The organism is Streptomyces sp. NPDC048337 (genome assembly GCF_043201175.1).
Taxonomy (GTDB): Bacteria; Actinomycetota; Actinomycetes; order Streptomycetales; family Streptomycetaceae; genus Streptomyces.
Genome location: NZ_JBICYR010000003.1, coordinates 1 through 57,671, shown reverse-complemented (window position 1 = coordinate 57,671; position 57,671 = coordinate 1). Strand labels below are relative to the sequence as shown.

Here is a 57,671-nt window from a genome sequence, read left to right as displayed (position 1 = left end):
GATCCTCAGCGATCTGCGCGCCTTCTTCCCTCCCGAAGACGGCACCTTCCTCGTCGGACCCATGGCGAAGATCGGCTGGGGCACCCCCGCGCTGCTGCGGATCTCGCTCGGCATCGTCGTCGAGATCCCGCCCGGCAACATCGCCGTCCTCGGAGTGCTCAGCTGTGTCCTGCCCAGCGAGCAGCTGCCCCTGGTGGTCATCCAGGTCCAGTTCGTCGGCGCCCTGGAGGTCGACAAGTCCCGGCTGTGGTTCTACGCCCACCTCTTCGACTCCCGCATCCTCAGCATCACCATCACCGGCGGGATGGGGCTGCTCGTCTCCTGGGGCGACGACCCCCAACTCGTGCTCAGCGTCGGCGGCTTCCACCCCTCCTTCCGTGCGCCGGAGCTGCCCTTCCCGGTCCCCGAGCGGATCTCGGTGGACATCCTCAACCGGCCGGGCCAGCTGATCCGGATCTCGGGTTACTTCGCCGTCACCAGCAACACCGTCCAGTTCGGTGCCCGGGCCGAACTCCGCCTCGGCTTCGACGACTTCGGCATCGAGGGCGGACTCTCCTTCGACGCGCTGTTCCGGTTCTCGCCGTTCGCCTTCGTCATCTCCATCTCCGCCCACGTCTCCCTCAAGGCTTTCGGCGTCGGCCTGTTCGGCATCTCGCTCGACTTCATCCTGGAAGGCCCCTCGCCCTTCCGCGCCCGCGGCCGCGGCTCCATCTCCCTGCTGTTCTTCGAGATCTCCGCCGACTTCGACATCGAGTGGGGCGAGGCCCACCACACCACCCTGCCGCCCGTCGAGGTCCTCGCCCTGCTGGAGAACGAGGTCCGTCGCACCGAGGGCTGGACCACCCGGCTCCCGGACGGAGGCATCCGTACCCTGGTCACCCTGCGGGACCTGACCTCCGCCGACGGCCTCGTCCTGCACCCGCGTGGCACCCTGTTCGTGGCCCAGCGGGTGGTACCGCTCGACGTACGCGTGGACAAGGTCGGAGCCCAGCAGGCGAGCGACGGACAGCGGTTCCTCATCGAACCGGACCCGAACAGCAAACTCGTCAAGCTCTCCGACACCGGCGAGAAGTTCCCCATGGCCCAGTTCCAGGACATGGACGACGCCGCGAAACTCTCCCGGCCCGCCTACGAGGAGCAGGACGCCGGAGTCGAACTCGCCGCGGTCGAAGGGGTGCTGGACGCGCCCCGGGTCGTGCGGCGCAGCGCCCGCTACGAGGCGATCGTCGTCGACCGGAAGGCGCGGGAGGTCAACCAGACCGTGCCCGCGGCCGGATCCGCGCGGGCGGTGGCCGACGAGCCCGCGCCGCCGCCCGGGCGCAGGCTCGTCAGTGTCAGCCCCGCCGTCTTCGGGCGGCTGCTCGAGGGCAGCAGTACGAGCCGCTCGCCGCTCTCCCGTACCGACGCGAGCCGCCGCCGGCCGTTGCCGCAGGAGCAGACCGTCCGGGCGGCGGGACAGCGGTACGTGGTGGCGCACACCCGCAACAACGCCCAGGCCTTCCCGCCCCAGCTCCCGGACGCCCCGCTGCCCCCCGCCGCCGACTTCCGCAGCCCCGCCGCCGCGGCCGACGCGCTCGCCCGGTGGACCGACTCCGACCCCCGCCTCGCCGGGAGGCTGCACGTCATCCCGGTCTCGGACGCCCGGGAGCGGCCACGGACCCCGGGGACCTGGACGGCGGCGGCCACGCCCGCGCCCGCCGCGGTCTTCGGCGCGGAGCCGGTCCTGCTGGCCGGTGGGGCGGTACTGCTCGCCGGGGGCGCCGACGCCACCGGGGCTCCGGTGGCCACGGCCGGCCTGTTCGACCCGGTGACCACCGCCTGGACCGCGGCCCCGCCGCTGCTCACCGCCCGCCGCGGCCACTGCGCGACCCGGCTCGCCGACGGCCGGGTGCTGGTCGCGGGCGGCTCCGGACCCGCCGGTACCGAGCTGGCCTCCGCCGAGCTCTACGACCCGGTGGCCGGTGGCTGGCGGGCCACGAACGAAGCCCCGCTGGCGGGACGTACCGACCATGCGGCCCTCCCGCTGCCCAAGGGCGGGCTGCTGGTAGCCGGCGGTACCCGGGACGGCCGCACGCTGGCCTCGGCCGAGGTCTACGAGCCGGCCCGCGACCGGTGGCGGGCGGCCGCGCCGATGACCGACGCCCGGTCCGGCCACCGGATGGTGCCGCTGCCCGGGGGCCGGCTGCTGGTCGTCGGCGGCGCCCTGGCCACCGGGGGCGGCACCGTCCCGCTGGCCTACTGCGAGCGCTACGACCCCGACACGGACACCTGGACCCCGGCCGCGAGCCTGCACACCCCCCGGTCCGGACACCAGGCGACCGTCCTGGCGGACGGTCGGATCCTGGTCACCGGCGGCGACCCCGTCCTGCTCCCCGGCAACGGCCGCATCAGCGGGCGCAGCCAGGCCTCCGCGGAGATCTACGATCCGGTCGCCGACACCTGGACACCCGCGGCGGACATGCCGGCCGGACGCGGCCGACACCGGGCGGTGCGCCTGCCCACGGGTGAGGTCCTGGTCGTGGGCGGTACGAGCGGCCCCTCGGCCACCGCCGCCCACCGTAGCGTGCTCCGCTTTCACCCGGCCACCGGCCGGTGGACCGCCACCGGCTCCCTGGACCGGGGCCGTGCGGACTTCGCCGCCCTCGCCCTGGCCGACGGCCGGGTACTGGCGGCCGGTGGCCTGGTCGCCGCCGGCACCGCCGCCCCCGGCCCGGACGGCGCGGTGACCACCGCCGGCACCGAACTCTTCGTCCCGTGAGGGCGAACCATCCTGTGACCCGACCCGGGGCGACGACGGAGGAACCCACCCCATGACCATCACCACCCCCACGGCCGCCACCGGGCAGTGGACGGCCCAGGGCGACCTGCCCGAGGCGGCCTGCTGGTACGGGCAATACGACACCGCCGTGGCGCTGGGCAACGAGAAGAAGCAGGTCCTCGTCGTCGCAGGGGCCGACGGCCGGTCCACAGCCCTCGCCAAGGCCTGGCTCTTCACCCCGGGCGCCACCCCGTCGACCGCCGGGACCTGGGGTTCCGCCGGGCAGGTCCCCGGCGGCGCCCGCCGCCTGCACACCGCCACCCTGCTCGCCAACGGCGACGTGCTCGTCACCGGCGGCACCGCCGCGCCCGGTCTGTCCCCGGCCCTCAAGTCGACCGCCGTGTACCACCCCAAGACCAACACCTGGACTCCGGGCAAGGACCTGAACGAGGCCCGTTGGGGCCACGCCGCCGTCCGGACGGCCGACAACAAGGTGCTGGTCTGCGGCGGTTACACGGTCCGCTCCGGTGACTCGGCCAGGGCTCTGGCCTCGGCCGAGGTCTACACCCCGGACGACGGCGGCTGGGCCCCGCTCAAGCCGATGAGCGACGCCCGCGGCGGACACACCGCCCTGGCCTTCCCGGACGGCCGGGTCCTGGTCTGCGGCGGCACCGCACCCATCGCCCCCGGCCGGGAGGCCGCCCTCGCCTTCTGCGAGCTGTACAACCCCTCCAGCCCGGCCTGGACCCCGACCGGGAGCCTCACCCGGCCGCGCAGCCTCCACCAGGCGCTGCGCCTGTCCGCGACCACCGCCCTGGTGATCGGCGGCAGCCTGCCCGGGGTGCCCGGCGACGGCACCTATGACCCGTACGCCGTGATCGACGCCGAACTGTACGACCTGGGCACCCAGAAGTGGACCCCCGGCAAACCGGTGCGCGGTGGACGCGGCCGGCACCGTGCGGTGCCCCTGGGCCCGGACCGGGTCCTGGTGATCGGCGGCACCGGCGACGCCGAGGGCGCGGCCGGCTACCAGAGCGTGCTGATCTACAACACCGCCGACGACAGCTGGGCCCCCGCCGCCGGACCGGCCGCCGGCCGCTGGGCCTTCGCCGCCGCGGCGCTGTCCGGCACCGAGGTCCTGATCACGGGCGGAACCGTACGCTCAGGCCTGGCCGCCGCCGATCCGCGGGCCGACGACCTCACCCGCGGCACCGAACTCTTCCGCACCGGAGACGGCTCGTGACGCCCAACGCGTACTCCTTCCTGCCCTGGCTGCGCACCGGCCTGACCACCAGGATCGGGCAGGACGGCTTCACGGCGGACGGGCCCCGCCCGAGGATCCCGGTCACCTTGCGTCTGACCGGGCAGGGCCCCGACCGCCCGGTGTCGGCGCGCACGGTGACCCAGCAGGTGCAGCTCTACGGCCCCGGGGACGTGGTGGGCGTGGACCCGCGGGCGGTCTCCCGCACCGAACCGCAGCCCTCGGTCACCAACGCCGAGCCCAACTTCCTCGCCCACATCGAGTTCTACGAGGAGGACTTCCCCTGGGCCTACAGCCCCGCCGTGCCGGACGACACGGGCCGACTGCGCCCGTGGCTCGCCCTGATCGTGCTGGCCGCTGCCGCCGATCCGCAGAACGAGGCCGGCGGCGAGTTCCGCGAAGGGGGGCCTCCGGAGGGGCCGTTGCCGTACGTCGTGGTGACGGACGTGCGCGCGCTGCCGCCGGCCGATCAGCTCGGCGCCTGGGCACACGTCCACGTCAACGGAGACCTCGGGGGGAACGGGAGCGTGCTCACCGAGGTGATGGACGGTCCCCTGGACACCCTCGGGCACCTGCTGCGGACCAGCCCCGACGACGCCTGTTCGCGACTGATCTGCCCGCGCAGGCTCAAGCCCCTGACCACCTACCACGCCTTCCTGGTACCGGCCTTTGAATCCGGGCGGCGGGCCGGGCTCGGCCTCGGCCTCGGCCAGGACGGAGTCGGCGCCACCGATCCGAGCTGGGGGCCGGGCAGGGCGGACCCCCGGATGCCCTACTACCACCGCTGGTCCTTCCACACCGGTACGGCGGGCGACTTCGAGTACCTGGTGCGGCTCCTGGAGCCGGCCGAGGCCGACCCCGCAGTGGGCCGCCGTGACATCGACGTCCACGAGAGCTCCGGCCCTGCCCTGCCCGAGATCAATTTTCCGCCGTCGATCGGCGGGGTGCTCAAGCTCGGGGGAGCGCTGAAGGCCGTACGCCCGAACGACGACTGGGACAACTGGGACAGCCGGTTCACCGCGGACGAGGGGCACCGCCCGCCCGCCGGGCACTACCCGCACGAGTTCCAGGAGGCCTTGGCCGCCCTGGTCAACCTCGCCGACGACTACCCGACGCGCACGCCCGCCGAGGCGCACGCCCGACTGGCAGCCGCCGTCGGCCCGGCCGCGGTGGAGCTGGCCGACGGGGTGGACCCGGTGATCACGCCGCCGCTGTACGGGCGATGGCCGGCCCGTACCTCACGGCTGCTGAGGGCCGCGGACGGCAGCCGGCTCCCGAACGACAAGAACTGGGTGCACCGGCTCAACCTCGACCCGCGCTTCCGGATCGCCGCGAACTTCGGCACCCAGGTCGTACAGGCCCGGCAGGAGGAGTTCATGGCCGCCGCCTGGGCGCAGGTCGGCGACCTGGTGGACGTCAACCACCGTATTCGCGCGGCCCAGTTGGCCTGCGAGGTCGGGCTCCGGCTCCAGGATCGGCACCTGGGGCCGCCGCCCCCGCCACCCGGCGGCGGACCCGCGGGCCTGCGGGTGGTGCGGGCGACGGCCCGCCCAGTGGGCCGGGCGCTGGCCCTCACCGCACCCGCCCACCCCCGCGTCACCGTCCCGCTGGCCCGCCCGGCCGCCGCCGTCGCCGGGCCGGAGGGTGGGGCCGAGCAGGTCACGGCCGGTTTCAAGGTGGCCACCAGCCGGATCGCCGCCGCCCCGGTCTCGGCGGCCATGCGCCGGATCACCCGGCCCGGCTCCCGGCTGATGCGGACCCTGGACTTCCCCGAGAGCCACCCGCCCGAGGCGCTGCTGCCGCGGATGGACACCGAACCGCTGCTGGTCACCGCGGCCCCCGAGAAGACCGTCCCGGCCTCGGTGGTGACCCCGGTCCAGGTGGACCGCGTCATCCGGCCGCAGCCGCTGCCCGACCCGGTGAAGTCCCTGCCGGTGAGCCCCGGTTTCGTCCTGCGCCGCCCCGACGGCACCGTCCCCGTACCACCGGCCGCCTCCGCAACCGAAGAACCTGCCGATCCCGTCGACAGCGAACAGGCCCGGCGGTTCAAGCTGGGCCTGACCGACCTGTACGAGGGCTGGGGCACGGCCACCGCCTCCGCGCGCACCCCGGTGCCCGACCCGCTCGACGTGCCGGGCACCGCCGAACGGGTCCTCGGCGGACTCGACGCGGCCACCACCGTGCCGCACGCCCTCCTCAACACGGTACGGCTCGACGCTCCCCAACTCGCCCCGTTCGTCGAGCGGTTCCTGGAGGTCATGGCATACCCCGTGATCGACCTGCCGATGTACGAGGCACTGCTGGGCCTGTCGGTCGAATCCTTCGTGCCCCACCTCGACCGGATCCCGGTGAACACGGTCACCCTGCTCGACACGGACCAGGAGTTCATCGAGGCCTTCATGGTGGGCCTCAACCACGAGATGGCCCGGGAACTGCTGTGGCGGGAGCATCCGACCGACCAACGGGGCACGCCTTTCCGGCAGTTCTGGGACCCGCGGGCGGCGACCTCCGTTCCGGAGGAGAGCGCGGCCGCCCGCCGGGAGCGGCTGTACGACATCCCGCCGATCCACCGGTGGACGCCGCAGAGCGAGCTCGGCGCGCACGACCACCGGCAGCCGGACCCGGCCCGCAAACGGGACGAGCTGGTTCTGGTGATCCGAGGCGAACTGCTCAAGAAGTACCCGAACACCGCGGTCTACGCGCACCGGGCCCGCTGGAACCCCAGCAACGAGCATCCCGACCCGAAACGGGAGCGGACCCCGGTGACCCTGCGGGACCCGAACCGCCCCGGGCCCAACGAGATCCTGCTGCCGCTCTACGAGGCCCGGATCGAACCGGACATCACCCTGCTCGGCTTCAACCTCACGGCGGAGGAGGCGAAGGGCGACGCCAAGGACCCCGGCTGGTTCTTCGTACTCCAGGAACGCCCGGGTGAGCCCCGGTTCGGCGCCGACGACGGACGGCCCGTCCAGGTGGAGGTGTGGAACGACCTCACCTGGGAGGACCTGGACCCGGGCGGCCGGCGCGGGTTCATCGCCCTGGACGGCGCCACCCCCGTCGTCGAGCTCCAGGACCTCTCCGACATCAGGGCGGACGAGGAGAAGATCGACCAGCACGGCGAGGACACCGCGCTGCGGTCGTGGAACGCCCGGCTGGACTCCGCCGACGTCGCCTACATGCTGTTCCAGGCCCCGGTCCTGATGGCCGTCCACGCACAGGAGATGCTGCCCCGTGGCTGAGCTCGCCCGCACCCACCCGGTCCTGCTGGGCCCCGTCCGGCTGGAGACCCGGTTCACCAGCACCGAACTGCTGGTGCGGATCTTCCCCGACGAGTGGTCGGTGGACAGCCTCCAGCCGCTGCCGACCCGGGCCGAGCTCGGCGCCGTGACCGCCTACTGGACCGCCGTCTGGCGGGCGGCCGGCGACGCCGAGCGGGAGCGGGCCGCCTGGCAGGAGCTGACGGGGCGGGTGGCGCAGGGCCGGGCCGCCGATCTGATCCGTACCCATGCGCCCGCCAACCCCGCCGACCGGCCGTCGGGGCTCGCGGCGGGCACCACCGTCCTGGTGGTCACCAGCGACCGCGCCCTGCCCGCCGAGGACCGGCAGCCCACCGTGGCGTACTGGACCGCCGTCTGGCGGGCGCACGGCGACCGCGTGCTGCTCCGTGCCGCCGATGCCGCCCTGCTGGCCGCGGTCGGACCCGGTCGCGCGGCCGCCGTCCGGGCACGCCCGCCCGCCGGGCTGGAGGGCCCCCGGCTGACCGCGCAGGACGCGGTCGCGGTGGCCTTCCTGGTGGTGCCGCGGCCGCCCGACTCGGAGGTCGCCCCGCAGTCCTGGACCCGGCCGGCCGAGGCCGTCCTGCTGCCCGACCGGTTCGAGGTGTTCGGCTACCGCGACGGCCGGCTGGTCTGCCGGGCCACCGGCGCCCCGGTCACCGGCCCCCTCGCCCTCGGCCCGGACCCGGCGACCCGGCGCGATGAGCAGCTGAAAGTGGACGAGGAAACCGGCGCCCTCCGGGTACCGCCCGCCCTCGCCTGGCTGACCGACTTCGATGCGGCGGTCGCCGCCGGGATGGCCGTCCGCATCCCGCTGGACGCCACTCTCCGCCACGGGCTGCACCGGCTGGTGGTCCTCGGCCTGCGCACCGGGGCCACGGCCGAGAAGTCCGCCGAGCAGCTGGCCGAGCTGATCGGCCACCAGGTCCGCAGCCCCGCCGGGTTCGCGCTGCTTCCCCAGGGCACCCCCACCAACAACAGCGAACAGGCCCCGGCAGGGCCGGACCCCCGCCGGGAGGCGGAGGCCGTGCGCCGGACGGCCCACGGCTTCACCGCCGCCGCGGCGCCCGGCGACCGGACGGCGAAGACCGACGGCCAATGGCTCGCCGAACTCCTCGGCATCGAACCCGCCACCCTGGCCGGGGTCCCGCACGCCGACCACACCGACCTGCGCGAGGCCCGCGCCGCCAACACCGCTCTGTGGCCCACCACTTGGGGCAACCAGCTGCGCACCACCCTCCATCCGCTGCTGTCCGAGGAGGCGGTGGAGCGGACCCGCGACTTCTTCCTGCGCAACGTCTCCGGCCGCGGCCCGCTGCCCGTGGTACGGATCGGCCGACAGCCGTACGGCATCCTGGTCACCACCGCCTTCGGACAGCTGACCTGGCCCGCCGCGGACACCCACCGGGCCGGGCTGCACCAGGTGCTCACCGAGGCGGCCGTGGACTGGGAGAAGGCCACCGCGAAGGTGGCGCGGCTCGGCACCGCCGACCGCGACACCCACCGCCAGCTGCTGGACATCCTCGCCCTCCACCCCTCCTCGGCCGAGTTCCACCAGCGGTACGCCCAGTCCGTCGACGACCTGTTCAACCGGGAGAACCTCGGCGGCCAGGGCCACCTCGTCGTCTCCGCCCTGGAACGACTGCACATGGCCGAACCGGTCCGGGCCCTGCTCACCCGGCTCGGGGCCGCGGGCACCGACCCGGACCTGGTCGGCCGGCTCTTCGTGGACGGCCAGCAACCGCTGCTCGGCCCGCTGGTCGACGACCGGCCGCCGTCGGAGACGCGGCCGGTCCGCCCGTACACCACCGCCCCCGCGCGGAACTACCTCCAGTGGCTCGCCGAGCACGCCGGTGCCGACCTGGAAGCCGTCCGGCAGGAGACCGGTTTCGAGGACGACGCCCGCCCGGCCGCCCTGCTGTACCTGCTGCTGCGGCACGCCGTCCTGCTGGCCTGGGTGGAGACCGGCCGACGGCTCGCCCTCGCGAAGGGCCTGCCGACGCCCTCGCCCGCCGACCCGCCGTTCGTCCACATCGCCGACGACCCGGCCCACCCGCAGGTGCGGTTGCCCAGCGAGAGCCGGTACCGCCAGCTCTACGCCCCCGCACCGGACATCACGGGCAACGACGACCCCCTCCACCTCTTCATCCCCCGAGCCCTGGCCGCCGGGCACCCCGCCACAGCCGAACTGGGCGAGGTCATCGAGGCGTTGAAACTGCTCGCACCGCTGCCCACCGCCCGGCTGGAGCGCCTCCTCACTGAGCACCTGGACTGCGCCACCTACCGGTTGGACGCCTGGCGGCTCGGACTTGCCACCGAGAGGCTCATGGAGCTGAGGTACGGGCCGGACGGCACCGGCGCCCCGCGCCGCGGCCTGCACCTGGGGGCGTACGGCTGGCTGGAGGACGTCGCCCCGCGCACCGAACCCCTGGACGAGGTACAGGTGCCGGAGGAGCTCCGGCCGGTGTTCGGTGCCGCCCTGCCGCACGATCCGCGCAACGGAGGCTGGGTCCACGCCCCCTCCCCGGCGCAGGCCACGACCGCCGCAGTGCTGCGCGCCGGCTACCTCGCCAACGGCCACCGGGAAGGCACCGGCGCCTTCGCCATCGACCTCGGCTCCCGGCGGGTCCGCACGGCCCTTGCCCTGCTGGACGGGCTGCGCCAGGGCCAGTCGCCCGGCGCGATGCTCGGCCGGATCTTCGAACGCGGACTGCACGAAGGCCACCCCCGCGTGGAACTCGACCGGTTCATCCCCCTGCTGCGCGGCGCCTTCCCGCTGCGCGCCGGACGTCTCTCTCCCGGGTCCGCGTCCCCCGACGAGGTCCGGCTGGTGGAGGCCCGGACCGTGGTGGACGGTCTGGAACTGGTCCGCCGGGCCACGCGGGACGGCCAGGTCCACTACCCGTACGGCGCCGTAGGCCTGCCCCAGGACGTCACCGACCCCCAGAAGGCCGCCATGGACGCGGAGCTGCGGAACCTCCTCGACATCCACGACGCGCTGGCCGACCTGGCCGTGGCCGAAAGCACCCACCAGACGCTCCTCGGCAACCCCGAACGCGCCGCCGCCACCCTCGACGCGTACGCGAAGGAGGGTTTTCCGCCGGAGCCGGAGGTGGTCCGGACCCCGCGCAGCGGCACCACCCTCACCCACCGACTGGCCCTCCACCTCAGCCCCGGCCTCGGCCCGGACCACGGCGCCGGCGCGGCCGCCCGCAACAGCCCGCGGGCGCGCGCCGAACCCGCCGTCAACGACTGGCTCACCGGTCTGCTCCCGGACCCGCAGGAGGTGGCGGTCGTGGTCACCTGGACGGACCCGGTCTCCGGGGAGCCGCGCGAACGCGTGATCACCCAGGCTGACCTGGGCCTCCAGGCGATCGAACTCCTGTGGGCGGTCCGGCCGGCGGGCGAGGCCGCGATGACCGACCTCGACGACCGGATCGTCCGCGAGCTCGTCGGCTCGGTCACCCGGCCCCGCCCGGACGCCCTGCCGGTCATCCACTACACCCGCCGGGTCCCGGAGAAGATCAGCTTCTTCGAACTGTCCCCGCTGATCGGCGCGTTGCGTACCCTGCTGACCACCTCCCGTCCGCTGCGCGCCACCGACCTGGTGCCCGGCGCCGGCGTCACCCCCGTGGACTGCACCGCCGACGAGGCCGTGCTCCTGCGCCGGGAGCGCCCCGCCAAGGTGCTCGAATCCCTCACGGCGCTCCAGACCAGCGCCGAGCACTTCCGGGACGAACTCGAACCGCTCGTCCCGCCCGGGGTTCCGACACCGTCCGCCCGAGCCGAACTGCTCCGCCACATCGACGAGTTCCTGGGCGAGTACGCCGATCTTGCCGCTGCCTCCGGCCGGTTCGGGCTGCTCCGCAGCGGCTGGGCCGAACTCGCCGTATGGCGACGCGCGGTGTTCACCGACGTGCTCGCGGCCACCGCCCGGACCGCGGCCCGGATGGGCCGGGCCCTCAACGAGGCGGACATCCTCCTGGCACAGTACGACCAGCTTCCGGCCGGCGCCCCGGACGCGGAGCGCTACCGCCTGCTCCTGCAGGCCGAACGCCTCCTGACCACCACGCCGGCCGACCCACCCCCGGACCCGCCCGCCCTCTACCGTGCCCAGCTGTACTCCCGTCGCCGGGAGTTCGCCGACCGGCAGGCCGCCCTCGCCGGGGTACGGGGCACCGTACGCACCACGCTGTCCGGCCTGCTCTTCGAGGTGTCCGCGCTGCTCCCGCTCGACGCCTTCGACCACGAGGGGCTCGACCTCACCCCGTACGGCGACCGGGTGGTGACCCAAACCCGCGAACTGCTCACCCGAACCAAGGACTTGCTGGACGACATCGGCGAGCGCATCGGCCGGGCCGAGGACGGACTCCGGGCGTACGACGCCGCGGTCACCGGACCCGACCGGGTCCGCGCCGGGCTGGACGCCCTCAAGGCCCTGCTCGGCGAGGACGTGCTCGCCGTACCCGAGTTCACCCCGTCCCAGGCACTCGCCGAGGACTGGCGGGCCGCCCTCCGGGACAGCGACGCGCTGATCGCCCATCTGCGCACCGACCCGCCCGCACCCCGCAGCTTCCCCGTCGAGGACTGGCTGCACGGCATGGCCCGGATCCGCGACAAGCCCCGGCTGTGGGAGAAGACGGTGGTCCTGGCGGACGCGCTGAACGGCTACGGCCGCCTCACCGTCACCCGGGAGGAACCCCGGCTGATCCCCGTCCAGCTGCCCCACCGCCGCGACGACCACTGGCTCGCCATGGACTTCCCCAGGGATCCGCGGCGGCGCCGGCCGCTCGACGAGGACCGCGTCCTGTACACCGCGCACTACGCGGCCCGGACCGCGCAGCCGCTGCCCGGTGCCGCCCCCGGGGCCTGCGGACTCCTCCTCGACGAATGGACCGAGGTGGTCCCGACCGGTCGGGAGACCACGGGGATCGCGGTCCACTACGACGGCCCGGACTCGGAGCCCCCACAGGCCATGCTGCTCGTCGCACCGCCCCGTACGGACGGCGACTGGACCACCGAGGACCTGCTCGCCGCGATCACGGGCACCTTCGACCTGGCCCGCGCCCGCGCCGTGGAGCCCGCGCACGTGGAGGACACCGCGTACGCCCAGCTGCTGCCCGCCACGGTCATGTCCGCGACCCGCAAGCCGATCACCGTCAGCACGGACCTGGCGCTCGGCAACCTCCGCTGGAAGGCGACGGCCCATGACTGAACCGGCCCGGATCGAGTTCCCGCTCGCCCTGGACGAGCGGCACGAACCCACCGTGGGCGTGTGGAACCGGCTGGAGGGACGGCCCCGCACCGCCGACTTCGCCGCCGCCCTGCGCGCGGAGATCCGCGATCCGCTGTGGCTGCTCACCCGGCAGTGGCAGCTCGGCGAGTTCCGCGGCTCGGACGCCGGCTCACCGGTGACAGCCACCTACTCGGTGGCCGCTGCCCCGCCCACCCGCTACCGTCCGCCGACGGGCCCGGTGGAACCGCTGGCCGACGACCGCCCGTTGGAATCGGTGGCCGAACGCCGACCGCTGCCCTTCCGGTTCGGCACGGACCCGGTCTCCTTCGACCTGCGCCTGGCGATGGGCCACCGCTGGCTGAAACTGATCCGCGGCCTGCGACTGGCCGCCGCGGAGGACTTCCGCGGACAGTACGTCACCCGCTACCCGGTCACCCTGCCCGACCCCGAAGACCCCGCTGACACCGCACGGGTGGCCCACCCGGAGGTGTGGGCCACCCTCCAGGCCGCCGCGGGCCGCCAGATGGACGGCTACCTGCTCTACCGGTACCTCAAGGACGCACCCGCCCACCGGGCCTCGGACGGCATCGTCAACGCCGCGCACATCCACTACCCGGAACTGGACGCGTTCGGAAGGGAGTTCACCGCCTGGTTCGACACGCTGATCGACCAGCCGGCCGGCGCCCCGGCCTGGGATCCCGCACGCCTCGAACACCGCTTCAGCGTCGCCGCCGCGACCCCGGACGGCGAACGGGTCCTGACCGCACCCGAGTACCCCGGCGGCGAACTGGACTGGCACGCCTTCTCGGTGGACGACCACGGCCGGCTCGGCGGCACCGCGCCCGCCCCCGCCCCCGTCCACCGCACGGTGTTCCCCACCCCGGTCCGCTTCTCCGGGATGCCCCTGCCCCGCTGGTGGGCGGTGGAGGACGGGCGCACCAACTTCGCGGCGGTACGCCCGGACAGCACCGACCTGGCCCGGCTGATCTTCTTGGAGTTCGCCCTCGTCTACAGCAACGACTGGTACCAGCTGCCGTGCGACCTGCCGTCGGGCACCCTGGCGTCGGTCCGAGGGCTGAGCGTGACCGACGTGTTCGGCACGAAACTGTGGATCACCCCGGCCCCTATGGACACCGGGGACGAGAGCCGACGCTGGACGATGTTCAGCCTGGACCCGGTGGAGGTTCCCGACGTTCCGGCCGGAGGGCAGCCACCGTCGCCACCCCCCGTCCACCGACAGGCCCTCCTACTCCCACCCGGCGCGCCCACCGTCGCGGAGGGGCCGGTGCTGGAGGAGGTACTACTGGTCCGCGACGAACAGGCCAACCTGGTCTGGGGGTTGGAGCAGACGGTCCGCACGGCGACCGGCGAGCCGCGCCGGGGCAGCGAGATGTCCGCCGAGAGCACGGCCCACCGGCTCCGCCTCCACCACCCGCCGCAGCCCGACGGCCCGCCGCGCGCCCCGGTGGCGTACCGGGCGATGAACTCCGTCCCCGAGCACTGGATCCCCTTCATCGCGGTCCACACCGGCGAGAACCACCGCTCTGTACGGCTCCAGCGGGCGGCCATGCCACACGCCGTCGACCGCGCGCCCGTCCGGCCGCGGACGGAACTGCTGCGCGAGGGCCTGGACGTACCCGCCCAGAGCCGCACGCGGTCCTACTACGTGAACGAGGAGGAGGTCCCACAGGCGGGTTCGCGCCTCACAGTGGCCTTCAACCGGACCCGCGGCCAGGACGGCCGCGTGACCGTCTGGCTGAGCGCCCGCCGCAACGCCGGCCGCGGCGAAGCCTCCAGCGGCCTGGCCTTCGACCACCTGATCCCAAGCCCGAAGCCGACCCCGCCACCCCCGTCCTAGGGCGTGTGTCGAGTCGCGCTCATCATCCGGTCCGGGTGAGGTGTTTGATCCAGTTCATCGAGGCGCGCAGGTGGAGGAGTCGATGTGGGCGTTTGAGCAGTAGCCGGCGTCGGCGAGCACCACCTCGGGGTCTTGACGCCGGCCGCGGCTCGTGGGAAGCCCGGCTACGCCCTCCAGCCTCCTTGAGAATCAGGTGCCGGAGTTGTCGACGAGCCCCACGATGTCGAGGTATTCGATTTTGGGCGGCACGCCATAAATCCCCGTCACCTTGTCGACGAGCTCATCCGTGAAGAAGGCACGGCCTTTCTCGTCGTCATCCCATACGTAGAAGTTCCTTGCCTGAGTGCTGTCTTCGTCGAGCATGAAGCTCTTGAAGCGAAGGCCGGCCATGCCTTCGAACGGTCCTCGGAGTTCGCCGGCAATCTTTGCGACAGTTGCGCGATCGAACTTGTCGGTCTGCGTGAAAGTCACGAGCACGCCGATCATCAGGCTTCCTATCGATTGGATGAGCAAAGGTCGATCGAGTGATGCTAGCGGCGGATCCTAGTATAGGCGGCCGGAAAATTTGGTCATTAGGCCGCGAGTCGGAGGTACGGCTCGCGGTCGGCGAAGAATTCTGCCCTCGTTCCGAGGCCTGATCCGGTAGATCATCTTGCGTGACGCGAGTACGACGGACGGACCAAGAGCGGGAGACCATCAGGCCGTACCTGCCGATTGGCGAGTATGTGCCCCGTACCCCGATCGGCTGCGCCAGCAGCGGCGGGAGACCCACAGGAGTTCGGCGCCTGGCCGACCGTCTCCAATCGCGCACTCGCACTGCTCTTGGCGGCTGGTGCGGTCGGTCCGGCCGCGGAGGCGGCTCAAAGCGCGGTCTAACGCGTGAGCGCGCCGAGCGGACTGTTTGGCGGATACGGCAGTGCAGGGACTCGCTGCACCTCGTCGGCAAGGACAGGGGCAAGTGCCAGAAGGGGCGCCCCGGGCATCCATAGGCCAAGGTCAATGTCGGCGCGAGCATCTTCAGCACGCTCGGCCGGCCCATCCCGAGTGACACCTCGACGCCGATCACCTTCAACTCGGCCGACTTCGACACGGACGCGCCCTGGCTCCGCAGCTCCAGGCGGACTGGATTGCGCCCCCACCGTAGCCACCCCGTGTGACGGGCTGCCGGTCCGTCTGGCAGCCCGTCACACGGAGCCTGTCTCGGTACAGCAGCGGTTTCAGTGCTCGCAGAGGGAGAATTCTCGTTCGTAGAGCTGCTCGTTGTGTTCGTCGACGAAGAACTTGCGTTCCTGCATGAGCTGTTCGCGGTAGTCCTTGGCCTGTTCCAGCGTCATGGTCGAGGTGTCGGACCACGGCTGCTGCGGTGGCACGTCGGATGTCGAGACGATCCTTTCCGACGGGTCGACCAGGAAGAACGCAAGAATTTTGCGGTGCCCCGGGCGGGTGGGGTCCGCGAGGCGGAATGAGCCGACGCGGTGTTGCAGGATGTTCGGGAACGCCAGGCAGCGGCCCGCCTGTGTCGATGTCGATCCCAGCATCTGGTTCAGCGCGTCTTCGTCCGACAGGCCGTAGACCTCACGCACACCATTGTCGTCGTTCTGTTCGTAGTCCGGGTCGTCGAGTGCAGCTCTGAAACTCAGCCGGCTTTCGGTGATGTTCTCGCTGTCCCAGTAGTAGAGGCCGGTCGAGACGATCCGCTCGTTCAACATCCCCTCGACGTGCCAGGACCCGCCGGGGTACTCGGGCTTGTCCGGGGTGAGATGAATGGTGGCGAGCTTGACGATGACCTGGAGACGGCGCCCGCGCAGGTCGACTCGGGCGGATGCGTCGGGCAACTGGGGTGGGGTGAAGGCCGGGGCGTCCGGGATCACCGGGCGGCGGTTCTCCCACCAGTCGTCCTGTGCCCGTTCCCACGCACGAAGGGCTTCTGCGTAGGCCTCGTCATCACTGTAGGAGGATTTGCTCGGATATTCCGGCTCCGAGTCGTACCACCCGAATGGATCGGCCTGGATCCGCAGGGGACGCGGATGGCGCAGATCGGTGAGCACGTTCTCCAGCAGCGGCCGCATGCGCGCGAACAAGTCCGGTAGGACGGCGGCCAGTTCGTGGTGGACCTCGGGGTGGACGTTGTTGACGTACGAACGGAAGGCGACACCGCCGTCGTCACTGACGTCGACGTCCGTGGGCAGCCACTGGAACTTCTCCGAGAACTCGTGCTTCGAGTAGCGGTCCGTCGGGTTCCGCCAAGCCCGCTCGGGCGCGCCGCTTGCCTCTCTCACCAGGCAGAACAGCGAGGGATGAACCAGATCCAGTACCTGCCCGTCGGATCCGGGATGCCAGTCCTGTTCTTCTTCGGGGACCTCTTCCAGAACCCGAACCGCCTCGCGCAGCCGGGATCTGAGCTTGTCGTCGACCAGTGTGTCCGACTGCCACACCCCGTCGACGGCGGACGCCTCGATGCCGGTTCGTTCGTCCCGCAGCGCGGCGTAGTGCTCGAGTTCGGCCAGCACGTAACCAACCTGCGCCTCGGTGAGGCCCTGGGCGACCGCTTCTTGCGTCCACCTGGCGACGATGTCGGCATCGTTCATCTTGTCGAACCACCCCGGCTTCGCCCGAATGTGCGCGCTGCACTGCATCATCTGGAGTTCCCGCAGCGTTCGGGGTGTCGCGAACGATATGGAACGGGATGCCTGAAAGGGCAGCGGGAAAGCAGACATGCCGGTCAAGTCTCGTGATCCTTCGGGTCGGTGTGCGGTGGCGGGAAGGATACTTCAGCGGACTGACATCGCAGCCGTACTCGCGCTCGGTGAGCAGCCGGACTCCCCGGCTCGGAGAACCGCCGGCCAGCACAGCGGCACGAACGGCATCAACCACGACCACGGGTTGTGCGCAGCCGCCCACACGGCCGGCACCAGCAGGGTGACGGCCGCCACGACGCACGACGCACCAACACCACGCCGGTACGCGCCGGCCACCTGCCCAGCTTCCTCATCGAGTCATCCTCCGCTTGCTGTTCGGTCCACCCGTGGATCCATGCGCATACAGGGCCTGCCGAGCGCTCCGTAACGTCGATGACATGGAAACCAAGGCCCACGCAGGCCACGACTGATCCGGCCCTCCTCAACGACCCCATCACCCAAGGGGCGTTCCCCACGATGAAGCGCAGCACCCGCGGCTCTACGGCGCACTGACCGCCGCCGCCCTGTCGGCGGTCATCGTGGTGGCGAGCAGCGGGCACGCGGTGAACGGGTTCATGTGGGTCCGGGCGGTCGTGGTGCCACTGATCTGCGTACTGATCCACCGAAGCATCGGCTCCGCGGCCCGGGGGTCCCGGCCGGCTTGCGAGCGCCTGAGCGGCCTCACCGTCATCATGCCGATCGCGATCACCGGCATCGACTTCCCCAAAGTGCGCTGACAGTGCGGTTTGCAGCGGAGGGCCGCGGCGAGGTCACCCGCGCTCCAGCGCCGTCCGAAGCAGCCCCAGCGGTCGGGCGCCGAGGTCGAACAGGGCGGTCCAGCCCACCGTCTCCTCCACCAGTTCCGCCAACTCGGCCGGCAGGCCGTCCGCGTCGCGGTGGTCGGCCTGCAGGGCCCGTACGGTGTCGACGGGTACGGCCTCGGGGCCGATACGGCGCAGCGACTCGTCGAGCAGCGAGCGGAGCCGATCCCGTTCGGCGTCCACCCGGACGGTCAGCGCGCCGCAGCGGACCCGCAGCGCCGTCCCGTGCGGCGGGCACGGACAGGGCACAAACGGCGGCCGGTCAGGGGTCGTGGCAGAGATGATCGTCATGCCGTCAGCCTCGGGTGGCGTCGGCGTGCGATCCCGGGCCAGTGCAGGGGGGAAGTGGACTGGAATCGGGGGCGAGCCTCTGGGGGAGTGGAGCGCGGCAGGGCGGCCGGCCTGCGGACTGCGTGCCTCAGGTCTCACACAGACGTACGGCGAGGGCGGCGATGTCGTCGTCAAGGCGGCCCCTGCTGTGGTGGAGGAGGTCGCGGTGGAGGGCCGTGAGCAGTTCACGGGGCGGTGTCGGGGGCTGTCGACGCATCCAAGCTGCCAGCGGGAAGAACTCGCCGTCGCGGGCGCGGGTCTCGGCGATCCCGTCGGTGTAGAGGAGCAGCAGGTCGCCGGGGGCGAAGTCGAAGGTGTCGACGTTGTAGTGATCGCCGATCAGCTCCGCGAGGCTGAGCAGTGGCGAGGGGGTGGCCGACTCGAGGACACGGAGTTTCCCGCGGTTCAGGAGCAGGGGTGGAGGGTGTCCGCAGTTGAGGATGGTGATACGTCTGTCCTCGCGCGGGATCTCGACGAGGAGGGCGGTGGCGAAGCGCTCCATCGGCCCTTCGGGGGGGAAGGCGGCGTTGTATCGGGTGCTGCTGGCGTCCAGCCTGCGTGCGACGTTGACCAGGTCGATCTCGTCGTAGGCCGCCTCCCGGAAGGCGTTGACGATCGCCGCGGCCGCCCCCACGGCCGGCAGGCCCTTGCCCCGCACGTCACCGATGAGCAGCCTGACGCCGTATGGCGTGTCGGCCGCCTCGTAGAAGTCCCCGCCGATGCGGGCCTCCGCCGCGGCCGCGAGGTACAGCGATTCGATCTCGACGTTCCCGAGGCGGTGTGGCATGGGGCTCAGCACCACCTGTTGCGCCGCGTCGGCGACGAGCCGTACCTGGAAGAGGGTGCGCTCCCGCTGGAGCCGGAGATGGCTCCCGTACGCGGCGGCCACGGTGACCGCGACGATCCCCCCGACGGTCCACCACGTCCCCAGGTCGGGGAAGACGAGGCTGAGGCCGATCATCAGGAAGAGGCAGACCGTCCCGAGCAGGACGGTGGGGAGGACCGGCCACATGGCGGCGGCCAGGGCCGGTGCCGCGGGCAGGAGGCGACTGAAGGCCATTTCCGGCGGAGTGGTGTAGGCCAGGCTGGCGATCACGACGGTCAGAATGACCGGCGACAGCCGCACAAGCGTTCCACGGCCGTAGCGCCCACGGAGTCGCGGCCTTCCGGACTCGATCACACTTCCCAGAATATCTACGTAATCAGGGCATAGCGCTCCGGCGAACATACAGTCGAACATATGAGTGAATCGGTGGATGACGTCCACCCGCTTTCCCGACGACCTGATCAACCTCCAGCCGGCCTGGCCGCGCACCTACGCCGACCTGGCCCGCCAGCCCACGCAGGCCGTACCCGACACCGGCGGCAGCCGGCCGGGGTGGTGGTCAGGCCGGGCGTGGGAGGTACCCGAGGCCGTGCGCGCCGGGCTCGCCGAGCTTGGCGATGTCCAGCCGTGCCAGGCGCTCCAGCGACTCCAGGTCGATGATGTCGACGGTGGACGACACGACGCAGGCCACATAGGCGAGCCGGCCGTCGGGGGACGAGGTGATGGTCAGCGGGAACAGGCCGACCTCGAGGTCACCCAGCCGCTTGCGGGTGTCGGCGCAGAACACGGTGAGGCGGCCCGGCGCCTGGCGTCCGAGTCGGGAGACCGGGTCGGGCGCCATGCGTACTTCGCCCGCGAGCAGCTTCCCCGTCGACGTCAGGTGCACCGGCAGGACGATGTCCCCCGTGGGCAGGGTGTCGACGACGGACGCCGTCCGGGTGTCGATGACCCGGATTCCGGTGGGCGGCCGTTCCGCGGCGGGGCCGGAGAAGTTGCCGTAGGGCGCGGCGACGAATACGTGCGTGCCGTCGGCGGAGACGGCGAGGCCCTCACTGCCCGGTAGCTCGACCTTCGCGGTGAGAGCGCCCCGTTCGAGGTCGACGACCGACACGAACGGCGCCTCCTTGTTGGTGGCGTATCCCGTCAGCCCCGCCGGATCGATGGCGAACCAGTGCGGGCCGGGCGCGGCCGTATCGATCCGACCCAGGGGCCGGCGGGTCTCCGTGTCGATCACCACGACACCACCGGGCCGGTCGTCCGCACTCTCCACGCTGACGTAGAGGCGACCGCGCACCGGGTCCAACGCCAGTCCGTGCGGCCCGTGTTCCGGGGCGAGGTCGACGACCTCGACGATGCGGCGGGTGTCAGGGTCGATGACGGCAAGTTCGGTGCGCCGGCCGCCGTTCGCGTGGTAGTAGCCCGAGTGGTACGTCAGGGTGCACCACAGCAGCCGCTGCGTCGGGTCGAAGCACAACTCGTGTGGCTCGGCAGGGACTTGTACATCGCCGAGGTGTCGGTCGGAGGCGGCGTCGAAGAACGAGACCGTCGGTCCGCTCTGACTGACGACGGCCAGGACGTCGCCTTCCCGACCGGCAAGGGGGGACTGCTGCACAGCGGCTCCTTGAAAGGGCTGAAGGGGGAATGCCTCGCGTCTTCGCGGGCAGTTCCACTCTCCGCGTCGGAGGATGCCGCGACAATGCAAAGATTGGCACGCAATCATTGACTCAGACGCAAAAATGCAGCTCAGGAGGGATCGATGGATCTCAACCTACTGAGAGCCCTGGACGCCCTGCTCCAGGAGAACAGTGTGACCCGCGCGGCGGAGCGCCTGGGCACCTCGCCCGCGGCAGTCAGCCGTACTCTGGCCCGGCTCCGCCGTACCGTCGGCGATCCGCTACTGGTCCGGGCCGGCCAGGGGCTGGTCCCGACCCCGCGCGCCGTCGAACTCCGGGAGGAGGTAGGCGCGTTGCTGCGCGACTGCGACAATGTCCTGCGGCCCGGTCCCGGTTTCGATGCCGTGCATCTCCGGCGCACCTTCACCGTGCAGGCGGCCGACCTGCTGCTGGTGGGACTCGCCGGGAGCCTGACCGAGCGGATCCACGCGGAGGCCCCGCAGGTGGACGTCGTCTTCCTGCCGGAGGCGTTGGAGGGCGGCCCCGGGCTGCGGCAGGGCTGGGTGGACGTCGAACTGGGCGTCCTGGGACACCTGGACCCGGAGATCCGGACCCGGCAGCTCACGCGGACGCCGCTGGTCGGTATCGCCCGCAGTGGACATCCCCTCTTCGACGGGCCGATCGACGCCCGCCGTTTCGCCGCGGCCGACCACATCGGCATCTCCCGACTCGGCAAGCGCCTCGGGCCCATCGACAGCGCGCTCGCGGAACTCGGGCTGCAACGCCGGACCGCGGTAGTGGTGCCCAGCCACACGAGCGCGATGATGCTCGCCCGGGACACCGACCTCGTCGCGCTCAGCCTGGCCGACTGGCTCCCCGACACGGTCACCGCCATGGGCCTGCGGACGTTGCCCATCCCCCTCGACCTGGAACCCCTGGACCTCGGGATGGCCTGGCACCCCCGCAACTCGACCGATCCGGCGCACCGCTGGTTCCGCGAACACCTGGCGGCCGTCGTCCTGGCCCCGGCGGGACCAGGGGCGGCAGCCTCCCGCACCGCCAACTGATGTCATCCTGCCGCACACAGCGGTGCGGGCCCGCTCGGAGCTCACCCAGCCACGTACGGGGAGGCCTGGCCGGCCTGCGCGACTGAGCCGTTTTCCTGGGGGCTGCGCCCGGAGCCGACGAGTCCGTAGGCCCGGGCGAGTGAGCCGATCGTGTCGGCCATGGCCCGGCGTAGTTCGGCCGGCGCGACGACCACCACGTCCGCACCGAGCCGGAGCAGTTCACCGCACGCGTGCGCGGTGCTCTCGGTCGGTACGACCGCCTCGACCCATCCATCCGCGCCGACGACGGTCGCGGTGGCGTCGACCGCCCGCACCACCTCCGGTGCGACGTTGACGGGCAGGCGCCGGCGCCCCCGCGGGGACAGGCGGATGGTGGCCGTGCCGGTGTAGCGGCGTACCTGGAACTCCGCGAGGTAGGAGGACCAGTACGCACCCAGCTCGAAGTTCCGCGGCGGTCGAACCGCTCCTCGCTCAGCACCGCGTCGAGAACCTGAGCGACCCGGTAGGTCGCCGTCCCGCTCTCCGCAGCGGCTACGACGTACCAGGTACCGGACTTGAGTACCAGGCCGTAGGGGTGAAGGCGGCGCGACACCTCCTGCGGCGCGCGCCAGCGCCGGTAGCGCACGTCGACGACCCGCTGCGTGAGCACCGCTTCGACGAACAGGGGCAGATGCGGCGTCTGCTCGGGCTCCCGGTACCAGCCCGGAGCGTCCAGGTGAAACACCGCCGCGGTCCGCGCGGCCTCCTCCCTCAGCCGTGCCGGCAGCGCGGCCAGCAGCTTCAGCCGCGCCGCCGTCACCTCCGCCGCGAGCCCCAGGTCGGCGGCCGCGCCCGGCAGGCCGGCGAGGAGCAGTGCCCGCGCCTCGCCCTCGCTCATCCCGGTCAGGCGGGTGCGATACCCGTCGAGCAACCGGTAGCCGCCTCCACGGCCCGGCTCCGCATACACCGGTACCCCGGCGGTCTGCAGCCGCTCCACGTCCCGGTAGGCCGTCCGAACGGACACACCCAACTCCCCGGCGATCTCCCGCGCGGACACGCGCCCCCGGGCTTGTATCAACAGCAGGACCGACAGCAGACGACCGGTGGACATGGGCTCATTCTCCCCGGAAACCCTGACAGCACCTGGCACAGCTCGGGCATACCGTCAGTCCGCACCGCCAGGACAGGTAGAACAGAACGGGAGCTTGCCGTGCCACCGACCGACCCCGCCCGCCACCTCGCCGTGATCGAACTCCGCCAGTACACATTGCGTCCCGGCCGGCGCGACGACCTCATCGAACTCTTCGACCGGGAGCTGGTCGAAACCCAAGAGGAAGCCGGGACGGCCGTCCTCGGCCAGTTCCGCGACCTGGACCACCCGGACCGCTTCGTCTGGCTGCGCGGATTCCCGGACATGGCGGTGCGGCACGACGCGCTGACGGCCTTCTACGGCGGCCCCGTCTGGGCGCGGCACGGTCCCCAGGCCAACGCCACCATGACCGACTCGGACGACGTCCTCCTCCTGCGCCCCCTGACGGACGACACCGGGTTCCCCGCCTCCCCGTCCGCACGGCCCCGCCCCGGCACTCCGGCTCCCGACCGGTTCGTGTCCGCCACCGTGTGGTCCTTCCCCCCTGGACGGACCGACGGGATCGCACTCATCAAGAATCTGCTCCCCCTGCTGCGCAGCACAGGAGCTGCGCCTCTCGCCGCACTCGTCACCGAGGCGGCGCCCAACACGTTCCCCCGGCTGCCGGTCCGTAGCGGGGAAAACGCAGCCGTGGTCATCACCTCCTATCCCAACGAAAGTGCCCACCGCCGGCATCTCAGCGCCGTACACGCACACCCCGTAGCCCGGGACGAGATCCTGCCCGCCGTAGAGCGAGAACAGACGGCGGCTCCCCGAACCCTGCGCCTGGCGCCCACAGCGCGCTCGCTCATCTCCTGACGGCATTTGGTGGGCCCACCGCGGACGATGGGGGGACCGGCGACGGTGGCGAAGGTGAAGAAGCCGTCTCGGCGTGCCACAAGATCAGATAGCGTGCGTGGCTGTGGGTGAGCTGATAGTGATCAGGCACGGCCAGACCGAGTGGAGCCTGTCGGGCCGGCATGCTGGACGGACCGACGTTGCTCTGACCGAAGCGGGCGAAGCCGCGGCCGGTGCTCTTGCTCCGAGGCTGGCCCAGCGCCGTCTGGTTGCCGTGTTCAGCAGCCCGCTGAGCCGCGCCATGCGGACGGCCGAGCTCGCCGGCCTGACCGGCGTCAAGCCCGATCCCGACCTGTTGGAGTGGGACTACGGCGGCTACGAAGGCCTGACCGCCGAGCAGATCCGTGAGGCGAGGCCGGGCTGGGACCTGTGGCGCGACGGTGTCATTCCCGGTGACGCTGACCTTCCCGGCGAGGCGCTCGCGCAGGTGGCCGCACGTACGGACGCGGTGCTGGACCGCATCCGCCCGCTGCTGAGCGAGGGCGATGTCGCCGTGGTTGCGCACGGCCACCTGGCGCGCGTGCTCACCGTGCGCTGGCTCGGCCTCGACGCGTCCGCGAGCCGACTGCTCGGCCACCCGCATCCGGGCACCCTCAGCTTCCTGGCCACCGAGGACGGGCAACCCGTCATCTCCGCCTGGAACGTCCCGTAGGGCAAGGCTTCTGCGTCACATCTGACGTGAGAGGCGCCGGAAGCAGATGGGTGCCGCGGCGATGCCGGCGAAGGCGAGGAAGTGCTCAGCCTTGCGTTCGTAGCGGCGGTGAAGTCTGCGGCATCGGGCGAGCCAGGAGACGGGGCGTTCGATGGTCCAGCGATGGCGCCCCGACCGGTGGGCGACGCCCCGCCGGGCGATGCGCGGGGTGAAGCCCAAGAAGCCGGGCAAGCACCACAAGCCCAGCAAGCAGCACAAGCCGAACAAGCCCGGCCATCACCGGCCGGTCGCCGCCACCTGAGGCCCGGGCCCGCAGAAGTAGGCGGTCCATACCCCGCATGTGATCAGTATGTCGTGATCGTGTCACGATCCCGTGGGCGCGCCCGGATGGGCGCAACCAGGCGAGATAAAGACGATATTAAGGTGACGTGTGCCTGCCAAGGTGCCTACCTGCTCGTCACTCTTTGCAACGGGATTGAATCGTGAAGCTTCGTCATGTCCGCGCAATAGCCGTCTTCGGTGTCGCCGCCGTCGCACTCACGGGAGCCCGCGGCTCCCACGGAGCCAGCTGTGGCGGCAGCCACGGCTCCAGCTCCTCGCACTCCAGCACCTCGGGCAGCACCAGCAGCGGTACCACCGGCGGCAGCGACAGCACCAGCAGCAGCGGCAGCTCGTCCGGCACCTCCTCCGTTACGGGCGGTTCGAGCAGCGCCAACAAGGCCGATCGTGACATCAAGATTGACAAGTGCCGCCTGGACGACTCGGGCAAGAACCTCGTCGCCCGCCTGACCGTCACCAACAGCGGCTCGTTGAGCTACACCTACAACATCACCATGAAGTTCGAAGGCGCGCCCGGGTCGAGCGCCGTCGCCGCCACGGCCAGGGTCGCCAACCTGACGGTCAAGGCCGGTGCATCCCAGCAGGCCGAGGCCACAACGCCGTACACCGGCAAGGGCGACGGAAGCGAGTACAAGGAGTGCGTCGTCTCCAGCGCCTCCAAGAGCGTCTCCTGACACACCGTCCTCCGGCCGGGCCGGGCCGGGCCGGGCGGCGCGCTGAGACAGCCCCGCCTGCCGGCCCGACCGCGACCCTCCTGCCCGCGCCACCCACTTCGGCGCCGCGGAGGCGCCCGGCGTAGGGGGGCACCGGACAGGCCCCAAGTCGGCGGAGCGGGCCACGTCGCCCTGCCCGCGGTGGCGGATTCGGCAGGAGGTCCCCGGCGGTGTGGCACCAGGCACGCACGCCGCCGTGCCTGGTCAGGCTCCCAGCGAGGCGTACGCGGCCTGGATGACGGCGAACGCGCGGTTGTCGACGCCGGACTTCCACAGGTTCGGGACGTAGGCGACGCTCATCCGGGTATCGAGGTCCGCGAGGACGAAGGAGCCGCCGTTGCCTCCCCAGTACGCGAGGCGGTGCCCCTGGACGGCGGGTCCGAACATGCCCGTGGCGAGGTCGTTGTTGAGGCAGTAGCCGTTGCCCCAGGTGAAGGCAAGGGACATCGCCACGTCCATGCCGGCAAAGGGCTTGTCCAGCACCCGCCGACAGCCGTCCTCCGACAGCAGACGCACCCCGTTGACCTCGCCGCCGCAGGCCATCACGGACTGAATGAGCGCGCCTGCTCGGGCGTTGCCGTGCCCGTTGCCGCCCCCGACCTCGGCGCGGCGCCACCACGTGTTGTGGGTGATGTCGGGAGTGATGTACGGGTAGCGGGTGATCCTGATGCCGACGGGCGACACCCCCTCGGTCGGTGCCGCCTCGTTCAGCGCCGGGACGGGGGTGCCCGGCGTCAGCAGCGAGACGCGGTCGTCGCATTCGGGCCCGGTGCCGATGTGGAAGTCGGCGTCGGGGCCCAGTGGGGTGCACACTTCCCGGGCGAGGAACTGGCCCAGGGTGAGGCCGGTGACGCGCTGGGTGAGCATGTTGACCATGTGACCGGTGGTGAAGCAGTGGTAGGCGAGCACGGTGCCGGGTGTCCACCACGGTGCCTGGCGGGCCAGCAGGTCAGTCGACTTCTGCAGGTCACACAGGTCCTGCGGTGTGATCTCCTCGGTCCAGGCGGGCAGGCCAGAGGTGTGCTGGAGCACGTGCCTGACCGTGACGCCGGCCTTGCCGTTCTGGGCGAACTCCGGCCAATAGCGGGCGACCGGAGCATCGAGATCGAGCAGGCCGCGGTCGATGAGGATGAGTGCGCAGAGCCCCGTCATCGTCTTGGTGAACGAGTAGACGTTCGTAATGGTGTCGCGTTCCCAGGGCCGGCTGCGGGCGGCGTCGGCGTAGCCGCCCCAGACGTCCACCACAGGCTTGCCGTCGATGAAGACGGCGACCGACGCGCCGAGGTCGTCTCCCCTGGCGAGGGAGGCGGCGAGGACGTCGCGGACCGCACTGAACTCTTCCCTGTAGGTGCCGTGGATCTCAGCCATGGGCGGGAAGGCCTTCCTTCTCAGTCGAATGGAAGCAGGGCGCGTCCAGGAGCCGAGCCCACTGCTGCGCTACGCGGCCGTCGACTGCCCGAGCACCACTCTCGCCTACGCTCCGGCCGAACAGCCGGAGCAGCGCACAGCCACAGAGAGCAGTCCTCGGCATGCTCACCGCGGAGCGGGGCGTTCCGGGCGTCCACTGCGGCCTGGCCACCGCCGAGATGGGAGGCCTTCGGGCCGGGCACGCCGGGGCTGGGAGCCGCGCGTTGACGTGTGGGCCCGGCTGCTGAGCGCGTCAGGTGCGCACCGGCGCCGACCGCCCGCTTCCGCGGCCCGGACACCAACCTCGCCCGATGCCGTTCGTGCCACAACGGACCCAACTCGGCAACGAGATCGACGATCACCGGACCGACGTCTCACTGCCGACCACGCGGGAGCTCGTTAGTATCCCGTTCGCGACACGAGCATGATCCGTTCATTTTCTTTCATGCTTCCCTTCCACCGGAAAGATTCCTGCATGATACGCCGCAAAGGCGGACTTTCTCGCCTGGCCTCGCTCCTGATCGGTGCCGGACTGGCCGCCTCGCTGGTCACCGCGCCCGCCGGGGACGACCCCACCGCGCACGCCCCGGCCCCGGCCCCCGCGCCCGCCGCCTACGCCGCCACTCCCGCTGTCTCCCCGTTCGTCCAGAGCGGCCCGCGCAACATCATCACGCGGGTGCAGGACACATACATCACCAACGTGAACAACGCGGACCACTCCACGGGACAGCTCCTGCACGTCGGCACGCCGGACAACGGCACGACCAAGTACCGCAGCTTCTTGAAGTTCGACGTTTCCAAGCTGCGCGGCGCCGACATCAAGAGCGCGAGCCTGCGACTGTACAACTCCCACACCGGCTCCTGTGACGGCTGGTGGATGTACGCCGACCCGGTCGCCGCCGCCTGGGGCCAGTCCACGATCACCTGGGCCAACCAGCCGGCGCTCAGCGCTGGTTACCAGACCAGCGCGAACTTCGGCATCGGGAATCCCACCTGCCCGGACCAGCCGGTGGACTCCGACCCGGACACCTCGAACGGGATCAAGCGGCTCGACGTGACCGCCATGGTCAAGGCATGGACGCAAGGGACACTGGCCAACAACGGCCTGCGCCTGTCGGCCGGCGAGTCGGGCAGTGTGGCGTACAAGGAGTTCTGCTCCATGAACCCCGACACCACCGACACCGCCTGCCACCTGGCGTACTACACACCAACGCTGGAAGTCGAGTTCAACCCCGGCGCGCCTGCCATCGGCGCGGCCGACGAGTACGCCGTGAACTACGGCGGCTACCCGGCCACGAGCTCGGCGCTGGAGTTCTACGACTCCGCCAACCCCTCCCTGTGGCCGGCGACCGGCCCTTACCAGCGGTGGGTCCCTGACGCGTACCACTCCTTCAAGGACCCCTACGGCGACCTGCTGCGGGCCCCGTTCGCGGGCGGGACGGAGCACCGGCTGCGCCCCGCGGGCGCGTACGCGGCGTCCGGACGCAGCGGTCAGCAGGTCCTGGTCGTCGGGGACGGGCAGAGCGGCCTCGTCGCCGTCGTCCCGTACCCGGCGCTGTCGGGGGCGCGCTTCACGATCAACGTCGGCGTCAACAGCGTCACCAACCTGCACGGCGTGGAGCTCCTGCCGGACGGCAACGTGGCCGTGGCCCTGGCCAAGACCGGCCAGGTGAAGGTCTACACCAAGGCCCAGGGCGCTATCGGCAACGCGCCGAGCGCCTACGCCACCGCCGCGGACAGTGCGACGCTGGAGGACGCCCACAGCCTGCTGTACGACCCGGACACCGCGTCGCTGTGGGCCATCGGGAAGACAGAGCTCGTCCGCTACCCCTACACGAGCGGCACCGGGAAGCTCGGAACCCCTGACTCGTTCCCCCTGCCGCTGAACGCCAACGGATTCTCCCCGGCCTTTGGTCACGACATCGAGCCCGTCTACGGCAACCCCGACCGCATGTGGGTGTCGTCCAACGCGGGGATCGTCCAGTTCTCCAAGTCCGGGGCCACGCCCTGCTACAACCCGTCCCGGTGGCCGACGTCCGCGACGGCCTCCGACGGAAGGACCAACCGCTGGTGCACGAACTACACCAACGAATCGCTGGTCAACAAGGGTGGCATGGCCAAGAGTGTGGGCAACGACCCGGTCTCCGGCCGCGTGATCACGACCTGCGCGGGAGATCCCGCCGCCTGCCACGCGCCCGTCGCGGGCGCCGACGCCTGGACGACGCCGGCGATCACCTTCGTCGACTCCAACGGAACCGATGATCCGAGCCGCCATGAGGAGTTCTGGCGCGAGACCAACGCCCAGTACTACCGGGCACGCTGGATGGTGCCCAGCTACAACTGACACCGAGCCGCCGCCCGTCCTCCCCGGGGGGACGGGCGGCGCCGCCGGCGGAGCGCGGTGCTGGGCGGACAAGGACCCCCAGGGCGCCGCCGGCACCGGTCGCCCAAGGCGACGGGACTCGCCAAAGGCCTCCGTAGGCGAGACCCGCTCCGCGTTCTGCGGGGCCTTTCGGGCCCCTTCCCGGGGGCTTCGGCGCGCCCGGTCGCTCAGCGGCTGAAGGCTCTTCGGTACGCGCCGGGCGTCGTGCCCAACGTCGCTCGGAAGCGGCGCCGCAGGTTGACGGCGCAGGACAGGCCGACCCGGATCGCGATGGCCTCGACCGGCAGTTGCGTCTGCTCCAGCAGAACCCGAGCAGCGCCAAGGCGCTGGGTGAGCAGCCACTTGCCGGGGCTGTGCCCGAGCTGTTCGGCGAAACGCCGGGCCAGGGTGCGGCTGGACACCCCCGCCTGCTCGGCGAGGCGTTCCACGGTCAGTTCGGTGTCGAGCCGGGACAGGGCCCACTCGAGCAGCGGCGCGAGCGATTCCTCCGTCCTGGGCACAGGCTGGGCGGCGTACTGCAGCTGACCGCCTTCCCGGTGCGGCGGCAGCACCATGCTCCGGGCGACCTGGGCCGCGTAGGCGGCTCCGTGGTCGCGGCGGACCAGGTGCAGGGCCAGGTCGATGCAGGCTCCGGACCCGGCACTGGTGGCCACGTCGCCATGGTCGACGTACAGCACGTCCGCGTCGACCTCCACCCGCGGAAACGCGGCGGCGAACTCCTCCGCGCGCCGCCAGTGCGTTGTCGCCCGGCGTCCGTCCAGCAATCCGGCCTGTGCCAGCACGAACGCCCCCGTACAGATGGACACCACCCGGGCCCCGCGCCGGTGCGCCGCGCCCAGGGCGCTCAGGCCTTTCTGCCGACCAAGCCCTCCTGAGGGCGGGCAAGGGACTCGAAGGCGCCGTCGGCGTCGCAACGGCCCCCGGCCGGAGACGGGGGAGCGGTCATCCCGATAATGCGGAACGTGATCAACTCTTCCCGCCGCACGCTGCTCGCAGCTCTCACCGCCTCGGCCGCCGCCCAGCTCACCGGGCTGACCGTCTCCCCGGCCGCCGCGGCCACCACCTCACCCACCATCGGCACGCCCGAGAGCCCGGTCATGCCGGAGGCCCCGTCCTCCGGCATGACCGGCCCGCGCTCATCCATGACCCTGACCGGCCCCCCGCACGACATAGCCGCCCTCACCCGTTCCTCCGTCGGCGCGCTGACCACGACCGTGCTGCCCGGCACCCCCGTCCGGACGGAGGTCAGATGCGACGGCCAGCCGCTGGCCGTGCTGACCAAGGGCGCCCGGACGGTGCTGATGACCGGACCGGAGCGGACGTTCACGGAGAACAAGCGGCCTGTCAACGACCGCTTCGAGCGCACCCTGGCGACCTCGGGCAGCTGGGGCTCCTCGCCGGAGGGCGGCAGCTGGTCGGTGTTCGGCGGCCCCAACACGGGCACCACCGAGGATCCCCTCTACGCGGAATTCACCCTGCAGCAGCGCGGCGTGGCCCAAGCGGCACTCAGCGACACCAAAACCGGTCGGTACGCGACCCTGCGCGACGACGAGATCACCGACGTCGACGTCGAGGCGGTCGCCCGGTTCAACCAGGTCCCCACGGGCACCAACGGCTGCTCCTTCGCGCTGGTCTTCGCCTACCGCGGCAAGGACGGCAGCGACCCCAGCACCCACTACCGGGCCCGCCTGTCCTTCACCACCAAGGGTGAAGTCGACCTGCGCGCCGAGAAGGTCCTCGGTGGGGATGCCACCGTCCTCAAGACAGTCGGCCCGCTCGACACCGGCGTGGCGGCCAACACCGACTGGACGATCCGCGTCCGCCGCGAGGGCGCCCACGTCCGGATCAAGGCATGGCCCACGGCGTCCAAGGAGCCGGACGGATGGACCACGGAGTTCATCGACGCCGACCCGCCCTATGCCAAGGGCCGGGTCGGCGTGCGTGGCTACGCCGCGAACGGCTGCACGAACGCCGGTCTCGTGATGAGCGTGAGCCGCTTCGAGGTCAAGGAGGCCACCTGGGAGAAGCCGCCGTCCGTCACCCACCGCCACTGGGTCCGCCTTCTCGACACGCCGTACGACGGCACCTGGACGCCTGCCGTGCAAGCTGCCGTACGCGGCTGGGCCGGATCGCTCGCCCCGGACGCCCTCGCGTACGCGGCGATGTTCCTGCCCGGTGCGCCGCAGGTGACGAGCGGCCGGAAGGAGCCGGTCGGCGCGCGGGTGCTCGGCGCCGCCGCATACGGCAAGAAGGACGCGCAGGGGCTGCGCCCGGTCGGCGCGGACTTCCACGACTACATGGCGCGCGACTGGCCCTTCCCCGAGAAGGTGGTAGAGAAGGAGGAGGGTCAGGCCGGGAGCCTCGACTGCTCCGGGTACGTGCGGATGGTCTACGGCTACCACATGGGCGTCCCGATGTGCGCGGAGGTGGATACCACGAAGCAGGCGTTGCCCCGCAAGTCGGGTGCCATGGTCGACTACGCTCCGGGGGCGCGGGTCGTGGACAAGCCGGACGACGGCAAGGCGCTTGCGACGAACGCCGCCATCCAGCCCGGGGACCTGGTCCTGTTCGACGCGAGTCCCCCGGAGCCTGACGACGAGTACCTCGTGGACCACGTCGGCATCTACCTCGGCCTGGACGCCGACGGTCTGCGCCGGTTCCTCTCCAGCCGCAAGAGCTGCAACGGTCCCACGATGGCCGACCTCTCGGGTGCCTCATCGCTCGACGGCACCGGCACGTACGCCCTCGGTCTGCGGACAGTGCGCCGCCTCTGACCGGTGCCGATGCCGGCGCCGGGACGCATGTCGCGGTGGTCGAACAAGGCCCTGTGGGTTGGGGCTGCCCGATCGGGACATTCCACAGGGCCGTCGACCAGCTTGGCCGAGACGCTGTTGAACCCCCGCCAGACTGCCGGGCAGCCGCACACACCGCCCGTACAGCAGAACCCCGTTGCCTGCTGTCGAGCCCCGTGAGAGCATCAAGGCTCGACGGTCCGGCTCCTTTCGTTTGCGCTGCGCAGCGCAGAAAGATGGAGGAGTGCGGGCCGTTGCCGTGTCCACGATTCGAGTAATCCATCAAGATCTGCGAATTGACAGGTATCGTCCGATGCGCACAACAGAGCTTGCAGAAGCCTGCATCGAAGAAGCGAGCAACATCTTGGTTGCGCCTTCGATGTTGCAAGACAATGACTTGATCAGGGACTTCTTCGGGTCCGTCCTCACGCCGGAGGACCTCGCTTCTGGGTCGCCCGCCCTCGCGCGGAAGACTGTTTACCTGTGTGGCGACATATCCGCGATCAGCAGCCGCCAACTGCATGCGGCTGCCCGGGTGTTCATTGTTCGGGAGCTGTCGCACGGCTACCACGAGGACGTCGACGAGCCCTGGGCCCTCGTCGACCTCGGCCGAGTTCCCATCCGCGTACACGGCGTCGGCGTGTACTACCGCCGCTTCTTCGGACTCGGCGACGATCACTTCGGGCGGATCAGTGCGGAGCACGCGTTCCAGTCCCTGACGGAGTCCACCAAACCTGGAACAGCGCGTCGCAGCGGAATCTACCTGACGCCCGTCACGCGAAACGGTGACGAACTGCATTTCCGCCTGCTCCGGTGCTCCACGAACCTCTCGGGGCCGACCGAGAGCTTTCGCCCGGCCGACACGCGCATCGTCGAGACTCTGAACCGCGAGGCCACCGCCGTCTTCCGGAACCAGGCACCGCTGAATCACGTCCTCGCTCAGATCTACCACAACACCCTTGCCACGGCTGAGCGCAAGCAGTCCAAGGCCAGGATCTCGGCCCATGCCGACAAGACCAAGGACATGCCCGTCAACGGCATCATGGCCTTCTGCACCTTCTATGACCGGCTCGACAAGCTGCAGCCCTTGGCCGAAGACGCCTTCGACTACGGTGTGAAGGGTGCCAGCGGGCTGACCCAACTCCACTTTCGTCTCAAGGAGCCGACCGGAGAAGGCGACGGGGTCGCGCTCCCTCCGCAGTTCACCCTGACTCTCTATCCCGGCTCCGTGTTCTTCATGCCGCTGTCCACCAACCGCCTGTATACGCACGAAATCCGGCCCTCACCGTTGGACCCCGAGTTGCTCCCGACCCGCCTGGGATACGTGGTGCGCTGCTCGAGCGCCGAAGCCGTTCACAAGAACGGCGGCACGTTCCTCAAAGTGGCCGGAGATTTGGTGAAGCTGGGGCCACCCACACCGGCCGGCATGAACGAGCTGCGCAGGCTGTACGCCGAGGAGAACAGGACCTCGTCCTTCATCGATTACGGCGACGGATTTCTCTTCAGCATGAACACGGGAGACTATATTGCCCCCCGAGTCTAGGATCTCGGATGGGATCCTCTCGTACGATTTGCCCACCGATGAGAATCTTTTTGCGGAGCTGTTCGCGTCGGTTCGTTGGGAAGACGTAGGAAAAGGCCGGCGAGGCGCCACGCTTACCAAGGTCGACGAGGCGGGTGGTGTGGCTCTCGTACGTACTACCACTCGATACGGCAGCCCGCCCCAGCGTTTCCGGGCGGTGCACGAGCGGCTGGCACAACAGATCCAAGAACGTGCAGCGATCCCGGTCGGCTTCAACAACGCTCTCATCGAGAGCTACACGAACGCCTACACAACCATGGGCAGCCATTCCGACCAAGCTCTCGATCTGGCCAACGAATCGTTCATCGCCCTCTTCTCCTGTTACCAGCACCCCGACGCGATCCAGCGGAGGAAGCTGATCTTCGAATCGAAGGAGCCCGGTGGCGACAGATTCGAAATCCCCCTCGCCCACAACAGCATCGTGGCGTTTTCTGTCGCCTCGAATCGGCAACTCAGGCATAAAATCGTATTGGACATCTCCGTTCAGGCGGAGGACAACCAATGGTTGGGTGTGACGTTTCGAACGTCAAAGACTTTGGTTCGGTTTCGCGACGGACATGCATACCTCCCGCAAGGTGCGCGCCTCATGTCGGCCGACGATGAGCAGAGGCGCGAGTACTACCAACTACGGCGCCGTGAGAACCAAGAATCGGACTTCATCTACCCCCTGCTGACGTACACCATCAGTGAGAGCGATCTGATGCTGCCCGTCTGACCGGCGAGTCCGCTGGTGGCGCCTACGCACACGGTGGCGGTGCGCCGGTGGTGCGGGTACCACGGATCGCCAGGCCGGTGGGGGTGTCGTTGATGGCGACGATCTCGTACACCCACCCGTGATCGTCCTTGCATCCGAAGCGGCAGTGCTGGGGGGCAGCGTTCCCGGCGCACCGGAGGCGTCCAGGTCGCCCTTGAGGACCCAGCCGGTCGTAGGTGCAGTACCAGCCTGGGGTCGACCCGGGCGAGCCGGGCCGGGGCACGGCCGGGTTGACGGTCTTGACTTTTGACGGGGGCTCGGCCGGGGAGTTCGGGGCCTTGGCGACCCGGCTGACCGCGCCCGGCGCGGGCCCTCTCGCGGTGCGGGGCGAGGTCCGGGTGACCGGCCGGTTCCGGTCAGGGTCGGGCGGCCTGCATGTCACGCTGGATCCGGGGGCAGCGCGGCGTGGGGCAGAGGCAGGGACCAGAGGCGCACGGCGGTCACTGTGCTGCAGTCGGCCTGAGACCGCCTCTGACCGCGCCGCTGCGCCCCCGGACGGATGATGCGCGCCCGGCCACACTGCGGCACCGTCGGAGCGGTGCCCGTAGGACCCGCCCGCCGCGCCGGGCGTGCGGCACACCCCGGAAGGCCGGGTGACCCTGGAAGCGGGAGAGCCGTGAGGGGGGCTCAGGGGAAGGTGCTCAGACCGCCGGTGGAGCCGATGCCGGTGCAGGCCCCAGACACACTGCCGCGCCCCGGCGAGGTTCCGGACCCGCGCTCCGCAGCAGAAGGCAGACGGCTACCGCTGCCTCGCGTTCCTGACGTTGCGCGGGGTTCAGTCCTTGGCGACGTAGGCCATGTGGGTCACGTCACGGGACAGCGGCTCCAGGCTGATCGGGCGCTCAGAACCTCGCTGATCTCGTACGGCTGTATGGTTCGGTCCCTCCTTCTCAGCGCAGTTGCTCGGCCAGTCCGACGATGATGCCCTCCGGGCCGCGGAGGTAGCAGAGCAGATGGCTGTCCTCGAACCGGGCGATCTCGCCGACGAGTTCGCCGCCGTGAGGGCGCAGTCGGGCAACGGTGTCCACGATGTCGTCGACGGCGAACATGACGCGGTGCATGCCCAGAACGTTGTGCGGCCGGTTGCGCGGCCCGCCGCTGATCACCGCGGGGCTGCGGTACTTCGCCAGCTCGATCCGGCTGTGACCGTCCGGGGTCCGGAGCATCGCGATGTCACAGCGGACGCCGTCGAGTCCGGTGCACTGGTCGGCGAAGAGGCCCTCCACCTCCGCCCTGCCCTCCAGCTCCATACCGAGTTCCACGAAGAACGCGATGGCGGCATCCATGTCCTCGACGACGATGCCGACGTTGTCCATCCGCTGAACCGCCATGCTGCTTTCTCCTTCTTCCTCGCGCGGCCGGTGGTGGCCCCTGGTGTCCCTGGGACGGGGCCAGTGGCACGTTCCCGAGATCCGCAGACCGCCGAACTCCGAAAGATCTGGTACGCGCCTCAGCGCCGCTACAGCAGACCCGCGAGCCACGCGCCACCGCCGAGGGTGAGTGCGGCGCAGGTGGCCGCTCTCACGAACACGATCAGCCGCAGCGTGCCGTCCCCGCTTTCAATGCCTACTCGACGATTCGCAGCTGCGCGCCAGATCATGCGCCTCCCCAATTGATTCACCGTACCGGCTCACCCTCGGCGGGTGGAGTTTCCCGTAACGCTTGCCCTCGCGCACCACACGTCTGCCGGGGAACAAGCTCCGGTAGGCCACCGTCCGGCCGAACCTCGTCGCCGATTTACGCGCTGACGCAGCGGTAGACCGCGGCCGGTACCGACACCCGGTGCGTTACCTGCGTATTCGGGCTGGCCTTACCCCCGGCGACATCGCGGCGGGGGACGGTCAGGGCAGCTGCCACGGCTGGAGCTTGTCCGGGTTGCGCACCGCCCAGATGCGCGTGATCCGCTCGTCCTCGGCGACCTCGAACGCGAACACCGTCTCGATCCGGCCCTCCGACTCGATCACCAGGCCCGGTAGCCCGTTGACGGTGCGCTCGAGGATCGTTCGGGGCGGCGCGAGCCGGGCGATCGTCAGATAGAGGTGGGCGATCTGCTCCGCGCCCTCGATCGGCAGCAGGTGGGCAATTGCGCGGCCACCACCGTCGCTGATCGCGGTGGCGCCCGGGTCGAGGAGTCCGAGCAGGGCCCCGATGTCCTGCGCCTCCCAGGCCGCCTTGAACCGCCGGACGACGCTCGCCTGCCGGGCCGCGTCCGGGCTCGCCTCCCCCCGCGCGGCGATACGACGGCGGGCCGAGGACGCCAGCTGACGGCACGCCGCCGGACTGCGGCCGATGATCTCGGCCACCTCGGCGAACGGGTAGCGGAAGATGTCGTGCAGCACGAACGCGACGCGCTCGGCCGGGGTCAACGACTCGAACACGACCAGGAACGCCATGGTCACCGACTCGTCGAGGGTGATCCGGTCGGCCGGGTCCCCGCCGGCGCCACCCGCCGCCCCGGCGATCCATTCGGCCGGGTCGGGCAGCGGCTCCGGGATCCACTCCCCGACGTAGGTCTCCCGCCGACTGCGCGCCGAGCCGAGCAGGTTCAGACAGATACGGCTGGCCACCGTCGTCAGCCAGGCGCCCGGGGACTCGACGGCCTCCTGCTGCGCCCGGGACATCGTGTACCAACGGGTGTAGGTCTCCTGGACGACGTCCTCCGCGTCGGCCAGGGACCCGAGCAGCCGGTAGGCGAGATTGAGGAGCTGTCGCCGCTCGCTCATGATCGTCCCCAGGCCCGGGTCGTATTGCTCGTCCGCCCGGCGCTGTGACTGTTCCCACGGGGTGGTCATACGCTCTCCGGCTCCTTCGTTCGCGGTCCCTCTCCATTACGACAAATCAGAGCGGCGGAATGTGAGGTCGGCGGGACGCCTCACATTCGGCGGGGCTGCGTTGTCGTAATGGCTGAAGAGGAACAACACCGGCCACAGGACAGGACGCCGAACATGAACGACTTCCAGGAGATCGCCGACCGAGTCGAGATCGAGGCGCTGCGCGGCGAGTTCACCGACGCGGCGATGATGCGCGACCGCGCCCGCCTCGCCGCGCTGTTCACCCTCGACGGCGTGCTGCGCATGCCCAACATCCCGGTCGAGTTCGTCGGCCGCGAGGAGATCCGGGCCGGAGGCGAACGCCTGCAGGCCCAGTGGGACTTCTTCGTGCAGAACAGCCACCCGGGCACGATCCGTCTCGACGGCGACACGGCCACGGGCCGTACCTACATGCAGGAGATCGCGCGGGTGCTCGACGGCCGTTCCGGCCTGAACTTCGCCATTTACCACGACAGCTACCGGCGGACGCCGGAGGGTTGGAAGTTCACCGAGCGCGTCTACGAGGTCAGGTACGTCGATACGACCCCGCTGCGGGGCTCCGCGCCCGGCCCCGCCGCTCAGTCGCACGGCCCTGGTGAGGCCCGGGAAGCCGGCCTGGCCGCGGAGGCCGCTGAGGCGGACGCATCGGCCACGGGTGCGGCCGACGACTTCGGCGCACCGGCGTCCGCCGAGCGGCTGGACCGGGCGGTCTCGGCGCTGCGGGCGAACGGCTTCACCGCCGAACTGCTCGACGACGCCGCGGCGGCCCGCGCCCGCGTCAAGGAACTGATACCGGAGGGCGCGGGCGTGTTCACCGGGGCCAGCGAGACGCTTCGGCTCTCCGGCATCGCGGGGGACATCGAGGAGGGCGACCGCTACCAGGCCATCCGGCCGCGCGTGCTGAAGATGGACCGCGCCACCGAGTTCGACCAGATCCGCCGGCTGGTGGCCACCCCGGACGTCTTCGTCGCCAGCGCCGCAGCCGTGACCGAGACCGGCTCGCTCGTCATCGCCTCGGGCAGCGGCAGCCAGCTGCCCGCCTGCGCCGGCGGCGCCGCAAAGGCGATCTGGATCGTCGGCGCGCAGAAGGTGGTGCCCGACCTGAGCACCGCACTGCGCCGGGTCGAGGAGCACGCCCTCCTGCTGGAAAACGCGCGCGCCCAAGCGGTCTACGGCCGGCCGAGCGCGGTCAACCGCCTGCTCGTCCTCAACGCCGAGCCACAGCCCGGGCGCGGCACTGTCCTGCTGCTGCGTGAAGCCATCGGATTCTGACATCCCGCGCGTCGGTGAGGCCGCGGCGGGGCGGACGGCGAATCGGGTCCGCGCGCATCGTCCAGGCTCTGGTCGTGTCGGCTCGTCCGCGCAGACATGGTCTTCGGCGGCCGTGAGCTCGGGTGAGCGGGCCGGTAGGCAGGTTCTTGAGCAGCTGCCGGTCGTCCTGGCGCAGCCGGTGGCCTCGCGGGGCGCAGGCGACCGGGCGATCGGCGGCGTGTTTGCGGCAGACCGACAGGTGGACCGCAGCGGCCGGATCCAGTCGTGCGGCCGCCATGACGCACCGTGATGGGCTCCGGCCACTTGCGGGGCTCCTTAGTCCCTCCTCAAGTCCGGGAACGCCGGCCCGACTCACTGCGCACCAGTGCTCCGTCGAGCCACCACGCGATGCGGACAAGAGTTCTGCGCGGTGACCGATCCGCGACGAGCCGAAGCCCAGATCACGGGCGCGGTGTCCTCAACGCCGACGATGGGCGTGCGAATATCGGGGCATGCTCTCAGGCGCACACGTGATCCTCTACTCCCACAATGCTGAGGCCGACCGGGCTTTCATCAGGGACGTCCTCGGCTTCGCCCACGTCGACGCGGGCCACGGCTGGCTGATCTTCAAGCTGCCGCCCGCCGAGGTCGCCGTGCACCCCACCGACGGCGCGCCGAAGCACGAGTTCTACCTGATGTGCGACGACCTCGACGCCGTACTAGCCCAGCTCGCAGAGCGCGGCGCGGAGCTCACCGGCGAGGTGACCGAGGAGCGGTGGGGACGCCTTACGGCCGTACGCCTCCCCAGTGGCAGTGAACTGCCCCTGTACCAGCCGCTGCACCCCATCGCGCACAGCCTCGCCTGAACCTCCAGCCTGCTGGCCGGCGCCGTGGCGCTCGGCCCCCTGCACCTTCCGCAGGCCGCTCCACCGGCGCCGGGCGCCGCGTCTCCGCGAGGGCGGTCCGCGCGGGAGAAGACGGACCAGGAGCGGTCAATGCCGTGCCGGGGGTCCCGGGGGCGGGCAGGGCTACACCGCCCCAGGCATCAGGAGATGGTGCTGTTGCCCAGGAGTGGGATGTCCGGGATGACTTTGACTGTCTGAGATTCGAGGCTATTGGTCAGCGCGTGGTTCGAGGTGTTCTCTGAGTGGCCCGTCTGGGCTTTTCCGTCCCTGGTGTTCAGGTTCTGGGACAACACGCCGAGCCCTTGAACGTTTTCTCCGACGAGGCCCGAAGGTCTGGGGTCGGTGATGGCGGGGCCGGCGAGCGCGAGCGTGGCGATACCGGCGACGGCTACGGCACCGAGTGCTCGGCTGAGGATCTTGGCCATGCTAAGGCAGCGAGGCCCGTGGCCGGGGAGACACGACAACCGCGCGCCGCGGTTCAGCAGCAGCCCCCACTCGTTGACGACCGTGAATGCCTCAGAGGCCCTTCCAAAGGGTTGTCCCGTAACTGCTGGTCGTCCCCGGCTGGGTTGTCAGCAGAAATCTGGCGGGACGTCCTTGTCCACGCAGTACTCTATGGCGTCGATCAGCTGGCGGACGTCCTCGATGCGTCGTTGGAGTATGGGGCAGCATGGCCGCGCACTGAGCGGCTGAGAGGTCGCCATCGTCGTCTGCGTGGTCAAGCAGCGGTGCCAGGGTCGTAGGGTTCTTCCACCCAGGGGCGTCGGGTGTGGCTCGCACACTGTGGCTTCCACCGACTGGCCGCCCGACGCCCCTCGACGACTCGGCTGCCAATTGGGAACGGCGAATGATCGCTCCGTGGGGAATCGCCAGCGAGGTCGTCTGTCGGGAGGCACCAGCACACCCCACCGCACGGAGGGCGCCATGGCCGCGAACTGGGCCGGCATCGACGCAGGCAAGACCGATCACCACTGCGTTGTGATCGACGAGAGTGGCCGTCGGCTGTTGTCGCGATGCGTCGCCAATGACGAGCCCGAGCTCCTCGAACTGCTCACCGACGTCATGGCCCTGGGCGACGAGGTGACCTGGGGAATCGACCTGGCGGACGGCGGAGCCGCCCTGGCCATCGCGGTTCTCCTCGCCAAAGCCGCCTGAACCCAGCACGGCCGGCTCACTCGCCGACTCCGCACCTCGCACATGTCGGCACAGTCATCGGCGGTCAGCGCCTGGGCCGGATGTCCATGGTCAGTCCGCGTGGCTGCAGGATGGTGCGTGTGCAGAACGTGGTGCGTGTGCCGGGAGTCTGGCGCAATTGGTAGCGCCCGGCGTGGGTTGCTGTGGCGATGACCACGGCGACCATGGCCACCAGTGGTCGGGCAGGAACTCCATCGGGCGGTCGTAGAAGCGAGGATCGCGATGGATGACAAACGGGCTGACCGCGACTCGGGTGCCTGGCCGCAGTGGGTAACCGGCGAGTTCTGTGGGCAGGTCGACGGTTCTTTCGAGGTACCACAGTGGTGGGTACAGCCGGAGTGTCTCCTTCACCACCGCTTCGGTGCTGGGCAGGCGCGGCAGGTCCGCGGGCGTCGGCAAGCGGTTGCCCAGTTCCCGGTCGATCTCGGCGTCGAGGCGCCGGCGCACCGGCTGGTGCCGGTCGAGGAGGAGGAAGAGCCATGCCAGAGCGGCGGCGGTGGTTTCGTGGGCTGCGAAGCTCAAGAGACAACGGGCCGTCGCCACCCGGTACGACAAGCTCGCCGTCCGCTACGAAGCGACCGTGCTGGTCACAGCCATCAACGAATGGCTGTGACCAGCACTTTCACAACAGGCCCTAGTGGACGCGACGCTGCAGTCCCTGACGTCGACGCCGTCGGCACCCGCTCCTTCCGGGGTACGGGGCGGCGCAGGCGGGGAGTACGTCCAAGTCGCAGAATGTCGACGTCACTTAGGAAGGCGTTCTTTCCATTCATGGTCGGACGTGTCAATGTGACTGGCGCCAAGATCGCCAAGCGTTCGGCTGGTTGCTTGGTGGTCGACGGCCGCGGCCCGCGTTCCCGCTGGCTGCGCTCCGTACCTGGCCTCGACAGGCCATCTGACAAGGAGCAACGATACCAATGCGATCTACTGTTCGCGCGGGCCGTCGCAGGCCCCGAGCTCCGCGCGTCCTGGCCAGACTTGTGGCCGTACTGGCTGCGGCGTTCATCACGCTCACCACTCTGAGCGCCCTCCCGGCCGCGGCGGCGGACCAGGAGATCTGCGGGCACTGGGTCCGCGGTGCAATCCTCGACAAGTACCTCAGCATGGGTGGCTGGAACTCGCCGCTGAAGTGCCCGACCACGGACGAGGTGCCCACGCCGGACGGCCGGGGCGCGTTCACGGTGTTCGAGGGAGGGTCGATCTACTGGTCGGCCGCCTCGGGCGCGCACCCCGTGTGGGGCGCGGTGCGTGACGCCTGGGCGCGCCAGGGCTGGGAGGGCGGCAAGTTCGGCTACCCGGTCGGCGACGAGTTACGGAATCCGGACGGCCAGGGCATCCGGCAGCAGTTCCAAGGCGGGACGTTCTACTGGCATCCCACGAAGACCGCGCGCGCGTACGGGGTGACCGGCCGGATCGGCCAGCTCTGGGCGCAGTGGGGATATGAGCACGGGGCCTTCGGCTATCCGACGTCCGACGAGTACGTCACCGACGCCATCGGCGGCTTCGGGTCCCAGCACACGGGTGTACGCCAGAACTACGAGAACACCAGGTTCATCGTCTGGAGCAGCGGCCACAGCGACGGCTACTACGTCTGCCGCGGCGAATGCGTCGGCTACGGCGCGATGACCAACAAGCTGTGGGTGGCGAAGACCGAGATCTACCACAGCCTGGCCTCCACCCCGGACCCGTACGCGGGCAAGCGCTCCGTCCATGTGACGCCGACCGAGGTCGGGTTCAGCCACGCGGACGACCACCTACAGGAGTTGTGGAACCAGGTGTGGTCGGTCATCCCGTCGCCCTCGCCCGCGTTCAGTGCGGACGAGCAGGACGTCGTCAGCAAACAGCTCTACTGCCACTCGGTCTTCGCGTTCCGCGATCCCACCAGCGGCGACCGCTTCGGCGGACCGACCTGGGACCTGGAGACCTGGCGCCCCAACTGGGCCTGGGACTCCGCCAAGTGGCTGCAGGCCAAGTGCAACCCGGGCTGGCCCGCGGAGGAGTGAGCCCGCGGCGACGATGACCTGAGCCCCTAGGAGGCCCGGCCCCCTGGCAGCCGCGGGTGGTGCTCACCACCGACGCGCCCGCCCAGGGGGCCGCGTCGTTCGCTTCCCCTCCCGGGAGGGGCGTCCCGTCCAAGCCGGGCACGGGCAAGGCCGGCTAACCCCTCGCGAAGGAGCCCGGTCCGTGTCCACCCCCGAACCTGCCGTGCCGCCCGAAGCCGATCCGTTCGCCGAAGCGGTGGTGGCGGCCTGGTCGGGTTCGTCCGCGGCGGCGCGGGCGCCGTTGAAGTGGGTGGCGAAGACGGCACGGTCCTGCGGCGTCGACGCCGGGGACGTCAGCCCGACCCAGCCGACCGGCGCGGGCCGGCCGGCCCGAACCGACTGCGGCACCGACGGCGGGGAGGGGTACGGCTGGCCGCTGATCAACCGGCTGGCCGACGCGGTGGAGGTCCGGCCGGTCCCGAGAGCGGCAAGACCGTCCACGTGCACCTGGCCGCCGGCCCCTGAGCAGGTGACGCGCCGGCACGTCGTCCTCAGACGCCCGGCGCAGGAAGCCCAACTGATGTGCCAGGAACGGGAACCAGAGTGATCGTGCCGACGTGAAGGTCGGTGACGGGGCTCAGCGTGCACGGACGGAAGCGGGGGGCCGTTCACGCACGGACGCGTGATCCCGGACACACACATGACGTGTGCCAGGGCAGAGCCCCACGGCTCGATCCTCAGGGGGGATCTTGACTACATCGCACCACACGTCACCGCAGCGCAGACGGCTGCGCGCCCTGGCCGCCGGGAGCGTTCTCGCCCTGGCCGCCGGCGCCCTGGCCGCCGCGCCGAGCGTCGCCGCGCCGAGCATGGGCGCGCCGAGCGTCGCCGCGCCGAGCTTGGCCGTGCCGAGCCCGGCCGTGCCGGCGCCGGGACCATCGGCCGTGACCGGAACGGCCGGAGGCCACGAGCTCCCGACCGTCGTCCTGCCGACCCCGGTCCCAGCCGAGGTGGCCGCTGCCGCCAAGCCGCGGCACGACGTCGACGGCGACGGCGTCAGCGACATGATCGTCATGGAGTACGACCAGGTCACGGCGGTCTACCTGTCGTCGATCAAGGCCTGGAGCGAGTACACGGTCATCAAGACCGATCCCGACCCCGAGGCCTCGTTCAAGGACCTGCTGCCGGTGGGCGACGTCGGCGGCACCACCCAGCCCGAACTCCTCTCGCTCACCTTCGACGGCGTGCTCACGCTCTACGAGGCGGGCGTGAAGAGCACCTCGGCGCCCTTGTGGTCGGGCCGCGGCTGGCAGATCTACAACCGGATCATCGCCACCGGCGATCTGACCGGCGACCGCCGCCCCGATCTGCTGGCCCGGGACCCCGCCGGTGACCTGTGGCTGTACACCGGAACCGGGACGGTCAGCAAGCCCTTCAACTCCCGGGTCAAGGTCGGCTCCGGCTGGGGGATCTACGACCAGGTCGTGGGCGCCAACGACGTCGACGGCGACGGCATCGGCGACGTCCTCACCCGTACCCTGGCCGGCGAGCTGTGGTTCCACAAGGGAGCCGGCAGCCCCACCGCCCCGCTCAAGCCCGGCGTCAAGGTCGGCACCGGCTGGAACAAGTACAACGTGATCACCGGCTCGGACGACGGCGACGGCGACGGCAAGAGCGACCTGCTCGCCCGCGACCACGACGGCGTGGAGTACTGGTTCAAGTCGATCGGTGGCGGCAAGTTCGCCGCACCCGCCTACTTCGGCAGCGGCTACGAACTCAACAAGTTCATCGTCGGCGCGGGCACCACATCGCTCTTCGGCAAGGGCCAGAACGTGATGACCCAGGCCGACAACGTCCTGGTCAAGTACCACGCCCTGGCCAACAGCGCCTACTACTCGCCGCCGTACGAGGTCGGCAAGGAGACGCCCGGTTCCCGCAACACCTACGCCACGGGCCTCAACAGCCACAACCACGCCAGCTACGTGCAGAACATCGGCACCGACCTCTACGTCCGCGGCGTGAAGGTCAGTACGTCGTGGAACTACACCATGATGGCCGGCCCCGGCGACCTCACCGGCGACGGGAAGGGCGACCTGGTCAGCCGTGACTCCGCCGGCGTCCTGTGGCTGCACCCCGGGGACGGCCTGCCGTACACGAAGTTCGGCACGCGCATCAAGGTCGGCACCGGCTGGAACGCCTACAACACCCTCGTCGGCGCGGGCGACTACTCCGGGGACGGGCGGCCCGACCTGCTCGCCCGGGACACCGCCGGCGGTCTCTTCCTCTACAAGGGCACCGGCACGGCCAGCGCGCCGTTCGCTCCCCGGGAGCAGGTCGGCAGCGGCTTCAACCAGTACGACACACTGTTCGTACCGGGTGACATCAACGGTGACAGCAAGGGCGACCTGATGGCCCGGCTCCCGAACGGCGACGTGTACACGTACACCTCGACGGGCAAGACAGGCGCCGCGACCTTCGCCCCCCGGGTGAAGTTCGGCACCGGGTGGAACATCTACAAGAACATGCTCTGACACCCGGCGGCCCCGGGCCGCTGAGAGCGACGGCGCGGGTCCGCCCGCCGGCCCCGGCCGGCGACCGGGCCCGCGCCCGACTCGGGCCGGCGCGTGAGCCGGCCGGGGGCCACCCCGGGACGGCGGGGAGAACCGTCTCCGCGACGCGGAGCAGGGCGGCATCGTCCAGCAGGCCGCCGTCGGTGAGCCAGACGCTCATTCGGCGAAGGCGTGAAGAACCTCGCCGAAATCACTGTCACCACCAGTGCAGAGGGACCGCAACCTCGACCTCATCACAGCCACCGACAAACACACCTTCTGGGTGGTCGACCTGGCCACGTGGGTGGACGCGACCGATCTCGAGTCGAGCCAGGCCCATGGCTCCGGACCAGCTTACGGGCAGCAGGACATGCGCGAAGATTTCGAGAAGGAATGGTAATGGCTGCGATTGTCTACTTTCGCAAGATTGTCGAGACGGCGGAATTCGCCGAATATGAATTCGGAGATGATCCCGATAATTTCGTGCGGAGAATGACCATGGACAAGGCGTCCTGCACCTCGGCGGTCGAGGACGGCCAGGTCGACTACACGTTCCTCAAGGCCTCCCGGAAGATCAACGCCGTGCATACCGAGCGCGGAGCGTGGCCGGACCGGGGGATGAGCGTGAGCTGACGGGGGCGGCGACTTGCGTCAGGCCGACGCGACGAAAGGAGCCGGCCGTGGGCCCGGGGGTGTCCCCGTCGGGCGGGGGCGCGATGGCAGGTATTCAGGCTTCGGTCAGCCAGCCTTCCTCAAGACCGCCCAGAACAAACCCGTTCTCGAAGCGCACCCTGTATCTGATCTGAGCGCCGACTCCGGCGTCGATCCCTCCGTGCTGGATGATCTGCTGACGGAGGTTGTCGAGCACGCCGGCCGTGAAGCCATCGAACTGGACGCCGCGTATTCGCCGTTCGAATTCCGCGAGCCCGTCCTGGGCCGCGCCCCCAGCTTCCTTTGCCGAGCCCGTGACGATGCCCTCCAAGCCCTCGGCCAGGCACAGCGGACCGGGGCAGCCGATCCTGGCCGCCGTGTCGTTTGCGGTGACCTGCACATCCCTGGTCAGCTTCACCTTGGCGCCGGTCTCGTACGGCATGGGTGTACCCCCTGGTTCGATCTTGGCCGTGACCATGGCAAGCGTAGTCGGGATGCCATGGAAGGAAGGGGTGTCCGGCAAGATCAGGAGCCCCGAGGCTTGCTGCCCTTCGTATCGGCCTCGGCCCGCAACTGCTCGAAGATCCGCTTCCAGGTCATGGCCCGGCTTCTCTCCTGCCGGCAGCAACGGCTCCAACCGCTCCCACTGGCCGTTCGTCAGATGACCACGACGCACGGGCAGCGATCGTCCATGACCTTGATCCACTTCAGGCCCTGGATCGTTTCGGGGCGAGGAACTTGACCAACGAGCCACCGTTTACCGGCTGCCGTCGCGCGACACGCGAGGAACCCTGTTCCTGCTTCTCGTCAACATTTCCCACAGCAGCCGCCCGCGGTCGTTCCGGAATCCGGCTACAAACGTTTCTCCATCCATCTGGCCTACATAGCGATCCGGGAGCAGGCGGAAGCCATCAGCACGGGCGAACCGTACGTCCTGCGTGTCATGGTGGCCTGACCGCGACCGCGCCGTACAGGCCGTTGTCCCGTCGGGTTCAGGCCTTCGCCGACCTCGGCCGGCGTGTGCGAGGGCAGGGGCAAGCTGGGCGTGGTTCATCGAAGAGCGCCCGCGATGCCGGCCGCGGCCGCCTTCTCGGCTCGGCCTTTGTCAGCGACATCAACTCCCGGCCCTTGGCCGCCGGACCAGAGCGGGCCCGCCTCCTCGCGGTCGGCTTCTTCTCCCCGCGCGACGCCTGGGGGCCGGCGGAGCCGGCCATGTCGCCGATGTCCTTCGGACTCCTGGCCCACTCCACGCTGCCGCGCACGGCCTCCATCAATTCGACGGCACCGGTCGGGGCCGCCGCCGGTTCGGCCTTCTCCACCGTCTCCCCGGCTGCCTTTGACTTCACCAGGGTCTCGACCTTCTCGCGGAAGGCCTCCGGGTCCTAGTCCATACCCAACTTCATCGTGCTGCCGCGCCGTTGGGTCGTCGATCGGACCCTGGCACGGATGATGCACGCTCGCCGACCCGCACGGGACTACGAAAGACTCGTCCAGCACTCCGAGCCCCTGATCACATGGGCCGTCATCACCCTGATGACCCCGGCGCCCGACCCGCGTCAGCCCCCTGGACGAGGAACACCGCCACCACCCGACGCGATACCAAAAGGTGGCGTTGACGGTCAGACCGATGCGGATCTGTGGTGCCGCGGTACCGGCCGGCCTCGGTCGGCCGGTACCGGTCCAGCGCGTCCACCAGGCCGCCGAACGAAGGTCAGAGTCTCAAGAACGCCAGCGGACGCGGAGGGAACCAGCCGCGCGGCCAGCGTCGACAGACCGGGCTCAGCCGGGGAGCGCCGGCCCGCGTTGTACAAGGCGACGGCGGCGTAGGTCGACAGGTGGCCGTCATAGCAGTTGACCTGGGAAGGAACCCCCAGGTACTGGGGGTGGTTCGGTTCTCGGTGAGCCACTGCACTGACGCGGGCTGCTGCGGGCCCTCGACGAGGGACGCAGCGGCGACGTCTTACACCGAAGGGGACAAGTCATCCTGCCAGGGTGACGCGCCGCCTGTCATGGTGCCTCCAGGATCTCGGGGATCGGGCTTATGCCCCTGCGGGGAGAAGGAGTTCGGCCGCGATGGACTCAGCCGGGCACGGTCCGGTCGCTGCCGATGCTTGCCGTCTGCCGGGCATGCGATGTCGGCTGCTGTCCGGGCGATGGAATGCATCCGCAGCGCCTGGCGGTCCCGCTGCCGTTGCGGCGATGGGGGGGCACGGCAGGGCGTGTGCCGGGACGACGACTTCGGGGTACGCCTCGAACTTGGCTTGCTCGGCGGCGTCGGGCTCGAGCCGCTGCACATTGTGCACGGTGTATTCGACGCGGCCGTGCGGGGCAGAACGGATCACACCAGTCACGTGGCCATGTGACTGGAGACGGCGGTGGTCACCGTACGTCGAGCCGGCCGTCTGCCGGTTCAGGCGTCGACGTCGATCATGGTCAGGCCGGGGTAGACGTTCTGCCAGAGGTAGCGGCGGCAGTGGAGGTGCCAGTACACAAAGGCCGTCATGTACCGCTCCAGGTACGGGCGCTGCTCGTCATCGGCCAGCCGCAGCACTCGCCGGTATGCCGCCAGGCCACTGTCGACGCTGCGGCGGTACGAAGCCAGGTAGGGGATGCCCTCCTGGACCGCGCGGCGATGGATCCGGCTGATCCGGAAGTCCTCGCCGTCCACCGCCTCCTTGTAGAAGGACAGCACGTCGTTGATGTCGTTGAGGTAGCTGACGCAGGAGCTCAGCGCGGCCGTCCAGAAGGCCCGGTGACGGTGGGCACTCAGACTCGAGTCGGCGAACTGCAGGCTGGTGAACCAGAACTGGGAGAAGCCGTTGAAGATCCTGACGAAGTCACTGTCGACCTCGTCGGACACGTCCGGATCGAACTCCGACTCCATCAGGACGCCGTTGATCGCGCTGTAGAGGAGCGTCCTGTAGGCGGCCAGGAAGGTCGGATCGCAGAAGCCCGCGACCTCACGGAACATGTAGTCGATGTACCGCTGGTTCGGTGCGGTCGCGACCTCGGGTGAGCCGGGCAACATGCCCGCCCGCAGGACGGCTTCGGCCTCGGCACTGTCCTTGGAGCACACATCGTCGAGGTTGGTGACGAACACCCAGATCCGGTCGACGGCGAACGCGAGCGCCGGGTCGGCGATGGGCACCATCAGGGCGCGCATCAGTGTGATGTTCCGGGTCGTGGCAGGGGGCACCACCACCCGGAAGGCCTCGAACTCGGCCGTCAGCAGGTCGGTGTGTGCCCGGGCCCGCGCGTGGTCGAACGACGGGTCGAATGACTTGGTAGCGGCGATCGCCTGCTCGACCAGGCCGGCGTCCAGCACGCTGGCGACCATCGAGCGATGGCGGGCTTCGGGAATCGCCTCCAGCCCACGCCGCACCGTACGACGCAACGTGTCGATACCGGGTGGCGGCCGATGCCTGAGCAGAGCAGGGCCCGTCGGGAGCATGCCGTGTCCTTCCGTGGAACCCGGGAGCCGTCCCCCGAGGCTGCCTCGGATACTCACACAGCGTACTCCCACGCCCCCACCTCGAAAGCACCGTTGACCCCACCGGGTGCACGGCGCCCCAACGGGTTGACGGCGAGGGCCGGCTCGGCCGGCCCGTACCGAACTCGCCCTCCCCAGCCCCCGGCCGCACGTCCGAATCTGCAAGGGAAGCGTCATGGCGGACATGGCAGCCATGAACTGATCATGGAGGCCGTACCGGGACTCGCCGCGCGGCGGGGAGGGGAATCGTGGACGGATCCGCGATCTCGCTCTCTCCGCTCCTTCGGCGTGCGCCCTGAGAACCCGAAGCGTAAGGAGACATCCATGCGTGCCAAGGCACGGAGCATCACCGCGGTTGTGGTCGCCATGACTTCGGTTGCCCTGCTGGCAGCCTGCTCGGCCGACGCCGAGGCCAAGGACGGCCAGCAGAAGGAGCAGGGCAGCAGCACTGCATCGACCGCGCCCCCGGCACCCGCGGCGCCCACGGGCCCGACGGCAGGAAAGGCCCCGTCCGAACTCCTCTCCTTCCCCTCCTCCAGCCGCACGTGGAAGGAGCTCCCGGAGTCGGGCGGCGTGAAGTACGCGAACGTGCGCGGCGAGCTCGCGGGTAGCGGCAGCTACGAGGCGTTCGTGTCCTTCCCCGCCGGGAAGGACAACCCGATGCACGTCCACAGCCAGGACCTGCCGACCGTCGTCCTGAAGGGCACCTTCTACGCCGACATCGACGGGAAGCGCGTCCAGTACCCGGCCGGTTCCTACTACCGCCTCCCCGCGGGCAGGCCACACCTGAGCGGATGCGAGAAGGGAGAGGACTGCCTCCTCTTCCAGTACCAGGACGACCATTTCGACCTGGAGCCCACCACGGCAGGCCAGTAGCCCAAGCCGACTCGCGGCCCTGCCGGGTGCGCGCACGACACCAGTCGGCGCGCCCCGGTCCCGGGTTCTGTTGTTCCTCGGGGTGTCAGGGTCGGCCGTTGCGCCGCAGCAGGATCGTCAGGGCGGCCCGGGAGGCGGCCATTGCGGCGACACAGCCCGCGGATTCGAGGCCGGTGGCGGCTGTGAGGGCTCCGCTCCCGGGCGGGGCGGCAGTGGTCGACCGCCGGTGTACGGCCGACGGCACTGCGCAGTTCGGACAGGCGTGAGTGCAGGGTCTGCCTCCTCCAGGCGTTGGACGAGCGTCAGCGCGATGTCCTGGCGCGCATGGGCATGGCCGCGACGGCTGGGTGACGGCCAGCCGCCCGGACACCCGGGGAGAGCGTCCCTCGTCGGGGGCGGTTTCGAGGTGGGGCCGTGTCTCCCTTGGCGGTACCGGCATTGACCGGCCATGAACATCAAGTACAGGGTGGCGGCCGCAGCGTTGGCTGCGGCCGCAGTGGCGGCAGCGGTGGTGCCCGCCGCCATGGCCGCGCCGGCCTACAAGTGCGCGTCCAGTACCAAGGATATTGACGACAGCGGCTATGACGGGCCGTGGCCGGACAACTGGAAGGTCACGGTGAAGACGTGCGCGGCCCGCTCCGGGAACACGGTCTACGCCTATGCCGAAGTGAAGTGGGACGGCACCCGTTTCCGCGAGGAGGACGACCCGACGATCTTCGACGGGGCCAAGCTGCGGTTGCAGATCAAGTTGTCCAGTGAGGGCACCGACTCCGTGGTGATCGAGGGGGACTTCACTGAACTTGAACGCCGGATGGGGAACAGCACCTCCGGGGGGAACTACGACGGCCACTACCGGACGCCGACGCTCAGCCACCGTGCCGGCCCCGGAGCGCTGGCCGACTCGGTGCTGTTCCTGGACTGGCACGGTGACGGCCGCGGCTACGGGCGCCACGACTACACGGGCTCGCCCACCGTCTGACCCCGGGCCGCCGCCGGGGTCGCGCTCGGCGCCGCTATTGACCGGCGCAGCGGCAGTGCGGCCCGCCACGCTCCCCGGGTGGCGGCCCGTCCGTGTTCACGCCCCGCCGGTGTCCGGGCTCCACACGGCCGGCCCGCCGCCGCGCCACTCGATCAGCAGCGCATCGTCAAGCCGGACGTCGTCCGGGTCGAGGCCGGCCCGCCGAAGGAACTCCAGAAGATCGCCGGGGCCCAGGGCGAGGCCGAGAATCTCGCCGTCGATCCGGGCACGGCGCCCGCCCTCGGTGTCGGGCGGAGACGTGACCACGCGCAGCAGAGTCGGGTGGTTGCGGTCTCGCGTTCCGCGGCGGAGGCAAGGGCCGCCTCCGTGCGGCTGAGTTCGCCGCGCAGGTAAGTGACCAGAGTCCGCAGCCGCGGAGGTCGAGCGGCAGGACGGACATGCTCAGCCCCCGTACTGCGCTTGCCCCGCGGCCTTGCAGGACGCACACGTGGGCGACGCGCCAACCCCGTATTTGCACGTCGGGGCGTGGCAGATCGCGCACGGGCCGATCTGGCTGGGAGCCCAGGTGGCGGGCTGGGGTCTGGCGGGGGATTCGGGGGCAGCCATTGTGACCGAGCGCGGTACATGGCCCGGTTGGACACCTCCGATGCACAGATTCGACCCGACGGTGACGCCGAGCGGAAGCTGGCCCGTCTGCTTGTGGTACCACCCGGGCGTGAGGGGATCAGCGCAGCAGTAGAGCGCCGGGCACCTGCTCGTCGAAGATTTCGATCAACCGGTCGAAGGCCGTCTGATCCTCGCTGGCACGAGCCGCGGCAAGCTCCTTGCGGGACTGGCGGCGGATGGTCGGCGACCGGGCTGAAATGGTCTTTCCAGTGCTGGGTATCAGCTGCTGAGGTCGAACACGCCCCACGCGGTGAACGGCTCGGCCTGCCGGCCTCTGGTACCTGCAGACCCGGCCGGTCGATCCGACCGAACCGACCGACATCGAGTCCTGGCCGATCGCCCAGGCCCTGTGGTCCCTGGGCTTCGTTGCCATCCTGCTCCATGTCAGCCCGCCCTGGGAGCAATGGCCCCGGCCGCTGGAACGCTGGAACGGCCTGGTCAGCCTGCTCAACTCACGCGCTGTCAGCGTCTACCCCTGGCATCAGGTGGCGTTGGTGGTCGCCATCCCGCTGATCGACCCCCTCTGGTCCGTCCACTTCGTCTCCACGCACCTCCAGTGGCTGCTGGCCATCCCATGGTTCACGCTGATGGTGGCGATCCCGCTGATCGGCCTGCTGGTGCTGATGTTCGGCTGGGTCGAGGACGTGGCCGCCAAGCGCTCGCCACGGCTGTTCCCGTACCCGCGCCGCCAACGGGGCAGGCGCCGCGCGGCTGCCTGACGGGCCGCGCCGCCCGCGCGGAAAACCACGGGCCGCCCCGCCACGCCGCCGCTACGATCGGGGCCCTCACCTTGATCACGGCGGTCCGACGGAGGCACCGATGGCACAGGCCCCCGAGCGGACCCCCGCCCACCCCGAACGGCTGGATCGGGGACACCCGTTCCGCCAGTGGAAGACCTGGCGCATACCCGGCACCGAGCTGACGCTCACCGGGTACTCACGCGCCAACGACAAGACGTTCTTCCACATCCCCGAACTGCGCTGCGCGCTCGACGCCGGCCTCGCCGAGGGCCGTCAGCCGGAGACCGTCTTCCTCACCCACACCCACCACGACCATTCCAAGGACCTCGACTACCTCGCCGCCAGGCCCGCCGGCGTCGACATCCACCTGCCCGCCCCCGCGGTCCCGTACGTGGAGCGCTTCCTGCGGGCCTCCGCCGAACTCAACCACGGAACGGCCTACGACCCCACCCTCGCCGCGAACTGCCGGCTGCACGGGGTGCGCGGCGGCGACGAGTTCACCTTCGGCCGCCGCGGGCACCACGTACGGGTGGTGGAGTGCGCGCACAAGGTGCCGTGCGTGGGCTACGCCTTCTCCGAACGCCGCAGGGAACTGCTGCCCGAATACGAGGAGTTGCGGCGCTCCATCGCCGGACAGGGCCGGGGCGGCGCCGAGTTCGGGCGTATCCTCGCGCAGCGCCGCAAGGAGGGCGCCGAGGTGGAACACGAGGTACTCAAGCCGTTGTTCGCGCTGCTCGGCGACACCCACGTGAGCGTCTTCGAGGACAACCCGTGGCTCTTCGCGTACCCGGTGGTCATCACCGAGTGCACCTACCTCGACGACGCCGAGCTGGAGCGCGCCGACCGGGTCGGGCACACCGTGTGGAGCCGGCTGAGGCCCGTCGTCGAGGCCCACCCGGACACCCTCTTCGTCCTCACCCACTTCAGCCTGCGCCACTCGGACCAGGACGTCCTCGCCTTCTTCGGCGACGCGCGCCCCGACAACGTGCTGCTGTGGGCGCACCCCGACAGTCGGCTGCCCGAACAGCACCAGCACGGCGGCGGAGGTCGGCATGGCGGCTGACAGCGGGTGGTCACCGTACCCCAAGATCCCCTCCCGGGCCCGGCTGGGCGAGGCGAGGGCGGTCCGGGAGTGGGTCGCGCTGGAGAAGGTCCACGGAGCGAACTTCGCCGTCGTGTGCGACCGGGCCGGAGCACGCCCGGGCAAGCGCCGCGAACTGCTCGGCGAGAGCGGCCTCGACGAATTCTTCGGCGTGGGACGGATATGGCCGGCCCTGGCCGTCGCCGCGGACCGCTGTGCAGCCGCCCTGCGCCGCGCGTACGGCACCCATCCCTCGGCACCGGTCACGGTCTACGGCGAACTGGCCGGCGGGCGCTACCCGCACCCGCACGTGCCGCCCTCGCCGGGTACGGAGCCGGTGCAGACCGGCGTCTGGTACGCGCCGGGGCTGCTCTGGCTGCCGTTCGACGCCACGGTCGAGACGGTCGGCGGCGGCACCCGCTGGGTCGGCGACCGGGCGCTGCGGCAGGCCGCCGACGCCGCGGGCCTGCACTGCGCCCCGCTGATCGCACGCGGTTCACTCGCCCAGGTGCAGGAGCGGACGCCGGCATTCCAGACCCGGGTGCCGGCCCTGCTCGGCCTTCCCGAACTGCCCGGCAACCTCGCGGAGGGACTCGTCATCAAGCCGGCCGACGAGTGGCGGACCCCCGACGGCACCGACACCGGGCCGGCCGCCCGCCCGGTGGCCAAGTACAAGCACCCCGCCTTCGCAGAGGACGAGCGCTTCGACGGCTCGCGCCCGTACCGGGCGCCGGCCGAAGGCGCGGCCGGGGTGCCCGGCTGGCTCCTCGGCCAGGTCGCCGCGCTGCTCACCCCGGCCCGGGCGGCGGCAGCCGTCGGCAAGCTGGGCCCGTGCACCCCGGCCGAGGAGGTCGCCGCCGAGATCACCCGGGACGCGGTCGAGGAGGCAGCCGAGGCCCTCGGAGGCCTCGACGACGGCCTCGCCCCGGCCCTGGAGCGGGCGCTGCACGCCGGCGCGCTCGCACTCGCCCGCTTCGACGCGGCCGACCGCCGGGCCCCGTGATTCAGAGCCCGGCCAGCGTGTCGCGCAGCCTTCGGGCTTCCTTCAGCAGGAGGGACGACCCCGGCCGCCGGGCCAGAGCGGTCACCTCGGGCAGTTCGCCGCGCGCGCCCGACAGCCGAGCGGCGTCCGCCGCGACGGCGAGCAGCGCCCCGTGCGCCTGCGGCCGGGTGCTGGCCAGGAGGCCCGGGAGTGCGGCGGCCAGGACCGCCCAGACCGGGGCGGCGCCCTGCGGGGCGGCGGCCGCCGCCCGCAGAGAATCGGTCGCCAGGTCGACCTTCAGCGTGCCCAGCCCCACGAGTTCGGCGAGCTCCCGGCCCAGCAACTCCTCGTCCAGGCTGTCCCGCGCGGCCAGCAGGAGCAGCGCCCGTACGGCGGCGTCCCGGTCCTCCTGGGGAACGGAGGCGAGCCCGTAGGCGACGGCGATGTGCACGGCCGGTCCGGCCGGGCCGTCGGCCGCGGCGAGCGCCTCCAGGAAGCCGGGCGCGCCGCGGCCGCCGTCCTGATCGGCCGCCGACGCGACCCCCGTGAGCAGCCGGGCCGCGGCGATCTCCGGGTGCCAGGGCAGAGTCGCGACCGTGTGCGCGTCCCGGAAGTCCGCCAGGGACCCGTGCGGGCAGGAGATGGCCGGCTCGAACCTTCGGAACAGCGACCAGAACTGCCGGGGGAACGCCCCGCGGCCCTCGATCGCCTCGTGCCCCACCAGGATCCGGCGGCCGACGCGGGCTCCCCGGCGCCGGCTGGGACGTTCGGGCGCACCGGACTCGCGCTCCCGCCACCCCGCCGGCTGCGGCAGCCCGCCCTGCCGCAGCCAGTCGGCCACCCGGGGCCCCTCCGCCAGCTCCAACTTCTCGGCGGCGCACACGGCTTCGGCGTCGACCGGGCCGCAGCAGCGTAGCAGCGCCTGCCCCAGGTCCGCCGGGCCGGGCCGGACCCCGAGGCGCCCGTACTCCGCGAGCCGCTCGACCAGATGGCGCGGCTCCACCGCACCGGTCGGCCCGCTCGGCACGGACAGCGGGAACGGGACGGGGTCGCCGGCCCGCAGCCGTGCCTGGAGTTCACCCACGCGCGCCCCCGCGATGTAGTCCAGAGCCACGTGCTGGCACAGCTCGAGCCAGCCCGCCCCGGCGTTCTCCCAGGACTCCTCGGCCCGCACGGGCTCCACCGCGGCGCCGACGATGCCCGCAAGGTACGCCACCTGCGGGTCCGGCCGTACCGCGAACTCCCGCGGGACGGACCCCAGCGCGGCGGCCAGCTCCTCCCTGTCCCGGTAGGCATGCACCACCACGGCGCTGAGCAGCCGCTCGAACGTCTCCACACCGGGGCCGAGCCGCTCGCCCAGCACGGCCGCCACCTCGTCGGCGAGCGCACCGGGTGACGGCACGGCGTATTCCCCCTCGACCATGGAACGCAGGTTAGACGCTCCCACCGACAGCGGGCCCACCGTACGGACGTAGCCGCCTGTCCCTGGCCTCGCGGGGTGGCGGGACGGGAATCCCGCGCCGTCGGGACGCTGGCCCCAGGCGGTCGGGACAGCGGGCGCGGGACCGTGGTGGGGCGGGGGAAGGCCCTCCGCTCGGCACCACAGGGGGACGGCATGACCGGCACGGGGGAAGACGGGCGCGCTTGGGGGTGGGGCGGGATCGTGACCGCCCTCGCGGGGATCGGGGTGTTCGTGGCGGCGGGGCCGCTGTGGCCCTTCGAGGAGAGCGATCTCGTCGACAACGCGGCGATGGTGGCCCGCTTGGACGACACGACCATGTGGTGGGCGTTCACCACACAGCTCGCGTTCACGCTGGCCGCCTTGGGGGCCGCGGTCTTCGGTGCCGGGCTCAAGCGGCGGCTGGAGCGGGAGTGCCCGGCCGGCAGCCTGGTGCCGATGACCGCGTTCATGGGGATGCTGCTCACCAGTGTGATGAGCCTGGCCGGGTGCGGGATGGGGACCGAGGCCTTCCACCAGATCCGGATGCGGGCCAAGAGCGACCCGGACACCCTCATGGCCTCGATGGGGCAGCTCGGCACGTACGGCTGGCTCTGGACCGGACTGCTGCTCACCGCCGCCGCCCTGGTCGTCGCGGCCTTCCGGCAGGGGGCCGTCGGGCGCTGGATCGGGGTGGTGAGTGTGGTCTTCGGGCTTCTGCTCGCCGTGACGCAGGTGACCCCGTTCCAGTACATGGCCCTGATGGTCGGCGTACCGTATCTGCTCGTCCTCGGTGTCGCGTTCACTTTCGGTCGGCGTGTCCCGGCCTGACCCTGTGACAGGGACGCGCTGCCTTGAGACCCTCATTCCATGGGGGACTTGGGGGATTTAGAAGCAGCGGGACGCAATCGACAGCGATGCGGCGGCGGCCATCGGGGGGTGGCCGCCGCGGTTCTCGCGTCCACCTGGGGGCTCGCGGTCGCCGGGATCGTCCTCGCCGTCATGACGGGCGCACCCTGGAACAGCGACCAGGGGTTCTTCATCGTCGACACCGCCAACGCGCTCGTGTACGGGCTCGTCGCGGCCGTCGTACTGAGCCGCCGCCTGCACCTGGTGGGCTGGCTCGTCGCCCTGACGGCGGCGGGCACGGGCGTCGCGGCCGTCCAACAGCGCGAGGCAGATCGCGGCACGGGTGGGGTCGGCCAGCAGCCCGGCGAGCCGGGCCAGAGGTTGTACGGACATGGGGCCCATCATGCCCGGCGACGGTTCGGTGCGCGCCGAAGTCTCCCGCACCTAGCGTGGGTCGCATGACGATCTCCGACCCATCAGTCCTCTCCTCTCGTGTCACTGCGTACGCCGACGCCCGTGCAGTGCTCGACCAGCCGCTTCTGGTCCCCGAACCAGGCGCCGATTCGGCGGATGCGCCCGCAGGCTCCCTGGCCTGGTTGCGCGCCACTGTCGCCGGCACTGTCACGTTGTCGGGCGGTCTGGGATGATCTTCGGGTTGGGGGTGTCGGAGGGGATCGTTCGTGTCGTCGTGTGTGGTGCCGTCATACCGGAACCACCGGTATCCGGTGGAGGTCATCTCGCACTGTGTGTGGCTGTACTTCCGCTTTCCCCTCAGCTTCCGCGAGGTGGAGGAGCTGATGCTGGAGCGCGGCATCGTGGTGTCCTACGAGACGGTCCGCCGCTGGTGTCTGAAGTTCGGCCAGGCGTATGCCAACGCGCTGCGCCGGCGGCGCCCGCAGCCGGGCGACAAGTGGCAC

General features: G+C 70.8%; 46 protein-coding genes and 5 pseudogenes (1 of these 51 running past the window's edge). 33 read left to right on the top strand and 18 right to left on the bottom strand.

All coding sequences use genetic code 11. From position 1 onward, the window contains the following. The 5 genes in view from ACGFYU_RS05985 to ACGFYU_RS05965 are tightly spaced (at most 52 nt apart) and all read left to right on the top strand, a layout consistent with a single transcriptional unit that may run on beyond the window. On the top strand, positions 1 to 2,758 hold the 3' portion of the coding sequence (locus tag ACGFYU_RS05985) for a DUF6603 domain-containing protein (RefSeq protein WP_393826040.1). The gene continues 1,889 nt to the left of window position 1, outside the view; 2,758 of the gene's 4,647 nt are visible here — the last part of the coding sequence; its start codon lies off the left edge, out of view; its stop codon occupies positions 2,756 to 2,758. Between the two features lie 52 nt (positions 2,759 to 2,810). Then, complete coding sequence (locus ACGFYU_RS05980; protein ID WP_393826039.1) at positions 2,811 to 4,001, top strand: Kelch repeat-containing protein; 1,191 nt, start codon at positions 2,811 to 2,813, stop codon at positions 3,999 to 4,001. Further along, positions 3,998 to 7,258: a hypothetical protein gene (locus ACGFYU_RS05975; protein ID WP_393826038.1), complete on the top strand. Its 3,261-nt coding sequence runs from the start codon at positions 3,998 to 4,000 to the stop codon at positions 7,256 to 7,258. Before ACGFYU_RS05980 ends, ACGFYU_RS05975 begins: the two co-directional genes overlap by 4 nt. Next, entirely contained in the window at positions 7,251 to 12,509 is a 5,259-nt protein-coding gene (locus tag ACGFYU_RS05970; RefSeq protein WP_393826037.1) for a hypothetical protein, read from the top strand. Before ACGFYU_RS05975 ends, ACGFYU_RS05970 begins: the two co-directional genes overlap by 8 nt. Next, positions 12,502 to 14,388 carry a hypothetical protein gene (locus ACGFYU_RS05965; protein WP_393826036.1) on the top strand — a complete coding sequence of 629 codons (1,887 nt, stop codon included), beginning with the start codon at positions 12,502 to 12,504 and terminating at the stop codon, positions 14,386 to 14,388. Before ACGFYU_RS05970 ends, ACGFYU_RS05965 begins: the two co-directional genes overlap by 8 nt. Positions 14,389 to 14,577: 189 nt before the next feature. On the opposite strand, the gene ACGFYU_RS05960 is transcribed toward ACGFYU_RS05965, so the two are convergent. Continuing rightward, positions 14,578 to 14,874, bottom strand: coding sequence for a hypothetical protein (locus ACGFYU_RS05960; RefSeq protein WP_393826035.1), 297 nt, complete (start codon positions 14,872 to 14,874; stop codon positions 14,578 to 14,580). Between the two features lie 731 nt (positions 14,875 to 15,605). Continuing rightward, positions 15,606 to 17,114 (bottom strand): DUF4246 domain-containing protein, encoded by a 1,509-nt coding sequence (locus ACGFYU_RS05955; protein ID WP_393826034.1) that lies wholly within the window; start codon positions 17,112 to 17,114, stop codon positions 15,606 to 15,608. Positions 17,115 to 17,605: 491 nt separating this feature from the next. Here ACGFYU_RS05955 and ACGFYU_RS05950 point away from each other — a divergent pair, with 491 nt between their 5' ends. Further along, a complete protein-coding gene (locus ACGFYU_RS05950) occupies positions 17,606 to 17,803 on the top strand; it encodes a hypothetical protein (protein WP_393826033.1) in 198 nt (65 codons plus the stop codon). 33 nt (positions 17,804 to 17,836) lie between these two features. Here the strand turns inward: ACGFYU_RS05950 and ACGFYU_RS05945 are convergent, their stop codons facing one another. From ACGFYU_RS05945 to ACGFYU_RS05935, 3 genes are all read right to left on the bottom strand, one after another. After that, entirely contained in the window at positions 17,837 to 18,178 is a 342-nt protein-coding gene (locus ACGFYU_RS05945) for a hypothetical protein (RefSeq protein ID WP_393826032.1), read from the bottom strand. 127 nt (positions 18,179 to 18,305) lie between these two features. Beyond that, positions 18,306 to 19,397 (bottom strand): PP2C family protein-serine/threonine phosphatase, encoded by a 1,092-nt coding sequence (locus ACGFYU_RS05940; RefSeq protein ID WP_393826031.1) that lies wholly within the window; start codon positions 19,395 to 19,397, stop codon positions 18,306 to 18,308. A 205-nt stretch (positions 19,398 to 19,602) separates the two neighbouring features. Next, positions 19,603 to 20,655, bottom strand: a complete 1,053-nt coding sequence (locus tag ACGFYU_RS05935; protein ID WP_393826030.1) for a YncE family protein — start codon at positions 20,653 to 20,655, stop codon at positions 19,603 to 19,605. Positions 20,656 to 20,799: 144 nt separating this feature from the next. Here ACGFYU_RS05935 and ACGFYU_RS05930 point away from each other — a divergent pair, with 144 nt between their 5' ends. Beyond that, positions 20,800 to 21,723, top strand: a complete 924-nt coding sequence (locus ACGFYU_RS05930) for a LysR family transcriptional regulator (protein WP_393826029.1) — start codon at positions 20,800 to 20,802, stop codon at positions 21,721 to 21,723. Between the two features lie 41 nt (positions 21,724 to 21,764). Here the strand turns inward: ACGFYU_RS05930 and ACGFYU_RS05925 are convergent. Further along, positions 21,765 to 22,813: pseudogene (locus tag ACGFYU_RS05925) on the bottom strand (helix-turn-helix transcriptional regulator). Positions 22,814 to 22,912: 99 nt separating this feature from the next. On the opposite strand from ACGFYU_RS05925, the gene ACGFYU_RS05920 reads away from it, so the two are divergent. Both ACGFYU_RS05920 and ACGFYU_RS05915 read left to right on the top strand, forming a co-directional pair. Next, complete coding sequence (locus ACGFYU_RS05920) at positions 22,913 to 23,650, top strand: NIPSNAP family protein (RefSeq protein WP_393826028.1); 738 nt, start codon at positions 22,913 to 22,915, stop codon at positions 23,648 to 23,650. 103 nt (positions 23,651 to 23,753) lie between these two features. Beyond that, a complete protein-coding gene (locus ACGFYU_RS05915; RefSeq protein ID WP_393826027.1) occupies positions 23,754 to 24,341 on the top strand; it encodes a histidine phosphatase family protein in 588 nt (195 codons plus the stop codon). A 15-nt stretch (positions 24,342 to 24,356) separates the two neighbouring features. On the opposite strand, the pseudogene ACGFYU_RS05910 reads toward ACGFYU_RS05915, so the two are convergent. Further along, positions 24,357 to 24,557 (bottom strand): annotated as a pseudogene (locus tag ACGFYU_RS05910) (transposase); the annotation flags it as partial. On the opposite strand from ACGFYU_RS05910, the gene ACGFYU_RS05905 reads away from it, so the two are divergent. Both ACGFYU_RS05905 and ACGFYU_RS05900 read left to right on the top strand, forming a co-directional pair. Next, a complete protein-coding gene (locus tag ACGFYU_RS05905; RefSeq protein ID WP_393826419.1) occupies positions 24,493 to 24,642 on the top strand; it encodes a hypothetical protein in 150 nt (49 codons plus the stop codon). The pseudogene ACGFYU_RS05910 and the gene ACGFYU_RS05905 sit on opposite strands and share 65 nt — an antisense overlap. A gap of 181 nt (positions 24,643 to 24,823) precedes the next feature. After that, a complete protein-coding gene (locus tag ACGFYU_RS05900; protein WP_393826026.1) occupies positions 24,824 to 25,354 on the top strand; it encodes a hypothetical protein in 531 nt (176 codons plus the stop codon). 243 nt (positions 25,355 to 25,597) lie between these two features. Here the strand turns inward: ACGFYU_RS05900 and ACGFYU_RS05895 are convergent, their stop codons facing one another. After that, on the bottom strand, positions 25,598 to 26,761 hold the full coding sequence (locus ACGFYU_RS05895; RefSeq protein WP_393826025.1) for a serine hydrolase domain-containing protein: 1,164 nt from the start codon (positions 26,759 to 26,761) through the stop codon (positions 25,598 to 25,600). 514 nt (positions 26,762 to 27,275) lie between these two features. On the opposite strand from ACGFYU_RS05895, the gene ACGFYU_RS05890 reads away from it, so the two are divergent. Beyond that, positions 27,276 to 29,144: a DUF6528 family protein gene (locus tag ACGFYU_RS05890; RefSeq protein ID WP_393826024.1), complete on the top strand. Its 1,869-nt coding sequence runs from the start codon at positions 27,276 to 27,278 to the stop codon at positions 29,142 to 29,144. 206 nt (positions 29,145 to 29,350) lie between these two features. On the opposite strand, the pseudogene ACGFYU_RS05885 reads toward ACGFYU_RS05890, so the two are convergent. Further along, a pseudogene (locus ACGFYU_RS05885) lies at positions 29,351 to 30,028 on the bottom strand (GlxA family transcriptional regulator); the annotation flags it as partial. Between the two features lie 117 nt (positions 30,029 to 30,145). Here ACGFYU_RS05885 and ACGFYU_RS05880 point away from each other — a divergent pair. The 3 genes from ACGFYU_RS05880 to ACGFYU_RS05870 all read left to right on the top strand — a co-directional run bounded on the left by ACGFYU_RS05880 (position 30,146) and on the right by ACGFYU_RS05870 (position 34,272). Beyond that, positions 30,146 to 31,957: an NlpC/P60 family protein gene (locus tag ACGFYU_RS05880; protein ID WP_393826023.1), complete on the top strand. Its 1,812-nt coding sequence runs from the start codon at positions 30,146 to 30,148 to the stop codon at positions 31,955 to 31,957. Between the two features lie 331 nt (positions 31,958 to 32,288). Further along, on the top strand, positions 32,289 to 33,518 hold the full coding sequence (locus tag ACGFYU_RS05875; RefSeq protein WP_393826022.1) for a hypothetical protein: 1,230 nt from the start codon (positions 32,289 to 32,291) through the stop codon (positions 33,516 to 33,518). Continuing rightward, positions 33,502 to 34,272, top strand: coding sequence for a hypothetical protein (locus ACGFYU_RS05870; protein ID WP_393826021.1), 771 nt, complete (start codon positions 33,502 to 33,504; stop codon positions 34,270 to 34,272). The genes ACGFYU_RS05875 and ACGFYU_RS05870 overlap by 17 nt, the downstream gene beginning before the upstream one ends. A 929-nt stretch (positions 34,273 to 35,201) precedes the next feature. On the opposite strand, the gene ACGFYU_RS05865 is transcribed toward ACGFYU_RS05870, so the two are convergent. Further along, the gene (locus tag ACGFYU_RS05865; RefSeq protein ID WP_393826020.1) at positions 35,202 to 35,642 is read right to left on the bottom strand and encodes a VOC family protein; all 441 of its coding nucleotides are present in this window, start codon (positions 35,640 to 35,642) and stop codon (positions 35,202 to 35,204) included. A 510-nt stretch (positions 35,643 to 36,152) separates the two neighbouring features. Beyond that, on the bottom strand, positions 36,153 to 37,103 hold the full coding sequence (gene sigJ, locus ACGFYU_RS05860; RefSeq protein ID WP_393826019.1) for an RNA polymerase sigma factor SigJ: 951 nt from the start codon (positions 37,101 to 37,103) through the stop codon (positions 36,153 to 36,155). 153 nt (positions 37,104 to 37,256) lie between these two features. Between sigJ and ACGFYU_RS05855 the strand changes: the two genes are divergently transcribed. Further along, positions 37,257 to 38,393, top strand: a complete 1,137-nt coding sequence (locus tag ACGFYU_RS05855; RefSeq protein WP_393826018.1) for an LUD domain-containing protein — start codon at positions 37,257 to 37,259, stop codon at positions 38,391 to 38,393. 491 nt (positions 38,394 to 38,884) lie between these two features. Continuing rightward, entirely contained in the window at positions 38,885 to 39,238 is a 354-nt protein-coding gene (locus ACGFYU_RS05850) for a VOC family protein (RefSeq protein WP_393826017.1), read from the top strand. A 179-nt stretch (positions 39,239 to 39,417) separates the two neighbouring features. On the opposite strand, the gene ACGFYU_RS05845 is transcribed toward ACGFYU_RS05850, so the two are convergent. Further along, positions 39,418 to 39,702 carry a hypothetical protein gene (locus tag ACGFYU_RS05845; RefSeq protein ID WP_393826016.1) on the bottom strand — a complete coding sequence of 95 codons (285 nt, stop codon included), beginning with the start codon at positions 39,700 to 39,702 and terminating at the stop codon, positions 39,418 to 39,420. A 499-nt stretch (positions 39,703 to 40,201) separates the two neighbouring features. Here ACGFYU_RS05845 and ACGFYU_RS05840 point away from each other — a divergent pair. Further along, a pseudogene (locus ACGFYU_RS05840) lies at positions 40,202 to 40,420 on the top strand (transposase); the annotation flags it as partial. Between the two features lie 102 nt (positions 40,421 to 40,522). On the opposite strand, the gene ACGFYU_RS05835 reads toward ACGFYU_RS05840, so the two are convergent. Continuing rightward, positions 40,523 to 40,993, bottom strand: a complete 471-nt coding sequence (locus ACGFYU_RS05835) for a cytochrome P450 (protein ID WP_393826015.1) — start codon at positions 40,991 to 40,993, stop codon at positions 40,523 to 40,525. Positions 40,994 to 41,388: 395 nt separating this feature from the next. Here ACGFYU_RS05835 and ACGFYU_RS05830 point away from each other — a divergent pair, with 395 nt between their 5' ends. From ACGFYU_RS05830 to ACGFYU_RS05810, 5 genes are all read left to right on the top strand, one after another. Then, on the top strand, positions 41,389 to 42,474 hold the full coding sequence (locus tag ACGFYU_RS05830) for a DUF2599 domain-containing protein (protein ID WP_393826014.1): 1,086 nt from the start codon (positions 41,389 to 41,391) through the stop codon (positions 42,472 to 42,474). Positions 42,475 to 42,655: 181 nt separating this feature from the next. Continuing rightward, a complete protein-coding gene (locus ACGFYU_RS05825) occupies positions 42,656 to 43,060 on the top strand; it encodes a hypothetical protein (protein WP_393826013.1) in 405 nt (134 codons plus the stop codon). Positions 43,061 to 43,202: 142 nt separating this feature from the next. After that, positions 43,203 to 44,984 carry an FG-GAP repeat domain-containing protein gene (locus ACGFYU_RS05820; protein WP_393826012.1) on the top strand — a complete coding sequence of 594 codons (1,782 nt, stop codon included), beginning with the start codon at positions 43,203 to 43,205 and terminating at the stop codon, positions 44,982 to 44,984. Between the two features lie 244 nt (positions 44,985 to 45,228). Beyond that, positions 45,229 to 45,402 (top strand): hypothetical protein, encoded by a 174-nt coding sequence (locus tag ACGFYU_RS05815; RefSeq protein WP_393826011.1) that lies wholly within the window; start codon positions 45,229 to 45,231, stop codon positions 45,400 to 45,402. Next, complete coding sequence (locus ACGFYU_RS05810; RefSeq protein WP_393826010.1) at positions 45,402 to 45,635, top strand: hypothetical protein; 234 nt, start codon at positions 45,402 to 45,404, stop codon at positions 45,633 to 45,635. Before ACGFYU_RS05815 ends, ACGFYU_RS05810 begins: the two co-directional genes overlap by 1 nt. Positions 45,636 to 45,729: 94 nt before the next feature. Here the strand turns inward: ACGFYU_RS05810 and ACGFYU_RS05805 are convergent, their stop codons facing one another. Further along, positions 45,730 to 46,329 (bottom strand): transposase, encoded by a 600-nt coding sequence (locus tag ACGFYU_RS05805; RefSeq protein ID WP_393826009.1) that lies wholly within the window; start codon positions 46,327 to 46,329, stop codon positions 45,730 to 45,732. 452 nt (positions 46,330 to 46,781) lie between these two features. Between ACGFYU_RS05805 and ACGFYU_RS05800 the strand changes: the two genes are divergently transcribed. Continuing rightward, positions 46,782 to 47,039, top strand: a complete 258-nt coding sequence (locus ACGFYU_RS05800; protein WP_393826008.1) for a hypothetical protein — start codon at positions 46,782 to 46,784, stop codon at positions 47,037 to 47,039. Positions 47,040 to 48,063: 1,024 nt separating this feature from the next. On the opposite strand, the gene ACGFYU_RS05795 is transcribed toward ACGFYU_RS05800, so the two are convergent. Beyond that, positions 48,064 to 48,990, bottom strand: a complete 927-nt coding sequence (locus tag ACGFYU_RS05795; protein ID WP_393826007.1) for a hypothetical protein — start codon at positions 48,988 to 48,990, stop codon at positions 48,064 to 48,066. Between the two features lie 477 nt (positions 48,991 to 49,467). Here ACGFYU_RS05795 and ACGFYU_RS05790 point away from each other — a divergent pair, with 477 nt between their 5' ends. Continuing rightward, the gene (locus tag ACGFYU_RS05790; RefSeq protein WP_393826006.1) at positions 49,468 to 50,019 is read left to right on the top strand and encodes a cupin domain-containing protein; all 552 of its coding nucleotides are present in this window, start codon (positions 49,468 to 49,470) and stop codon (positions 50,017 to 50,019) included. A 448-nt stretch (positions 50,020 to 50,467) separates the two neighbouring features. Then, positions 50,468 to 50,998, top strand: coding sequence for a hypothetical protein (locus tag ACGFYU_RS05785; RefSeq protein WP_393826005.1), 531 nt, complete (start codon positions 50,468 to 50,470; stop codon positions 50,996 to 50,998). 96 nt (positions 50,999 to 51,094) lie between these two features. On the opposite strand, the gene ACGFYU_RS05780 is transcribed toward ACGFYU_RS05785, so the two are convergent. Both ACGFYU_RS05780 and ACGFYU_RS05775 read right to left on the bottom strand, forming a co-directional pair. After that, positions 51,095 to 51,310, bottom strand: a complete 216-nt coding sequence (locus ACGFYU_RS05780) for a hypothetical protein (RefSeq protein ID WP_393826404.1) — start codon at positions 51,308 to 51,310, stop codon at positions 51,095 to 51,097. Positions 51,311 to 51,722: 412 nt separating this feature from the next. Then, positions 51,723 to 52,037, bottom strand: coding sequence for a hypothetical protein (locus ACGFYU_RS05775; protein ID WP_393826004.1), 315 nt, complete (start codon positions 52,035 to 52,037; stop codon positions 51,723 to 51,725). A 121-nt stretch (positions 52,038 to 52,158) separates the two neighbouring features. On the opposite strand from ACGFYU_RS05775, the gene ACGFYU_RS05770 reads away from it, so the two are divergent. The 3 genes from ACGFYU_RS05770 (at position 52,159) to ACGFYU_RS05760 (ending at position 54,488) form a co-directional block, all read left to right on the top strand. Further along, positions 52,159 to 52,383: a hypothetical protein gene (locus ACGFYU_RS05770; RefSeq protein WP_393826003.1), complete on the top strand. Its 225-nt coding sequence runs from the start codon at positions 52,159 to 52,161 to the stop codon at positions 52,381 to 52,383. Positions 52,384 to 52,483: 100 nt separating this feature from the next. Further along, positions 52,484 to 53,467, top strand: a complete 984-nt coding sequence (locus ACGFYU_RS05765; protein ID WP_393826002.1) for an MBL fold metallo-hydrolase — start codon at positions 52,484 to 52,486, stop codon at positions 53,465 to 53,467. Then, positions 53,457 to 54,488 (top strand): RNA ligase family protein, encoded by a 1,032-nt coding sequence (locus tag ACGFYU_RS05760; RefSeq protein WP_393826001.1) that lies wholly within the window; start codon positions 53,457 to 53,459, stop codon positions 54,486 to 54,488. Before ACGFYU_RS05765 ends, ACGFYU_RS05760 begins: the two co-directional genes overlap by 11 nt. 1 nt (position 54,489) lies before the next feature. Here ACGFYU_RS05760 and ACGFYU_RS05755 read toward each other — a convergent pair whose 3' ends face one another. Then, positions 54,490 to 55,890: a hypothetical protein gene (locus tag ACGFYU_RS05755; protein ID WP_393826000.1), complete on the bottom strand. Its 1,401-nt coding sequence runs from the start codon at positions 55,888 to 55,890 to the stop codon at positions 54,490 to 54,492. A 192-nt stretch (positions 55,891 to 56,082) separates the two neighbouring features. Here ACGFYU_RS05755 and ACGFYU_RS05750 point away from each other — a divergent pair, with 192 nt between their 5' ends. The 4 genes and pseudogenes from ACGFYU_RS05750 to ACGFYU_RS05735 form a co-directional block, all read left to right on the top strand. Next, positions 56,083 to 56,736, top strand: a complete 654-nt coding sequence (locus ACGFYU_RS05750; RefSeq protein ID WP_393825999.1) for a hypothetical protein — start codon at positions 56,083 to 56,085, stop codon at positions 56,734 to 56,736. A 108-nt stretch (positions 56,737 to 56,844) separates the two neighbouring features. Next, positions 56,845 to 57,216 carry a hypothetical protein gene (locus tag ACGFYU_RS05745; protein WP_393825998.1) on the top strand — a complete coding sequence of 124 codons (372 nt, stop codon included), beginning with the start codon at positions 56,845 to 56,847 and terminating at the stop codon, positions 57,214 to 57,216. Further along, the gene (locus ACGFYU_RS05740; protein ID WP_393825997.1) at positions 57,213 to 57,401 is read left to right on the top strand and encodes a hypothetical protein; all 189 of its coding nucleotides are present in this window, start codon (positions 57,213 to 57,215) and stop codon (positions 57,399 to 57,401) included. The genes ACGFYU_RS05745 and ACGFYU_RS05740 overlap by 4 nt, the downstream gene beginning before the upstream one ends. 33 nt (positions 57,402 to 57,434) lie before the next feature. Then, positions 57,435 to 57,671, top strand: a pseudogene (locus ACGFYU_RS05735) (IS6 family transposase); the annotation flags it as partial.

Bases quoted from the DNA above. Each gene is read 5' to 3' on its own strand.
- ACGFYU_RS05980 (WP_393826039.1), top strand. From the start codon at position 2,811: ATGACCATCACCACCCCCACGGCCGCCACCGGGCAGTGGACGGCCCAG.
- ACGFYU_RS05965 (WP_393826036.1), top strand. From the start codon at position 12,502: ATGACTGAACCGGCCCGGATCGAGTTCCCGCTCGCCCTGGACGAGCGG.
- ACGFYU_RS05960 (WP_393826035.1), bottom strand. From the start codon at position 14,874: ATGATCGGCGTGCTCGTGACTTTCACGCAGACCGACAAGTTCGATCGC.
- ACGFYU_RS05945 (WP_393826032.1), bottom strand. From the start codon at position 18,178: ATGACGATCATCTCTGCCACGACCCCTGACCGGCCGCCGTTTGTGCCC.
- ACGFYU_RS05930 (WP_393826029.1), top strand. From the start codon at position 20,800: ATGGATCTCAACCTACTGAGAGCCCTGGACGCCCTGCTCCAGGAGAAC.
- ACGFYU_RS05905 (WP_393826419.1), top strand. From the start codon at position 24,493: ATGGTCCAGCGATGGCGCCCCGACCGGTGGGCGACGCCCCGCCGGGCG.
- ACGFYU_RS05895 (WP_393826025.1), bottom strand. From the start codon at position 26,761: ATGGCTGAGATCCACGGCACCTACAGGGAAGAGTTCAGTGCGGTCCGC.
- ACGFYU_RS05890 (WP_393826024.1), top strand. From the start codon at position 27,276: ATGATACGCCGCAAAGGCGGACTTTCTCGCCTGGCCTCGCTCCTGATC.
- ACGFYU_RS05875 (WP_393826022.1), top strand. From the start codon at position 32,289: ATGCGCACAACAGAGCTTGCAGAAGCCTGCATCGAAGAAGCGAGCAAC.
- ACGFYU_RS05865 (WP_393826020.1), bottom strand. From the start codon at position 35,642: ATGGCGGTTCAGCGGATGGACAACGTCGGCATCGTCGTCGAGGACATG.
- sigJ (WP_393826019.1), bottom strand. From the start codon at position 37,103: ATGACCACCCCGTGGGAACAGTCACAGCGCCGGGCGGACGAGCAATAC.
- ACGFYU_RS05855 (WP_393826018.1), top strand. From the start codon at position 37,257: ATGAACGACTTCCAGGAGATCGCCGACCGAGTCGAGATCGAGGCGCTG.
- ACGFYU_RS05850 (WP_393826017.1), top strand. From the start codon at position 38,885: ATGCTCTCAGGCGCACACGTGATCCTCTACTCCCACAATGCTGAGGCC.
- ACGFYU_RS05845 (WP_393826016.1), bottom strand. From the start codon at position 39,702: ATGGCCAAGATCCTCAGCCGAGCACTCGGTGCCGTAGCCGTCGCCGGT.
- ACGFYU_RS05830 (WP_393826014.1), top strand. From the start codon at position 41,389: ATGCGATCTACTGTTCGCGCGGGCCGTCGCAGGCCCCGAGCTCCGCGC.
- ACGFYU_RS05810 (WP_393826010.1), top strand. From the start codon at position 45,402: ATGGCTGCGATTGTCTACTTTCGCAAGATTGTCGAGACGGCGGAATTC.
- ACGFYU_RS05795 (WP_393826007.1), bottom strand. From the start codon at position 48,990: ATGGTCGCCAGCGTGCTGGACGCCGGCCTGGTCGAGCAGGCGATCGCC.
- ACGFYU_RS05790 (WP_393826006.1), top strand. From the start codon at position 49,468: ATGCGTGCCAAGGCACGGAGCATCACCGCGGTTGTGGTCGCCATGACT.
- ACGFYU_RS05785 (WP_393826005.1), top strand. From the start codon at position 50,468: ATGAACATCAAGTACAGGGTGGCGGCCGCAGCGTTGGCTGCGGCCGCA.
- ACGFYU_RS05775 (WP_393826004.1), bottom strand. From the start codon at position 52,037: ATGGCAACGAAGCCCAGGGACCACAGGGCCTGGGCGATCGGCCAGGAC.
- ACGFYU_RS05765 (WP_393826002.1), top strand. From the start codon at position 52,484: ATGGCACAGGCCCCCGAGCGGACCCCCGCCCACCCCGAACGGCTGGAT.
- ACGFYU_RS05760 (WP_393826001.1), top strand. From the start codon at position 53,457: ATGGCGGCTGACAGCGGGTGGTCACCGTACCCCAAGATCCCCTCCCGG.
- ACGFYU_RS05755 (WP_393826000.1), bottom strand. From the start codon at position 55,890: ATGGTCGAGGGGGAATACGCCGTGCCGTCACCCGGTGCGCTCGCCGAC.
- ACGFYU_RS05750 (WP_393825999.1), top strand. From the start codon at position 56,083: ATGACCGGCACGGGGGAAGACGGGCGCGCTTGGGGGTGGGGCGGGATC.
- ACGFYU_RS05740 (WP_393825997.1), top strand. From the start codon at position 57,213: ATGACGATCTCCGACCCATCAGTCCTCTCCTCTCGTGTCACTGCGTAC.